53 protein-coding genes and 1 pseudogene (1 of these 54 running past the window's edge) are annotated in these 55550 nt (G+C 74.1%); 22 read left to right on the top strand and 32 right to left on the bottom strand.

Features of this window, described 5'->3' with window-relative positions; all coding sequences use genetic code 11:
- Nucleotides 1-1407: the 5' portion of an NAD(P)/FAD-dependent oxidoreductase gene (locus ACLQ14_RS19135; protein WP_425815993.1), read on the bottom strand. The gene continues 6 nt to the left of window position 1, outside the view; the window shows 1407 of its 1413 coding nt (coding positions 1-1407); its start codon is at nt 1405-1407; its stop codon lies beyond the left edge, outside the window.
- Between the two features lie 58 nt (nt 1408-1465).
- Complete coding sequence (locus tag ACLQ14_RS19130; protein ID WP_425815991.1) at nt 1466-2023, bottom strand: SRPBCC domain-containing protein; 558 nt, start codon at nt 2021-2023, stop codon at nt 1466-1468.
- A gap of 197 nt (nt 2024-2220) precedes the next feature.
- Between ACLQ14_RS19130 and ACLQ14_RS19125 the strand changes: the two genes are divergently transcribed.
- Nucleotides 2221-2829, top strand: coding sequence for a DinB family protein (locus ACLQ14_RS19125; protein ID WP_425815989.1), 609 nt, complete (start codon nt 2221-2223; stop codon nt 2827-2829).
- Between the two features lie 73 nt (nt 2830-2902).
- On the opposite strand, the gene ACLQ14_RS19120 is transcribed toward ACLQ14_RS19125, so the two are convergent.
- From ACLQ14_RS19120 to ACLQ14_RS19110, 3 genes are all read right to left on the bottom strand, one after another.
- Nucleotides 2903-7795 carry a glycoside hydrolase family 3 N-terminal domain-containing protein gene (locus ACLQ14_RS19120; RefSeq protein ID WP_425815987.1) on the bottom strand — a complete coding sequence of 1631 codons (4893 nt, stop codon included), beginning with the start codon at nt 7793-7795 and terminating at the stop codon, nt 2903-2905.
- Between the two features lie 238 nt (nt 7796-8033).
- Nucleotides 8034-8261, bottom strand: a complete 228-nt coding sequence (locus ACLQ14_RS19115; RefSeq protein ID WP_425815985.1) for a hypothetical protein — start codon at nt 8259-8261, stop codon at nt 8034-8036.
- Nucleotides 8251-8958, bottom strand: coding sequence for a DsbA family oxidoreductase (locus ACLQ14_RS19110; RefSeq protein WP_425815983.1), 708 nt, complete (start codon nt 8956-8958; stop codon nt 8251-8253). Before ACLQ14_RS19110 ends, ACLQ14_RS19115 begins: the two co-directional genes overlap by 11 nt.
- A 95-nt stretch (nt 8959-9053) precedes the next feature.
- Here ACLQ14_RS19110 and ACLQ14_RS19105 point away from each other — a divergent pair, with 95 nt between their 5' ends.
- The 4 genes from ACLQ14_RS19105 (at nt 9054) to ACLQ14_RS19090 (ending at nt 12565) form a co-directional block, all read left to right on the top strand.
- A complete protein-coding gene (locus ACLQ14_RS19105; RefSeq protein ID WP_425815981.1) occupies nt 9054-10178 on the top strand; it encodes a VIT1/CCC1 transporter family protein in 1125 nt (374 codons plus the stop codon).
- 66 nt (nt 10179-10244) lie between these two features.
- Nucleotides 10245-11627: an MFS transporter gene (locus tag ACLQ14_RS19100; protein WP_425815979.1), complete on the top strand. Its 1383-nt coding sequence runs from the start codon at nt 10245-10247 to the stop codon at nt 11625-11627.
- A 117-nt stretch (nt 11628-11744) separates the two neighbouring features.
- Complete coding sequence (locus ACLQ14_RS19095) at nt 11745-12017, top strand: HPr family phosphocarrier protein (protein WP_425815977.1); 273 nt, start codon at nt 11745-11747, stop codon at nt 12015-12017.
- Between the two features lie 23 nt (nt 12018-12040).
- A complete protein-coding gene (locus ACLQ14_RS19090; RefSeq protein ID WP_425815975.1) occupies nt 12041-12565 on the top strand; it encodes a hypothetical protein in 525 nt (174 codons plus the stop codon).
- Nucleotides 12566-12574: 9 nt separating this feature from the next.
- On the opposite strand, the gene ACLQ14_RS19085 is transcribed toward ACLQ14_RS19090, so the two are convergent.
- A complete protein-coding gene (locus ACLQ14_RS19085) occupies nt 12575-13420 on the bottom strand; it encodes a helix-turn-helix domain-containing protein (RefSeq protein ID WP_425815973.1) in 846 nt (281 codons plus the stop codon).
- A gap of 74 nt (nt 13421-13494) precedes the next feature.
- On the opposite strand from ACLQ14_RS19085, the gene ACLQ14_RS19080 reads away from it, so the two are divergent.
- Nucleotides 13495-14343 (top strand): alpha/beta fold hydrolase, encoded by an 849-nt coding sequence (locus tag ACLQ14_RS19080; protein WP_425815971.1) that lies wholly within the window; start codon nt 13495-13497, stop codon nt 14341-14343.
- Nucleotides 14344-14432: 89 nt separating this feature from the next.
- On the opposite strand, the gene ACLQ14_RS19075 is transcribed toward ACLQ14_RS19080, so the two are convergent.
- Complete coding sequence (locus ACLQ14_RS19075; protein WP_425815969.1) at nt 14433-15800, bottom strand: PTS transporter subunit EIIC; 1368 nt, start codon at nt 15798-15800, stop codon at nt 14433-14435.
- Nucleotides 15801-16005: 205 nt separating this feature from the next.
- Here ACLQ14_RS19075 and ACLQ14_RS19070 point away from each other — a divergent pair, with 205 nt between their 5' ends.
- The 4 genes and pseudogenes from ACLQ14_RS19070 to ACLQ14_RS19055 all read left to right on the top strand — a co-directional run bounded on the left by ACLQ14_RS19070 (nt 16006) and on the right by ACLQ14_RS19055 (nt 17842).
- The gene (locus ACLQ14_RS19070) at nt 16006-16842 is read left to right on the top strand and encodes a GntR family transcriptional regulator (RefSeq protein ID WP_425815967.1); all 837 of its coding nucleotides are present in this window, start codon (nt 16006-16008) and stop codon (nt 16840-16842) included.
- On the top strand, nt 16839-17084 hold the full coding sequence (locus ACLQ14_RS19065) for a glucose PTS transporter subunit EIIB (RefSeq protein WP_425815965.1): 246 nt from the start codon (nt 16839-16841) through the stop codon (nt 17082-17084). Before ACLQ14_RS19070 ends, ACLQ14_RS19065 begins: the two co-directional genes overlap by 4 nt.
- A gap of 42 nt (nt 17085-17126) precedes the next feature.
- Nucleotides 17127-17378, top strand: a pseudogene (locus ACLQ14_RS19060) (glucose PTS transporter subunit EIIB); the annotation flags it as partial.
- Nucleotides 17378-17842 carry a PTS sugar transporter subunit IIA gene (locus ACLQ14_RS19055; protein WP_425815963.1) on the top strand — a complete coding sequence of 155 codons (465 nt, stop codon included), beginning with the start codon at nt 17378-17380 and terminating at the stop codon, nt 17840-17842. The pseudogene ACLQ14_RS19060 and the gene ACLQ14_RS19055, both read left to right, overlap by 1 nt.
- Before the next feature lie 107 nt (nt 17843-17949).
- Here the strand turns inward: ACLQ14_RS19055 and ACLQ14_RS19050 are convergent, their stop codons facing one another.
- The 8 genes from ACLQ14_RS19050 to ACLQ14_RS19015 all read right to left on the bottom strand — a co-directional run bounded on the left by ACLQ14_RS19050 (nt 17950) and on the right by ACLQ14_RS19015 (nt 25483).
- Nucleotides 17950-18618, bottom strand: coding sequence for a DivIVA domain-containing protein (locus ACLQ14_RS19050; protein ID WP_425815961.1), 669 nt, complete (start codon nt 18616-18618; stop codon nt 17950-17952).
- A 161-nt stretch (nt 18619-18779) separates the two neighbouring features.
- Entirely contained in the window at nt 18780-19898 is a 1119-nt protein-coding gene (locus ACLQ14_RS19045; protein WP_425815959.1) for a uroporphyrinogen-III synthase, read from the bottom strand.
- A 17-nt stretch (nt 19899-19915) separates the two neighbouring features.
- Nucleotides 19916-20806 (bottom strand): uroporphyrinogen-III C-methyltransferase, encoded by an 891-nt coding sequence (gene cobA / locus ACLQ14_RS19040; protein WP_425815957.1) that lies wholly within the window; start codon nt 20804-20806, stop codon nt 19916-19918.
- Complete coding sequence (locus tag ACLQ14_RS19035) at nt 20803-21249, bottom strand: nitrite reductase (NAD(P)H) small subunit (protein ID WP_425815955.1); 447 nt, start codon at nt 21247-21249, stop codon at nt 20803-20805. The genes cobA and ACLQ14_RS19035 overlap by 4 nt, the downstream gene beginning before the upstream one ends.
- Nucleotide 21250: 1 nt before the next feature.
- Entirely contained in the window at nt 21251-23863 is a 2613-nt protein-coding gene (nirB, locus tag ACLQ14_RS19030; RefSeq protein ID WP_425815954.1) for a nitrite reductase large subunit NirB, read from the bottom strand.
- Nucleotides 23864-24084: 221 nt separating this feature from the next.
- A complete protein-coding gene (locus ACLQ14_RS19025; protein WP_425815952.1) occupies nt 24085-24888 on the bottom strand; it encodes an RNA polymerase subunit sigma-70 in 804 nt (267 codons plus the stop codon).
- Complete coding sequence (locus ACLQ14_RS19020; protein ID WP_425815999.1) at nt 24846-25004, bottom strand: sigma factor; 159 nt, start codon at nt 25002-25004, stop codon at nt 24846-24848. The genes ACLQ14_RS19025 and ACLQ14_RS19020 overlap by 43 nt, the downstream gene beginning before the upstream one ends.
- Before the next feature lie 65 nt (nt 25005-25069).
- Nucleotides 25070-25483, bottom strand: coding sequence for an SgcJ/EcaC family oxidoreductase (locus ACLQ14_RS19015; RefSeq protein WP_425815950.1), 414 nt, complete (start codon nt 25481-25483; stop codon nt 25070-25072).
- Between the two features lie 106 nt (nt 25484-25589).
- Between ACLQ14_RS19015 and ACLQ14_RS19010 the strand changes: the two genes are divergently transcribed.
- On the top strand, nt 25590-26102 hold the full coding sequence (locus tag ACLQ14_RS19010; RefSeq protein WP_425815948.1) for a YcxB family protein: 513 nt from the start codon (nt 25590-25592) through the stop codon (nt 26100-26102).
- 67 nt (nt 26103-26169) lie between these two features.
- Here ACLQ14_RS19010 and ACLQ14_RS19005 read toward each other — a convergent pair whose 3' ends face one another.
- Nucleotides 26170-27951 (bottom strand): pyruvate dehydrogenase, encoded by a 1782-nt coding sequence (locus tag ACLQ14_RS19005; RefSeq protein ID WP_425815946.1) that lies wholly within the window; start codon nt 27949-27951, stop codon nt 26170-26172.
- Between the two features lie 150 nt (nt 27952-28101).
- Here ACLQ14_RS19005 and ACLQ14_RS19000 point away from each other — a divergent pair, with 150 nt between their 5' ends.
- The 6 genes from ACLQ14_RS19000 (at nt 28102) to ACLQ14_RS18975 (ending at nt 32217) form a co-directional block, all read left to right on the top strand.
- Complete coding sequence (locus ACLQ14_RS19000; protein ID WP_425815944.1) at nt 28102-28581, top strand: hypothetical protein; 480 nt, start codon at nt 28102-28104, stop codon at nt 28579-28581.
- A gap of 111 nt (nt 28582-28692) precedes the next feature.
- Nucleotides 28693-28983, top strand: a complete 291-nt coding sequence (locus ACLQ14_RS18995) for a hypothetical protein (RefSeq protein WP_425815942.1) — start codon at nt 28693-28695, stop codon at nt 28981-28983.
- Nucleotides 28980-30443 carry a putative T7SS-secreted protein gene (locus ACLQ14_RS18990; RefSeq protein ID WP_425815940.1) on the top strand — a complete coding sequence of 488 codons (1464 nt, stop codon included), beginning with the start codon at nt 28980-28982 and terminating at the stop codon, nt 30441-30443. Before ACLQ14_RS18995 ends, ACLQ14_RS18990 begins: the two co-directional genes overlap by 4 nt.
- Before the next feature lie 8 nt (nt 30444-30451).
- Entirely contained in the window at nt 30452-31018 is a 567-nt protein-coding gene (locus tag ACLQ14_RS18985; RefSeq protein WP_425815938.1) for a hypothetical protein, read from the top strand.
- Complete coding sequence (locus ACLQ14_RS18980; protein WP_425815936.1) at nt 31015-31689, top strand: hypothetical protein; 675 nt, start codon at nt 31015-31017, stop codon at nt 31687-31689. The genes ACLQ14_RS18985 and ACLQ14_RS18980 overlap by 4 nt, the downstream gene beginning before the upstream one ends.
- Before the next feature lie 27 nt (nt 31690-31716).
- Entirely contained in the window at nt 31717-32217 is a 501-nt protein-coding gene (locus ACLQ14_RS18975) for a hypothetical protein (protein WP_425815934.1), read from the top strand.
- A 9-nt stretch (nt 32218-32226) separates the two neighbouring features.
- Here the strand turns inward: ACLQ14_RS18975 and ACLQ14_RS18970 are convergent, their stop codons facing one another.
- Both ACLQ14_RS18970 and ACLQ14_RS18965 read right to left on the bottom strand, forming a co-directional pair.
- Nucleotides 32227-33567, bottom strand: coding sequence for an MFS transporter (locus ACLQ14_RS18970; RefSeq protein WP_425815932.1), 1341 nt, complete (start codon nt 33565-33567; stop codon nt 32227-32229).
- Nucleotides 33568-33857: 290 nt separating this feature from the next.
- Nucleotides 33858-35855, bottom strand: coding sequence for a discoidin domain-containing protein (locus ACLQ14_RS18965; RefSeq protein WP_425815930.1), 1998 nt, complete (start codon nt 35853-35855; stop codon nt 33858-33860).
- A gap of 212 nt (nt 35856-36067) precedes the next feature.
- Here ACLQ14_RS18965 and ACLQ14_RS18960 point away from each other — a divergent pair, with 212 nt between their 5' ends.
- Both ACLQ14_RS18960 and ACLQ14_RS18955 read left to right on the top strand, forming a co-directional pair.
- On the top strand, nt 36068-37114 hold the full coding sequence (locus tag ACLQ14_RS18960) for a LacI family DNA-binding transcriptional regulator (protein ID WP_425815928.1): 1047 nt from the start codon (nt 36068-36070) through the stop codon (nt 37112-37114).
- A 148-nt stretch (nt 37115-37262) separates the two neighbouring features.
- Complete coding sequence (locus ACLQ14_RS18955) at nt 37263-37805, top strand: hypothetical protein (protein WP_425815926.1); 543 nt, start codon at nt 37263-37265, stop codon at nt 37803-37805.
- Nucleotides 37806-37812: 7 nt separating this feature from the next.
- On the opposite strand, the gene ACLQ14_RS18950 is transcribed toward ACLQ14_RS18955, so the two are convergent.
- The gene (locus ACLQ14_RS18950; protein ID WP_425815924.1) at nt 37813-38352 is read right to left on the bottom strand and encodes an NADPH-dependent FMN reductase; all 540 of its coding nucleotides are present in this window, start codon (nt 38350-38352) and stop codon (nt 37813-37815) included.
- A gap of 111 nt (nt 38353-38463) precedes the next feature.
- Here ACLQ14_RS18950 and ACLQ14_RS18945 point away from each other — a divergent pair, with 111 nt between their 5' ends.
- Nucleotides 38464-39402, top strand: a complete 939-nt coding sequence (locus ACLQ14_RS18945) for a LysR family transcriptional regulator (RefSeq protein WP_425815922.1) — start codon at nt 38464-38466, stop codon at nt 39400-39402.
- On the opposite strand, the gene ACLQ14_RS18940 is transcribed toward ACLQ14_RS18945, so the two are convergent.
- The 12 genes from ACLQ14_RS18940 to ACLQ14_RS18885 are packed head-to-tail and all read right to left on the bottom strand — an operon-like array spanning nt 39399 to nt 52614.
- Nucleotides 39399-40226: an SDR family NAD(P)-dependent oxidoreductase gene (locus tag ACLQ14_RS18940; protein WP_425815920.1), complete on the bottom strand. Its 828-nt coding sequence runs from the start codon at nt 40224-40226 to the stop codon at nt 39399-39401. The two genes, ACLQ14_RS18945 and ACLQ14_RS18940, sit on opposite strands and share 4 nt — an antisense overlap.
- On the bottom strand, nt 40226-41404 hold the full coding sequence (locus ACLQ14_RS18935) for an acetyl-CoA C-acyltransferase (protein ID WP_425815918.1): 1179 nt from the start codon (nt 41402-41404) through the stop codon (nt 40226-40228). Before ACLQ14_RS18935 ends, ACLQ14_RS18940 begins: the two co-directional genes overlap by 1 nt.
- On the bottom strand, nt 41401-42060 hold the full coding sequence (locus ACLQ14_RS18930) for a CoA transferase subunit B (RefSeq protein ID WP_425815916.1): 660 nt from the start codon (nt 42058-42060) through the stop codon (nt 41401-41403). Before ACLQ14_RS18930 ends, ACLQ14_RS18935 begins: the two co-directional genes overlap by 4 nt.
- Entirely contained in the window at nt 42057-42767 is a 711-nt protein-coding gene (locus ACLQ14_RS18925) for a CoA transferase subunit A (protein WP_425815914.1), read from the bottom strand. The genes ACLQ14_RS18930 and ACLQ14_RS18925 overlap by 4 nt, the downstream gene beginning before the upstream one ends.
- Entirely contained in the window at nt 42764-43633 is an 870-nt protein-coding gene (locus ACLQ14_RS18920) for an HpcH/HpaI aldolase/citrate lyase family protein (RefSeq protein WP_425815912.1), read from the bottom strand. Before ACLQ14_RS18920 ends, ACLQ14_RS18925 begins: the two co-directional genes overlap by 4 nt.
- A complete protein-coding gene (locus ACLQ14_RS18915; protein ID WP_425815910.1) occupies nt 43630-44103 on the bottom strand; it encodes a MaoC family dehydratase in 474 nt (157 codons plus the stop codon). The genes ACLQ14_RS18920 and ACLQ14_RS18915 overlap by 4 nt, the downstream gene beginning before the upstream one ends.
- Nucleotides 44100-45263 carry an acyl-CoA dehydrogenase family protein gene (locus tag ACLQ14_RS18910; protein ID WP_425815908.1) on the bottom strand — a complete coding sequence of 388 codons (1164 nt, stop codon included), beginning with the start codon at nt 45261-45263 and terminating at the stop codon, nt 44100-44102. The genes ACLQ14_RS18915 and ACLQ14_RS18910 overlap by 4 nt, the downstream gene beginning before the upstream one ends.
- Nucleotides 45260-47386, bottom strand: coding sequence for an acetyl/propionyl/methylcrotonyl-CoA carboxylase subunit alpha (locus ACLQ14_RS18905; RefSeq protein ID WP_425815906.1), 2127 nt, complete (start codon nt 47384-47386; stop codon nt 45260-45262). Before ACLQ14_RS18905 ends, ACLQ14_RS18910 begins: the two co-directional genes overlap by 4 nt.
- 5 nt (nt 47387-47391) lie before the next feature.
- Nucleotides 47392-49017 carry a carboxyl transferase domain-containing protein gene (locus ACLQ14_RS18900; RefSeq protein WP_425815904.1) on the bottom strand — a complete coding sequence of 542 codons (1626 nt, stop codon included), beginning with the start codon at nt 49015-49017 and terminating at the stop codon, nt 47392-47394.
- On the bottom strand, nt 49014-50348 hold the full coding sequence (locus tag ACLQ14_RS18895) for a dihydrolipoamide acetyltransferase family protein (RefSeq protein ID WP_425815902.1): 1335 nt from the start codon (nt 50346-50348) through the stop codon (nt 49014-49016). The genes ACLQ14_RS18900 and ACLQ14_RS18895 overlap by 4 nt, the downstream gene beginning before the upstream one ends.
- Nucleotides 50345-51355 carry an alpha-ketoacid dehydrogenase subunit beta gene (locus ACLQ14_RS18890; RefSeq protein WP_425815900.1) on the bottom strand — a complete coding sequence of 337 codons (1011 nt, stop codon included), beginning with the start codon at nt 51353-51355 and terminating at the stop codon, nt 50345-50347. Before ACLQ14_RS18890 ends, ACLQ14_RS18895 begins: the two co-directional genes overlap by 4 nt.
- Entirely contained in the window at nt 51352-52614 is a 1263-nt protein-coding gene (locus tag ACLQ14_RS18885; RefSeq protein WP_425815898.1) for a thiamine pyrophosphate-dependent enzyme, read from the bottom strand. The genes ACLQ14_RS18890 and ACLQ14_RS18885 overlap by 4 nt, the downstream gene beginning before the upstream one ends.
- Nucleotides 52615-52755: 141 nt before the next feature.
- Here ACLQ14_RS18885 and ACLQ14_RS18880 point away from each other — a divergent pair, with 141 nt between their 5' ends.
- Nucleotides 52756-53229 carry an Lrp/AsnC family transcriptional regulator gene (locus ACLQ14_RS18880; RefSeq protein ID WP_425815896.1) on the top strand — a complete coding sequence of 158 codons (474 nt, stop codon included), beginning with the start codon at nt 52756-52758 and terminating at the stop codon, nt 53227-53229.
- 1 nt (nt 53230) lies between these two features.
- Here ACLQ14_RS18880 and ACLQ14_RS18875 read toward each other — a convergent pair whose 3' ends face one another.
- Nucleotides 53231-54676 carry an MDR family MFS transporter gene (locus ACLQ14_RS18875; protein ID WP_425815894.1) on the bottom strand — a complete coding sequence of 482 codons (1446 nt, stop codon included), beginning with the start codon at nt 54674-54676 and terminating at the stop codon, nt 53231-53233.
- An 89-nt stretch (nt 54677-54765) separates the two neighbouring features.
- Between ACLQ14_RS18875 and ACLQ14_RS18870 the strand changes: the two genes are divergently transcribed.
- Complete coding sequence (locus ACLQ14_RS18870; RefSeq protein WP_425815892.1) at nt 54766-55401, top strand: TetR/AcrR family transcriptional regulator; 636 nt, start codon at nt 54766-54768, stop codon at nt 55399-55401.
- Nucleotides 55402-55550 lie beyond the last annotated feature (149 nt).

Genomic DNA, 55550 nt, shown 5'->3' with positions numbered 1-55550 from the left:
CTCGGCGTCGGCGCGCTCGGCGTCCGCCTCAGCCTTGGCCTCCGCCTTGGAGTGGGGGACGGCGCGCTGCGGCCGGATCGCAGGCACGTCGCCGACGATCGGCACCGGCTTGCGGTTGAACCGGAAGCCGTAGCGGACGGCAAGGCCCGCCATCGTGGTGATGCGGTTGCGCGCGCCGAGCAGCGAGCCGATGTGGACGAAGAGCCAGACCCACCAGGCGGGATAGGCGGTCAGCTCGACGACGCGGTTCAGGCCCGGGACCTTGCGGAGGAACGGGATGGCGTGCAGCACGGGCAGGTGCGCGATGCCGGGCAGCTCGCCGATCGCGGACCGTCGGCCGATGATCGCCAGCTGGCCCTTGTCGTAGTACTCGAACGCCTCGGTCGGCTCGCCGGCGATGAGGCGGAGGATCTGGCGCCCGACGTGCGTGCCGCCCTGGATCGCGGGCTGCGCGAGCTGCGGCAGGTCCTGCGGCGAGACCGCGACGTCGCCGGCCGCGAACACCCCGGGAAGGCCCTCGACCTGGAGGTCGGCGCCGGTGCGGATGCGGTTCCCCTTGTCGAGCGGGAGCGACCAGTCGGTGACCTCCTCGTGCGGGGCCACCCCGGTGGCCCAGATCGTGAGGTCCGACCGGAGCCGGCGGCCGTCGGTGAGCTCGACGGCGTCGGGCAGGACCTTCGCGACGCCCGCGCCGAGCAGCAGCTCGACCCCCCGGTGCTGGAGCTGTCGGGACGCGTACTCGCGCAGCTTCGGCGTGAAGGGCTTGAGGACGTCCTTGCCGCGCTGCACCACCGTGATCGAGAACGCCTCGCCGTCGATCTCGGGATAGGCCGGCATGAGGCCCTGCTCGCGAAGCTCGGCGAGCGAGCCGGCCATCTCGACCCCGGTGGGGCCGCCGCCCACGATCACGACGCGCAGCCCGTCGTGCCGGGTGGGGCTCTGCGCGGCCTTCTCGAGGCGGGTGAAGAGCGTGTCCCGGATCTTGATGGCCTGCGAGCGCGAGTACATCGAGAACGCGTACTCCTTGGCGCCCGGGGTGCCGAAGTACGTGGTGGTCACCCCGTTCGCGAGGACGAGGTAGTCGTAGGACAGGTCCTCGCCGTTGAGCAGCGTGATGCGGCGGGCGTCGGTGTCGATCTCCATGAGGTGCTCGTGGACGACGTCGACGTTGTGCTGCTTGAAGCGCAGCGCCCGGAGGAAGTGGGTCACGTCTCCCGGGTTCAGGCCGCCCGTGGCCACCTGGTACAGGAGCGGCTGGAACGTGTTGTAGACGCGCCGGTCGACGAGCGTCACGCGCACGGGGGCGCCCGCGAGCGCCTTCACCGTGTGGATGCCCGCGAACCCGCCCCCGACGACCACGACGTGGGGGCGGTTGTCGGACGGGGTTCCGGTCTGCGAGGTCGTCACAACCCTCCACGGTACCTGGGTGGAAGGGCGCCCGAGGTCCGTGGCGCCCTGATGTGGCTCAGGTCTCGTCCGGGGCGCCGTCGTCGTCCTCGCCCGGGATGGGGGCGCCCGCCGGCATGCCGGTCGACACGTACTCCTCGTAGTACCCGCGCCAACGGTCCCGGGCCTCGGGGGTGTGCGGCCCTGCGGGGTCGTCGTCGGCGAGATGGGCCTCGAGCTCGTCCAGGCACACCTCCCAGCCGGCGGCGTTGCGGGCCGCGGAGTCACGGAGGTCCAGGACGTCGGTGAGCACGAGCCGGGCCAGCGGGTCGCCGTCGGGCGACTGCCCGGCGTCGGACACCTCGAACCACAGCTCGTCGTCGCCCCAGGTGAACGCGAACGCGCGCGGCGGGTCGTAGGCGAGGACCTCGCCCGCGGTCGACGGGAGGTTCGGGTCGTCGGTGAGCTCGACGGGTGCACCGACGTGTGGGCGGTAGGTGACCGTCGAGGGGAACCAGGTCCGCAGGTCGGTGGGGTCGCTCACTGCACGCCACAGACGGTCGGCCGGTGCGGCGACGTCGACGCTGAACCGGACCCCGGCGCGCCCGTCGAGGTCCACCAGCCTGCCGTGCCTCATGCCGCCTCCTCCGCCGTCGTGCTGCTCCCACGCTAGCGCGGCGGGCGCGCCTGGGCCCGACGACGGCGGCTGCGTCAGCGTGCGCGGGAGACCGGTCCCGTCGATCCGCGACACGCTCAGGTGGCCCGTCTCTGCCGGCGGACCGCCCGCGCTGCGTCGGTGGGCGGGTGTCACAGGGTCGTGACAGCCTCGGAGACATGGCAGAGACGCCCGCCCCGTTCTCCCTCCCCGAGGTCGACTGGTCGCTGTTCGAGGTCCCGACGGCGATGGCGATGGTCCGCTCGCAGCTCGCGTTCTCGTGGGCCGTGCTCGCGCAGCGGCTCGCGACTCTCACCCAGGACGACCTCGACCGGGAGCCCGGTCCGGACGCGCTGCGCGTGGTGCGGCGGGGCGAGCAGCGCAGCCCGCGGGTCGTCGGCGCGGGCGAGTGGGTCGCGGAGTGGCCGGCGGGCGAGGACTCGCCGCAGCCCCGGACGATCGGCTGGCTCGTCGCCCACCTCACCGAGGCGTACTTCGAGCGGTGGGAGTGGACGTTCGGGGAGCACCGGCGCCGCCGCGACACGGTCGAGCTGTCGGGCGAGGTCGGGCCTGCGGTCGCTGGGCTCGTCGACCAGGTCACCCGCTGGCGTGCGGCGGTGGACTCCCTCGACGACGACGCGGTCTTCACCGTCGGCCTGAGCCAGGCCACCGAGGTCGACCGGGCCGCGCCGTTCGGGCACCTCGTGCTCCACCTGAACCGCGAGCTCATCCACCACGGCGCCGAGATCATGGTCCTCCAGGACCTGCACCGCGCGGCGAGCGCCTAGCCCGCACGACGCCGCCCGCCGTCCGGGTCTCCGGGCGGCGGGCGGCGTCGTCTGCGGGGCGGTCGGGCCGCCGTCAGCGGCCCAGCTTGATCACCTTCCCGGTGCCCGGCGAGGTCGCCGTCCCGTCGCGGTAGCCGGCCTTGCTCGCCGTCACAGTGACGGTGAGCCGCTTGCCGACGTCGCCAGCGACAGGCGTGTAGACCGCCTTCGTGGCGCCTGCGATCGGCGCGCCGTCCGCGTTCCACTGGTAGGTGAGCCTCACGCCGGCGACCGACCAGAGGCCCGGCGTCGCGACCAGCGGGAGCTTCACGACGGGCAGGCCCACGGCGAGCGGCGGGAGGAGCGCCTTCGGGGCGGCCTTCAGCGGCGGCGCCGTCACGTCGACGCCCGCGACTTTCGCCAGCGCGACCGTGGCGTCGTACACGTCGCCGGCCTCCTGCAGGTGCTCGGCGTCGGCGGTGGCGGTCACGTCGGCCGTCCTCGGCGAGGCCCCCTGCCCGACGACGGCCGCCTGGGCGAGGTCCCGGGCGAGCGAGACGACGGTGTCGGCCTGGGCCAGCACCGCCGCGTCGATCGGGTGCTGCTGGGCCTCGTCGATCCCGTACGCGTCGACCTGTGCCTTCGTCGCCTGCGTGAGGGTCTTCGCGGCGGCCGCGACGAGCCGGAGCCCGGCGTCGGCGTCGCTCAGGGTCCCGTCGGGGGCCCAGACCTTCGCGTCGAGCAGCGCCTGCACCGCCTTCTTCGGCTCGCCCGACAGCGACCCGACGAGCGCCGTCAGACGGGCGCGGGGCGCGTCCGTCCGCAGGCCCCAGCCGTACGCCCACGCGGGGTCGTACGACGCGTCCCTGACGTTGATCGGGAGCTGGTCCACGGACTTCGACCAGGTCAGCGGGAGGCGGCCGGTGAACGGCGTGTCCCCGAGCAGGACGCTCGCGACGCCCTCGCCCTCGCTGCCGGGAAGGAACCCGGCGACGATCGCGCCGGCCTCGCCCTGCACGTCGCCCAGCATCATCGGGCGGCCCGAGACGACGAGCACGACGCACGTCGGGATCGCCGCGCACACCGCGTCGACCGCCTTCTTGTCGGCCGCCGTGAGGTCGAGGGTGTGGCCGTTGTTGCCGACGTCGCCCTGCCCCTCGGCGTACGGGGTCTCGCCGACGACGACGAGGCCCGCGTCGTACCCGCTCGGGTCCGCGCTCGCAGTCTTCGAGTAGGTCACCGCGAGGTCGGGAGCGGCCGCCTCGATCCCGTCGAGGATCGTGGTGCCCGTCGTGTGCGTGCCGGACTGGCCCTGCCAGGTGATCGTCCAGCCGCCGGTCTGGTTGCCGAGGTCGTCGGCGTTTGACCCTGCGACGTAGAGCTTGCCGGTCTTCTTCAGGGGCAGCGCGCCGCCCGTGTTCTTGAGGAGGACCTGCGACTCGGCGGCGGCCTGCGCGGCGGTCGCCCGGTGGGCGGTGCCGCCGAACTGGTCGCGCTGGCTGTCGTCCGTGAACGGGTGCTCGAAGAGCCCGAGCTCGAACTTCTGGGTGAGGATCCGGCGGACGGCGTCGTCGACGCGCGCCTGCGGGACCTGTCCGGCGTTCACGCCGTCGACGATCGCGGTGATGAAGTCGCCGAAGTTGTACGGCGCCATCGCCATGTCCATGCTGCCGGTCGTGACCGCGCGCACCGCCTTCTGCGCATACGTCCCGCCCGACAGCTTGTCGATCGCCTGGTAGTCGCTGATGAGGAAGCCGTCGAAGCCCATCCGGTCCTTGAGCAGCGACTGGTTGAGCGGCTCCTCGGTCATGCGCACCGGCGTCGAGCCGTCGATCGACAGCGCCGAGTAGGACGGCATGATCGACCCCACGCCCGCCTGGATCGCGGGGACGTACGGGGTCGCGTAGAGCTTCTCGAAGACGTCCTGCGAGGGGACGTTCGTGATGCCCTGGTCGATCGGGTAGCCGCCCGTGCCGGCGACCGACGGGTCGTAGGTCGTGCCGCCGTCGCCGGCCCAGTGCTTCGCGGACGCGAGCACCTCGTCGGCGCCGGACTTGTCGGCCGGGTCGGAGCCCTGCAGGCCCTCGATCGACGCCTTCGAGAACGACGACACGAGCGCCGGGTCCTCGCCGAACGACTCGTACGTGCGACCCCACCGCTCGTCGCGCGCGACGCACAGGCAGGGGGCGAACGCCCAGTTGACGCCGGTCGTCCGGGTCTCGGACGCCGTCTCCTCGCCGACCTTCTCGACGAGCGCGGGGTTGCGCGTCGCGCCGAGGCCGATGTTGTGCGGGTAGATCGTCGCGTCCTTGACGTTCGAGTGCCCGTGCACCGCGTCGGCGCCGTACAGGAGCGGCACCTGGAGCGGGGTCGCGAGGGCCTCGCGCTGGTAGCCGTCGATCATGTCGGCCCAGGCCTGCGGGGTGTTGGCCGCCGGCGTGGAGCCGCCGCCGGAGAGCACCGAGCCGAGCCCGAGCGTCGTGATCTGCTGCGGCGTGGACAGGCCCAGCCGCTCGGCCTGCGCCATCTGCCCGACCTTCTCCTGCAGGGTCATGCGGCCCAGCAGGTCGTCGACGCGCTGCGCGGTCGACAGCGTGGCGTCGAGGTAGGGCAGCCCGTGGGCGTTGACGACGACGCGCGGCGCCTCCGCCGGGGCGGTCGCCCCGGCGGACTTGAGGGTGACCGGGATGGTGAGCGCCTCGCCCGCCGGCGTGCCCGCGGTCGTCGCGACGTCCACGGTCTGCGTGGTTCCGGACTCGGTGCCGGCGTCGAACGTGAGCGTGCCCGACGCCGCCGTGAAGTCCGTGCCGTCCTTCGCTGTGCCGCCGCCCGTCGACCAGTCGACGGTGGCCGCCTTGGCAAGGGGCTTCCCGTCGGCCGTGGTCAGGCCGACCTTGACGTGGGCGGTGCCGCCGGCGTCGACGAGGTAGGCGTCCTGGTCCGTCGTGACCGCCGTCGAGGCCTGGACGGCGGGGGTCCCGTACAGCTGGACGTCGTCGATCGAGTACGGCGTCGCGGCCTGGGTCCCCGGCGGGAACGTGAAGGAGTAGCCCCACGACGACGTCAGGTCGAGCGTGCCGTTCGTGGTCTCGCCGCTGCCGGGCTGGTTCGCCCCGAGCTGGAACGCGGAGAAGGGCAGCGAGACGAGCTTCCACCGCGAGCCGTCGGCGCTCCAGTTGTCCTTGAACGTGGCGACCCAGCTCTCGGCGTGCTCGGCGTCGGGGCCACCGTCCTTGAGCTCGACCTGGATGGTCGCGCCCGCCGTCGGCGACGCGGGGTTGTTGGCCTGCGAGGCGTACCACCAGAACCGGATACCCCGGAACGAGGACCAGTCCTGCGCGGCGGCGAGGTTGTCGCTGAAGCCGCCGTACCCGCCGTCGGGGACGAGGTACTGGCCGCCGAGGACGTGGTTGTCGGCCACGTCGCCGCGGGGCAGGCCCGTGGCGGCGAGGGTGACCTGCGCGGTCGACGAGCCCCAGGCGAAGTACCCGGTGGCCGAGCCGGCGTCGCCGCTCACGCCGTTCTCGAAGTCGTCGAGCAGGACGGCGCGCTGGTCGAGCGCGACGTCGTCGAACGTGAACGTGCCGGCGCCGAGGCCCGTGAGCGTGACGGCGAAGCCCGTCGACGTCGCGGGGGCGAACGCCTTCGCGGTCACGCCGCTCTTCGGCTTGAGGTCCTTGAAGAGCACGCTCACCTTGCGCCAGCCGGCGGTGTCGTCGGTGACGTTCGTGGCGAACCCGAGCTCCTTGTCGTTCGCGTCGCGGTTGTGCAGCTCGAACGAGAACGTCTTGCCGCTGCCCTGGCCGAGGAACCAGAAGGAAAACCCGTCGTAGGCCGACCAGTCGAACGTCTCGGACGTGTTGTCCACGCGGTGCTCGTAGGTGAAGCCGCCGTACGTGCCCGCGGCCGCGACGGTCGCGGTGAGCGCGTGGTTGCCGTCGGCGGCGCCGGTCCGGGTCGCGTCAGCGACCGTCGCCAGCGCCGGGGTGGCACCGGCGTCCGAGCCCCACACCGCGTACGTGGAGGGCACGCCCTGCTCGAAGCCCTCGAGCAGCGTGGACGACCCGGCGTCGGGCAGGGTGCCCGTCGGGGTGAGCGTGACCGTGGTGGACGCGGCGTCGGCGAGGGCGAGCCCGTCCGACGGGTCCGACAGTGCGACCGTGAACGTCCGGTTCCCGGCCAGCGCGCCCGCGCTCGTCGTGTGCACGACGACGGACTGCTGGGTCTCGCCGGCCGCGAACGTGACGTCCTGGTCGACGGCCTCGTAGTCGGAGCCCGCCTTCGCGGTGCCGTCCTTCGTGGCCACGTGCACGGTCTGGTCGGTGGGCGCCGGGTTGCTGAGCGTCACCGGGATCGTGACGTCCTTGCCGGCGCCGACGCTGAGCGTGCGGGCGCCGACCGCCACCTGGGGCGTGTCGAACGCGCCCGCGACGGACAGCGTGTAGATCGAGTAGCCGTAGTAGTGGAGCTTGGGCGCCTCCCATGTCGCCGCCGCCCGCTGCTTCATGTCGATGCGCACGTAGCGCGCGTGGGCGGGGGAGTCGAAGGTGATCGCGTCCGTGCCGCCGTCGCCGGTGGTCGTGCTGTAGGCGGTGCTCCACGAGGCCGGGTCGTCGGGGTTCCCGAGCGCGGTCTCGACGTCGTACGCGACGGCGTACGAGGCCTCCCACCTCAGGGTGATCCCGTCGACCGTGGCGGGGGCGCCGAGGTCCGAGGTGAGGGTCGCGGTGTAGGTGGCGCTCGCGTCGTCGGGGCCGTTGCCGCTGGCCCACCGGGTCGAGTCGTCCCCGTCGATCGCGTTCGACGCGGGGAAGCTGCCGTCCCCGTCGTCCTGGAAGGCCGACGCCGTGACCGTGCCCAGGCGGGCCAGGTCGGTCGGGGCGTCGGCGGCGGCTGCGGCGAGGGGCGCGACGGCCCCGGTCGCGGCGACCGCCAACCCCGCGACGAGCGCGAGGGCTCGGGGTCGCCGATGGTCGGTTCGTCTCACGGTCACTCCTTCGTGAGGGGTGCCGGGCGACGGTGCCCGGCACCGGCAGAGACGGTGCGTCCGCGGACGGGTGCCCGCGCCGTGTTCCATTGTGTTCAGACAGTGAACACAACGGCTGCTCAGAGTCTGCGAGGCAGGGGCACGGAACGCAAGAGGTCGGCACGACGAGAACGGGGCCGCGCCGCGGATCCCGCCGGATCCGGAGCACGGCCCCGTCCATGGTCGTCGGGCGAAGGCCTCAGGTCGCGTCGGGTGCGGCGCCCGGGAGGGCGCACACGCCGTCGATGCACAGCCCGGCGTCGTCCATGCCCGACGCACCGGCCACCAGCATGATCGGGGTGTCGCCCGCCGCCGGGCCGGCCACCTGCACCAGACCGGGTAACGGGGCGGAGGTGAGGCTCGAGGCCGGGGAGGGGGCGTCGTCGGGCGAGGGAGCGCCGGGGGAGACGGGCTGCTCAGGCGACACCGGACGTCTCCGGCTCTCGCCCCGCGTCTTCCCGCTCGGCGACGACGCGCTCCAGGACGGCCGAGAACGTCTCGGGCGACTGGGCGCCGGACACGCCGTACTTGCCGTCGAGCACGAAGAACGGGACGCCGTTGATGCCGAGGGCGCGGGCCTGGGCGATGTCGGCGGCGACGTCGTCGGCGTAGCGGTGGTCGGTGAGGGCGGCGCGGGTCTCGTCGGCGTCGAGGCCGACCTCGGCCGCCAGCGCCACCAGGTCCTCGACGTGCCCCACGTGCTTCGACTCCGTGAAGTAGGCGCGCAGCAGGCGCTCCTTCATCGCGACCTGGAGGCCGTGGGCCTTCGCGTGGTGCAGCAGCTCGTGCGCCAGCAGCGTCTTCGTGTGCCGCAGGGTGTCGAAGTGGTACTCGAGGCCCTCGGCCGCGGCGAGCTGCGTCATCTGACCGAGCATCTGCTCGACCTGCGCGGGCGCCATGCCCTTGTGGTGCGCGAGGAACTCGATCTCCGAGCCCTCGAAGTCGACCGGCGTGTCTGGCGAGAGCTCGAACGAGTGGTACTCGATCTCGACCTCGGGCGCGCCCGGCTGGGCGAGCGCGGTCTCGAGGCGGCGCTTGCCGACGTAGCACCAGGGGCAGGCGACGTCCGACCAGATGTCGATCTTCACGGGTGCCGCGGCGGCCGCGGGGAGGGTCTCGGTCATGCCTGGGGCAACCGTGACGACGCAGCCGCCATTCCCCCACTCGCGTCTTCGCAGGCCCGAAAGCCGCGCGGCTCCGCGTTCGTCAGACTTGAGGGGTGACCGCCACCCCCACGCCGAGCGCCCCGCCCGACGCGCGCACCCGCCGCCGCTGGCGCCGCTACCTGGCCGACGAGCGCGCCGAGGCCGCCGTCTACCGCGACCTCGCCCGCCGCCGCGACGGCGAGGAGAAGGCCATCCTGCTCGCGCTCGCGGAGGCCGAGGGGCGCCACGAGCAGCACTGGCTCGACCTGCTCGGCGACCAGGTCGGGCCGCCGCTGCGCGGTGACTGGCGCACCCGCTTCCTCGGTGTCCTGGCGCGCCGGTTCGGCGGGGTCTTCGTGCTCGCGCTCGCGCAGCGCGCCGAGACCCGGTCCGAGTACGCCGAGGACGCCGACGCCACGCCCACCATGGCCGCCGACGAGCAGATCCACGCGGAGGTCGTGCGGGCGCTCGCGGCCCGTGGGCGCGTCCGGCTGTCCGGGTCGTTCCGCGCCGCCGTGTTCGGGGCGAACGACGGGCTTGTGTCCAACCTCGCGCTCGTGCTCGGCGTCGGAGCGAGCGGGGTGGCGTCGAACGTCGTCCTGCTGACCGGGCTGTCGGGGCTGCTCGCCGGCGCGCTGTCCATGGGGGCCGGTGAGTTCGTCTCCGTGCGCTCGCAGCGCGAGCTGCTCGAGGCGTCGAACCCCAGCCCCGAGGCCGCCCACGCGCTGCCGCACCTCGACGTCGACGCCAACGAGCTGGCGCTCGTCTACCGGGCGCGCGGCATGACGGCGGGGGACGCGCAGGCGCACGCGGACGACGTCCTGCGGTCGCTCAGCGTCACGACCGCGATCGCGCCGGTGGGCGTCGGGGCCGCGGGCGCCGACGTCGCCGCCGGCGATCCCGACGACGAGTTCGAGACGCACGGCACCGCGTGGGGCGCGGCGTGGTCGAGCTTCTGCTTCTTCGCGTCCGGCGCGATCATCCCCGTGCTGCCGTACCTCTTCGGCCTGACCGGCCTCGGCGCCGTCGCGGTCGCCGCGGCGCTCGTCGGGATCGCGCTGCTGGGCACCGGCGCCGTCGTCGGCCTGCTGTCCGGGACGTCGCCCGTGACGCGCGGGCTCCGGCAGCTCGCCATCGGGTTCGGCGCGGCGGCCGTGACGTACGTGCTGGGGCTGGCGTTCGGAGGCGTGGTGGGCTGACGCCCTCGTTCTCGGTGAGCGGACGGAGCCGTCGGAACGATTCGATCCTCCCGTAGACTCCGGCGAGTGCCTCGCCTCCTCGCCGACCTGACGCCGCTGCGCATCAGCCCGGCGTACCGGCGGCTCTGGCTGGGGCTCGGGGTCTCGAACCTCGGCAGCCAGCTGACCGTCGTGGCCGTCGGCCTGCAGGTCTACGCGATCACGGGCTCGACGTTCGCCGTCGGGATCCTGGGCATGTTCGCGCTCGTCCCGCTCGTGCTGCTCGGCCTCTACGGCGGGGCGCTCGTCGACGCGTTCGACCGCCGCAAGGTCGCGCTGATCGCGTCGACGGCGCTGTGGGCGATCACCGCGCTGATCTTCCTCCAGGCGGCGCTCGGCCTGGACAACGTCTGGGTCCTCTACGTCCTGATCGCCGTCCAGTCCGCGGCGTTCGCGATCAACAACCCCGCCCGCACCGCGATCATCCCGCGCCTCGTGCCCGCGCGGCTGCTCGCGCCCGCCAACGCCCTGCAGACGCTGTCCATGTCGATCGCGCTGACCGTCGGGCCGCTGGCCGGGGCGTTCCTGGTGGCCGCGAGCGGGTTCGCGAGCGCGTACGCGATCGACTTCGTCCTGTTCACGTTCGCGCTGTGGGCCCTGTGGCGGCTGCCCGCGCTGCCTCCGCTCGAGCCCGCGGGGGACGCCGCGTCGTCGGACCGGGCGCTGGTCGAGCGCGAGCTGCACGACGGCGCCGGCGGGGCTCCGAGCGAGGCCGACGCGCCTGTCGTGGTGCCGCCGCGGCGGACGATGGTGGGGCTCGGGTCGGTGCTCGAGGGGCTGCGCTACCTCGGGACGCGGCCGAACGTCCGCATGACCTTCCTGCTCGACCTCGCGGCCATGATCCTGGCGATGCCACGCGTCGTCTGGCCGGCGGTCGGCGTCTGGTACCTGGGCGGCGGCTCGACGACGACCGGCTGGCTCAACGCCGCCTTCGCCATCGGGTCCGTGCTCGCGAGCCTGCTGTCGGGCGGGTTCGCGCACGTGCACAAGCAGGGCCGCGCCGTCGTGCTCGCGGTGTGGGCGTTCTCCGCGTCGACGCTGCTGTTCGGGGTGGTCCTCGTGATCACCGGACGCGACCGGCCCGACCACGTGCTGGTGTGGGCGCTCGTGCTCGCCGGCGTGGCGCTGGCGCTCGCGGGCGCGTCCGACGGCGTGAGCGCGATCTTCCGCCAGACCATCCTCCAGACGGCGACCCCCGACGACATGCGCGGCCGCCTCCAGGGCGTGTTCATCGTGGTGGTCGCGGGCGGCCCGCGGCTCGGGGACGTCGTCGTCGGGGCGAACGCGAGCTGGCTCGGGGAGGCGTGGGCGGTCGTCGTGGGGTCGATCGCGTGCGCGGTCGTCGTCGGGCTGCTGGTCCGGTGGAGCCCGCGGTTCCTCGCTTACGACGCCCGGCACCCGGAGGCCTGACGGCGCTCGCGCCCGCTGCGCCGGGCGCTCCTGGCGTCAACTGGTCCAGACCACTACCCTGGGGTCACTCGTCCGCGCCCCGCACCGCCGCGGGGCCGATCCGCAGGAGGAAAACGCATGGAGCGCACCGTCGTCGTCGCGATCGAGGAGGGCCTGCACGCGCGTCCCGCCGCGCTGTTCGTCCAGGCCGCCGGGGCGCAGCCCGTGCCGGTGACCATCCGCAAGGCGTCCGAGACCGAGCCGCTCGAGGCCGACTCGATCCTCTCCGTCATGACGCTCGGCGCCGGCGCCGGCACCGAGGTCGTGCTGGGCACGCCGGGCGACGGTGACGGCGACCAGCAGGCCCTCGACGCGCTCGAGGCGTTCCTGTCGCAGACCGTCATCGCCTGACCCGCGACCGGACCGCAGCTGCCATGAGTTCCCCCGGGCGGACGCTCACCGTCTGGTGCTTCCTCGACGCGACGGGCGCCGAGCTCGCGCTCGAGACCGTCACCAAGAACCTGCGCGGCGCGGACAAGCTCCTGCGCGAGCACGTGAGCATCGTCTGGCACGTCGACGTCCCCGCGCCCGGCTGGCAGTACGCCCAGGACCGGGTGGGGCGCCGGGACGACGACGCGCGGTCCGGGCCGCGGCGGTTCCTCCGGGCCGCGACCGCGATGCTCGGCCGAGGGATCGAGTACCCCGGCACGCGCACGCTCTCGGACGCGTTCATCTTCGCCGGGATCGGCGAGGACGTGGAGGAGGCCGTCTCGCGCGAGCTGCACGTCGACAGCTCCGCGTTGCTGCTGCTCACCGACGGCCCCGGGCCCGACGTGGAGATCGTCGCGCACGCGCGACCGACGCTGACGCTCACGCGGTCGGGCGCGGCGCTGCGCAAGGTGTCGCTGCTCGAGGGGTTCGCCGACCTCGACGGCGTCGACCGCTACCGCGGCACCTGACCGCCGACGTCACCGCCGGCGGGCCGGCCAGGCGACGTCGTCGACGGCGAGGAAGGGCTCGGTCGCGAGGCGCGCGGGTGTGACGCCGGCGAAGCCGACGACCTCGCGGTGCAGGTGCGACTGGTCGGCGTAGCCGCCGTCCGCGGCGGCGCGGCCGGGCTCGAGGCCGGCCAGGATGCCGTGCGCCGCGCGGTCGAAGCGCACGAGCGTCGCCGCGTGCTTGGGGGCCGCGCCGATCTGGTCGCTGAACCGCGTCCACAGCCGCTTGCGGCTCCACCCGACCTCGGCCGCCAGCTCCTCGACGCGGGCCGTGCCGCGCGTCGCGACGATCCTCCGCCACACCCACGCGACCTCCGGGTCCGGGGCGCCGCGGCGTCCCTCGGCGCGACGGGCGAGCCACGCGTCCGTGGCCGCGAAGCGCTCGTCCCACGTCCCGAGCTCGCCCAGGCGCTCGCCGAGCCGCGCGGCCTCGCGTCCCCCCAGCTCGTCCAGGCCGACGGCGATGTTCTCGAGATCCCCGGGCGCCACGCCCAGCACGGCCCCCGCGCGGGCGGGGGACAGGCGCACCTCGACGCACTCGACGTCGTCGGCGCGCACCATGACCGTGCCGCCGGCGCCGAAGCCGAGCCCGGCGGCGCGGCTGCCCCACCGGCGCGGCCCGTCGCCGTCGTCGACGACGGACCGGTCGCCGACCTCGACGAGCAGCATGATCGACGGGTGCGGCACGACCCGGACCGGGTCCGGCGCGGACCGCACGCGGAACCCGGCCATCGCGATCCCGGGGGTCCGGCCGGGGCGGCGCGGTGACGCCACGTCCCAGCCGCTCACGTCCGCCCGGGCAGGTGCGGCGGGCATGCTCCGATCGTACGACCGGCCCTCCGGGAACATTCGTCCAAGACGCGGAGGGCGACCGGGCCGAGCCTGGAGACATGACCACCACCGACGCCGGGCGCGGCATGGCGCCCGCCAGCCGCACCGAGGCCACCGTCGCGCTGCCCGACGGCGACGTCCACGTCACCGTCGACGGGCCCCGCGGCGCGCCGACGCTGCTCCTGATCCACGGGTCCGGCGCGTCCGGGCGGTCGTGGGAGTGGGTCGTGCCCCTGCTGGCCGAGGCGCACCGGGTGATCCGCGTCGACCTCCTCGGCCACGGGCGGTCCGCCAAGCCCGTCGACGTCTCGTACGAGGTCGCCGACGAGGCCCGTCGCGTCGCCGCGGTCGCCGAGCGGCTCGGGACCGGGCGAGTGGTCGTCGTCGGGCACTCGAGCGGCGGCATCGTGGCGACCGCGCTGGCAGAGCAGCGGCCCGACCTGGTGGCCGCGGTCGCGCTCGTCGACACCGGCCCCAGCCTCCGCGCGTACCTCGACCCGCCGGAGGGTGCCCTGCGCCCGACGCGGTGGCCGCCGAGCGACGACGAGCTGCGGGCCGCCGCGAGGACGGCGTTCGCGACCGATGACGTCCCAGTCCCCGACGTCCTCGTCGACGACGGGCGCCGGATGGAGCCCGCGAGCATGGGCGCCGTCATCGGCGCCACGACGTCGTACCTCGAGGAACGCCCGCTGCCCGCGCGCCTCGAGCCGCTCGGCAAGCCGCTCCTCGTGATCTTCGGCGAGCTCGACCGCCGGTGGGCGCCGGCGTCCGCGGCAGACTACGAGGTCGTCCCGGGCGCGACCGTCGCGCTGCTGCCCGGCGTCGGGCACACGCCGATCATCGAGGACCCGGACCGCACCGCCGCGGTCCTCCGGGACTTCGCGGACGCCGTCGAGCGGGACGGCTGAAGCGACGACGGCGCCCCGGACCTCGTGGGTCCGGGGCGCCGTCGGGTCACCGGGAGCGATCGGCCTGCGCGCCGACCGCTCGGGTCCGGTCAGGCGGAGGGTCCGCCGCTCGGCCGGTTGCCGGATCCTTCGACCACGGACTCCACCGCGCGCTTCACGGCGGGATCCGCCTTCTCGGCCGCGGTCTCGGCGGGCTGGTCGAACAGCACGGAGTCCTGGCCGGCGGCGTCGTCGTCCTCGCGGCCCGGCGTCCGCAGCTTCCACTTGGTGATGACCCACCGGAAGATGAAGTAGTAGATCACCCCGTACGCGAGGCCGATGGGGATCAGCAGGAGCGGCTTGGTCGCGATGTTGAAGTTCAGCAGGTAGTCGATCGTGCCGGCCGAGAAGCCGAACCCGTCCTTGATGCCGAGCGCGTTGACGAGCGCGAGCGAGGTGCCGGTGAGCACCGCGTGGATCGCGTACAGCGGGTAGGCGACGTAGACGAACGAGAACTCGAGCGGCTCGGTCACGCCGGTGACGAACGAGACGAGCGCCGCGGAGCCCATGATGCCCGCGATGATCTTGCGGTTCTTGGGCTTCGACGTGTGGATGATCGCGAGGGCGGCGCCCGGGAGGGCGAACATCATGATCGGGAAGAAGCCCGTCATGTAGCCGCCGGCGGTCGGGTCGCCGTGCAGGAAGCGGTTGATGTCGCCGTGGTACATCACGCCGTCCGCGCCCTGGAAGTTGCCGAGCTGGAACCAGGGGAACGAGTTGAGCAGGTGGTGCAGGCCGATCGGCACGAGGAGCCGGTTGGCGGTGCCGTAGACGAACCCGCCGACGACGTCGTTGTGCGTCGTCCACTCGCCGAAGCTCGTGAGCCACGAGTTGAACCACTTGTAGACGAGCGACATGAGGACGGCGATGACGATCGCCGCGAACGACGTGACGATCGGGACGAACCGGCGTCCGCCGAAGAACGCGAGCGCCTGCGGCAGCTTGATCCGGTAGTACTTCTGGTAGAGCAGCGCGGCCGTGATGCCGATGATGATGCCCCCGAGGACGCCCCAGTCGATCAGGGCCTGGGTCTCTCCCTTGCCCGGCAGGCCGAGGATGTGGGGCGACATCGCGTCGCCGACGCCCTTGAAGACGAGATAGCCGATGACCGCGGCGAGCGCCGTCGACCCGTCGGCCTTGCGGGCGTAGCCGATGGCGACGCCCACGGCGAACAGCAGCGCGAGGTTGTTGAACAGGGCGTTGCCAGCGGCGGCCATGACGTCCGCGACGGGCTGGAGCCAGCTCGCGTGCTTGGCCAGGCCGTCGGCGCCGAGCATGTCGGCCTGCCCGAGGCGCAGCAGCAGGGCTGCGGCGGGCAGCGAGGCGATCGGGAGCATCAGCGAGCGGCCGATGCGCTGGAGCTGGGCGAGTCCGGGGATGCCTCTCTTGGTCGAGGCGTCCGCTGTGGTGGCGGTCATACGTAGCACTCCTCATCGTGTGCGCGTAGCGTCCGTGCTCGTGACGTGGCGAGCGGCGGCGTCGCTGGTGGCGTCGTCGGACCGGGGCTTCCGCGACCGGACGGCGGCCCGGAGGACGACGGCCGGTCGCTAGGATGTCTGGACCAGTGGGCCTAGGGTGGTCTAGACATCCCGGCCTTGTCAAGGATTTGTGAAGGAGGCGGCGTTGGCTCCCGACTACAAGCACGTGCGCGTCCGCGACTACCTCCGCGGACTGGTCACGCACGAGCTCGCCGTCGGCGACACGATCCCCTCCGAGCGCGAGCTCTGCGAGCGGTTCGCCGTCTCCCGCATGACCGTCCGGCAGGCGATCGACGCCCTCGTCAACGAGGGGCTCCTCCACCGCGAGCAGGGCCGCGGGACCTTCGTGGCCCCGCCACGCACGGACATGGAGCTCCGCCTGGTCGGGTTCGGCGACGACATGCGACGCCGCGGCATGACCCCCGCCACGGAGCTGCTCGACGCCGAGACCGTCGACGCCCCGTGGGACGTGGCCGAGTCGCTCGAGCTCGATCCCGGCGCCGCCGTCCACCACGTGCAGCGCCTCGGCTGGGCCGACGGGCGCCCCATGGCGCTCGAGGAGACCTGGATCCCCGCGGCGCGCTTCCCCGACCTGCTCGACGGCGCTCCCGACGCGTTCCCCGAGAGCCTGTACGCCACGTTCCGCGAGCACGGCCACGACCCGGACTGGGGCGAGGACACCGTCGCCGCGTCCGACGCGTCGGCCCACGAGGCGGAGCTGCTGCGGCTCGGACCCGCGCGCACCGTCCTGCGTATCGCCCGGCGGACGTTCGCTGGCGAGGTCGCGTGCGCGTTCTCGCGGTCGTGCTACCGCGCCGACCGGTACACACTGTGGGTGCCCCTCACCGCGCCGAACCCCGTCGTGACCCCGCGGGCCCACGCGGCGGCGAGCGCCGCCGTCGGCGGCGGGACGACGGGAGGCGCGACGACGGTCAGCGCCCCGACAGGCCTATCCAGGACGACCCAGGAGGTGCGGCGATGACGCCGACCCACGACGACCAGGCCGGCCGCATCCTTCGTGCGCTCGGCGGCGTCGACAACATCGTCGAGATCGAACCCTGCACCACGCGGCTGCGGTCCGAGGTCAAGGACCCGTCCGTCGTCGACCAGCCCGCCCTCCGCGCGGCCGGCGCCCACGGCGTCGTCGTGTCGGGGCGGGTCGTGCAGGTCGTGATCGGCCCCGCGGTCGACGTGCTCGCCAGCGAGCTCGCCGACCTCATGTGAGACCACCCACCACCCCAACCGGACCAGGCGCAGAAGCCTGACTCCACCGAGAAGGAGCACCAGATGAGCAAGGCGGAGCAGATCCTCGCCGGACTCGGCGGGGACGACAACATCGTCGACCTCGAACCCTGCATCACGCGCCTGCGCGTCGAGGTCGAGGACCCCGCCCGCGTCAACGAGGCGGGGCTCAAGGCCGCGGGCGCGATCGCCGTCGTGCAGTCGGGCAAGGTCGTCCAGGTCATCGTCGGCCCCGAGGCCGACACCCTCGCGTCCGACATCGAGGACCTGCGCTGATGGGGGCCGTGCTGCCGGTCGCGGCGCCGCTCGGCGGCACGGTCGTCGAGCTCGCCCAGGTCGACGACCCGGTCTTCAGCGCGGCCCTCGTCGGGCCGGGGATCGCGATCGACCCCGGCACGGCGGCGGAGTCGACAGCCGTCGCGCCCGTCGCCGGCACGATCGCGAAGCTCCACCCCCACGCGTTCGTCGTCACCACCGACGACGGCGTCGGGATCCTCGTGCACCTCGGCATCGACACCGTGCAGCTCCAGGGCGCCGGCTTCACGCTGCACGCCGCGGAGGGCGACCGCGTGGCGGCGGGGCAGGCGCTCGTGACGTGGAGCCCCGCCGACGTCGTCGCGGGCGGCCGGTCCGCGGTGTGCCCGGTCGTCGCGCTGGACCAGAAGCCCGACGCGGTCGCCGTCGTCGCGGCCGTCGGGGAGCCGGTCGAGGCGGGCGCGGGACTCTTCGAGGTCCGGTAGCCGAGCACGCGTTCCGCGTCCCGCCACCACGGGCTCCGCGTCCGTCCGCTGCGGCGGACGGACGCGGAGCCCGTGTTCGGCGAAAGAGGGGGTGGCTGCGGCCGGGGTCAGGCGGTGCGGAGCGTGACGCCCTGCGGGCTCGCGTCCACCGCGACGACCCGCAGCACCGACCCGTCGGGCGTCACCACGGTCAGGACGTCGTTGCCCTGCGTGCGGATGGTCGCGATCTGGAGCTGCGAGATCAGCACGCGCGTGCCGAGCGCCGCCGCCTCGGGGTCGGGCGGCAGCGGGGTCGAGGTGACCGACGCGCCGGTGTCGTACGCGCGGACGGCGGCCGCCGGCGTCAGGCCGGCCGGGGACGCGCTCTGGAGGTCGCGCAGCGACTGGACCGCGGGCTGGCCGCCGGTCGTCGTCGGCACCACCGGCTGCGAGCCCGTCTGCTGCGGCGCCGGCGGGCGCGGCGGTGCGACCACGGGCTGCGCGCCCGTCGCCAGGGCGCGGGCCTTGTACTCCTGCAGGCCGTGCACGACGACGTCGAGCAGGTCGTCGACCTCGTCGATCGCGTAGCCCTCGCGGAACTTCACGGTGTCGAACACCTTCGCGAGCACGTCCTCGGGGCCGAGCAGGCCCGGGGACGTGGGCGCGGCGCCGCCCTCGAGGGACGTCAGCGTCTGCCCGATCTCGTCGAGGTAGCCGTCGACCTCCTCGATGTCGTAGCCCTCACGGAACTTCGTCGTGCTGAACTTGCGGGACCGGACGTCCTCGGCGGTGATCATCGCTCCTCCTTCTCAGAGGTCGTGCGAGCAGGCCGTGCCCGCTGCGCGACGGCAGCGCCTACCCGCGCGACCTCTCACCTGGTGCAACTCTCGCACGCCCGAACGCTTCGTGCGGAACGGAGACGGACCGGACGAACCGGACGGCTCGCCCACGGGCGCGCTCAGCGGTCTGCGAGCTGGAGCCGGTAGCCCCGCTTGACGACGGTCCGGACGAGCTCCCGGCTGCCCGACGCGTCGCGCAGGCGCGCGATCGCGACCTCCGCGGCGTGCGGGTCCGTCGACTCCCCGGGCAGGACCGCGAGCACCGCGTCCCGGGGCACGACGGAGCCCCCCGCCCGGGCGAGGAGCCGCAGCACCTCGAGGCCCGTCGTCGTGAGCGGGAGCACGCGGTCGTCGAGGACGGCGGCGCGACGGTGGACGCGCAGCCGCCCGGCCACGGTGTCGAGCGTGTCGAGACCGCCGTAGTAGGTGACCAGCGCGCGGACGAGCGCCCCGAGCCGCCCGCGGTCCGGCACGAGGGGGTCGATCCCGGCGTCGCGCAAGGGCTTGGCCGTGGTCGGCCCGACGGCCGCGAACACGACGCTGCCGTCCGCGGCGTGCCGGACGACGTCGGGCAGGACCCCGGCCGCGTCGGCGGCGGCCAGCCATGCCGCGGACCCGGGCGCGGACGTGAACGTCACCGCGTCGATCTCGCCGGAGGCGACGGCGCGGACCGAGGCCTCGACGGCGGCAGGGTCCTCCGGCGGACCCCAGCGGTAGACCACGAGCGGCTCCACCTGGGCGCCCGCGGCGACCAGCGCCTCGTCGATCCCGTCCGACCCGGCCCCGTGGTGCTGCACCGCGACGCGCAGCCCGCTCACCCCCTCGTCGAGCAGGAGCTCGGCGATCTCCGCGGTCGTCTCCGACTCCGCGACCCAGTCGGCCGTGAGCCCGGCGGCCTGGATGGCGCCGCGCGCCTTGGGGCCGCGCGCCACGATCCGGGCTCGCCCCAGGACGTCGACGAGGGGCTCGGCCAGCCCGACGGCGTCGGCCGCCTCGATCCACGCGCGGAACCCGATACCCGTGGTCACGACGACCACGTCGGGCGAGGTGGCGATGATCCGGCGCGACACGGCGAGCAGCTCCGCGTCGTCGGTGTGCGGGACCATGCTGAGCGCCGCCGCGTACCGGAGCGTCGCGCCGCGGCGAGCGAGCGCCGCGCCGAGCTCGGACGAGCGCCGGTCCGCGGTGACGAGCACGGTGCACCCCGCCATCACCTGCTCGATGCGTGCGTCGTCCATGGGCCGATTGTCGCGCGTCACCCGGCGGTCCCGACGAGCCGTCCACGCTCGACCGCCCGCGAGTTGTCAGAAGCTCGTGAGCCTCGAGCCTCACGACGTTCTGACAACCCGTTCGGGGTGCACGGACTGTCAGAAGGTCGTGAGCCTCGAGCCTCACGACCTTCTGACAGGTCGGGGAGGTGCGGGGCCGCCAGGAGGTCCGGGGCCGCCACGCGCCCGACGACGACGACCGCTGGCGCCCGCACGCCCACCTCCCGCGCGGCGCGGGCCGCGTCCTGGAGCGGAGCCCGCGTGACCCGCTGCTCCGCCGTCGTCGCGCGCTCGACGATCGCGACCGGCATCGACGGGTCCACCCCCGCCTCCGCCGCCCGGGCGCACAGGTCGTCGAGGCCAGCGACGCCCATCAGCACGACGAGCGTGAGCTCCTCGTCGCGCAGGCCGGCGAGGGCGCTGGCGGGGAGCGGGTCGTGCCCGTTGACGACCATGACCGCCGCGACGACGCCCCGGTGGGTGACCGGGACGCCGGCCGCGGCGGGAGCGGCGAGGGCGCTCGTCACGCCCGGCACGACCTCGACCGGCACCCCGGCCTCCCGGCACGCGAGCACCTCCTCGCCGCCGCGTCCCAGCACGAACGGGTCGCCGCCCTTGAGCCGGACGACGCGTCGTCCGCGGCGCGCGTGCTCGACGAGCAGGCGGTTGATCTCGTCCTGCGGCACCGGGTGGTGGCCGGGCGTCTTGCCGACGTCGATCACCTCGACGTCCGGGCCGAGGTCGTCGAGCACCGAGCGAGGCCCGAGCCGGTCCGCGACGACGACGTCCGCCTCCGCGAGCGCCCGCCACGCGCGCAGCGTGAGCAGGTCGGGGTCGCCCGGCCCGCCGCCGACGAGCACGACGCGCCCGGTGCTCACGGTCGCTCCGCCGCGTCGTCGGGCAGGGCGACCGACACGACGCCGCCCGCGACCCGGAGCGGGAAGGTGCGCAGGTCGGCGTCGTGGCCGGCGACGGGCGACTTTCCCGCGGTGTCGAGGCAGACGCCGGTGAGCAGGGAGAACACCTGCTTGTGCAGGGGAGAGGTCAGGGTCGGGACGGTCCGGCCGCCCTGGGTCCGGGACCCGACGATGCCGCGCGACATGACGTGCGCGCCGGAGAACGGGTCGAGGTTGGAGACCGCGAGGACGGTGTCGTCGAGCAGCCGGACCAGCGCGACCTGCACGGCGTCGCCACCGGTCGGGGGAGCGAGCAGGGCGGCGGCGCCGCGCTCCGGGACGAGGTCGTCGAGCCGACACACCTCGAGCCACGTGTGCTCGGCCGGCACGGACTCCACCGTGTCGGGGGCGTCGAGCGTCGTCATGTCAGCGCACCTCCAGCGTTGCGCCGGCCACGAGGACCGGCTCGGGGACCGCGGTGTCACGCTCCTCGGGGAACGCGGGGCGCACCTGGCCGCGCTCGGGCACGTACGCGAGCGACGGGTCCGGCGTGCGGGGCGCGTTGACGAACGACGCGAACCTCCGCAGCTTGTCGGGGTCCTCGAGGGTGGCCTTCCACTCGTCCTCGTAGGAGTCGACGTGCGCGGCCAGCTGGGCGTCGAGGTCGGCGCAGATGCCCAGCGAGTCGTCCATGATCACGGCGCGGATGCCGTCGAGCCCGCCCTCCACCTCGTCCACCCAGGGCGCCGTGCGCTGCAGGCGGTCCGCGGTGCGGACGTAGTACATGAGGAACCGGTCGATGGTGCGGATCAGGGCGGCGTCGTCGAGGTCCTCGGCGAGCAGGCGCGCGTGCCGTGGCGTGAACCCGCCGTTGCCGCCCACGTAGACGTTCCAGCCCTTCTCGGTCGCGATCACGCCGACGTCTTTGGACCTGGCCTCCGCGCACTCGCGCGCGCACCCGGACACGCCGAGCTTGAGCTTGTGCGGGCTCCGCAGGCCCCGGTACCGGAGCTCGAGGTGCACGGCCATGCCGACCGAGTCCTGGACGCCGAACCGGCACCACGTCGACCCGACGCACGACTTCACCATGCGCACCGACTTCCCGTACGCCTGGCCCGACTCGAAGCCCGCCTCCACGAGCCGCTGCCAGATGTCGGGGAGCTGCTCCATGCGCGCGCCGAACATGTCGATCCGCTGGCCGCCCGTGAGCTTCGTGTACAGCCCGTAGTCGCGGGCGATCTCGCCGATCACGATGAGCCCCTGCGGCGTGACCTCGCCGCCCGGCATGCGCGGGACGACCGAGTAGGTGCCGTCCTTCTGCATGTTGGCCATGAGATGGTCGTTGGTGTCCTGGAGCGTGGACCGCTCGCCGTCGAGCACGTGCGCCGGCGCGAGCGTCGACAGGATGGACGCGACGACCGGCTTGCAGATGTCGCAGCCATGGCTCGCCGCGCCCGCCTGAGCCGGCGTACCGAACCGATCGAGCGCCTCGCTGAACGTCCGCACCCCCGAGACGAGCAGGGCGTCGTAGAGCTGCGCGCGCGAGAGCTCGAAGTGCTCGCACAAGGCCTTCGAGACGGCGACGCCCGCCTTCTCGAGCTCCGTGGACACGAGCTTCTTGACGAGCGGGAGGCACGAGCCGCACGTCGTGCCGGCGCGGGTGCACGCCTTGACGCCCGCGACGTCCGTGCAGCCGTCCTCCGTCACCGCGGCCCGGACCTCGCCCGCGGACACGCTGTTGCAGGAGCAGACGGCGGCGTCGTCGGGGAGCTCGAGGCTCGGGGCCCCGCCCGCTCCCTCGGGGAGCAGGAACACGGCCGGGTCGCCGGGGAGCTCGCGGCCGAGCATCGGGCGCAGGCTCGTGTACGCGGTCGCGTCGCCGACGAAGACGCCGCCCAGCAGGGTGCGGGCGTCGTCGGACAGGACGAGCTTCTTGTAGACGCCGCCCACCGGGTCGGCCCACACGACCTCGAGCGCGCCCTCGGTGGTGCCGAACGCGTCGCCGAAGCTCGCGACGTCGACGCCCGCGAGCTTGAGCTTGGTCGCCGTGTCGGCGCCGGGGAACTCGGCGTCGCCGCCGAGCAGCCGGTCGACGGTCACCTCGGCCATCGCGTTGCCCGGAGCGACCAGGCCGATGCAGGCGCCCTGGATGCACGCGACCTCGCCGATCGCGGAGATGGCCGGGTCCGCGGTGCGGCAGCGGTCGTCGACGACGACGCCGCCGCGCGGCCCGACCTCGAGCCCCGCCTCGCGGCCCAGCTCGTCGCGCGGCCGCACGCCCGTCGCGACGACGACCACGTCGACGTCGAGCCGGCCGCCGTCGGCGAAGTCGAGCCGGCCCGCGGTGCCGCGGCGGTTGGGGCGGATCTTCGTGGTCGCCGTGTTGACGCGGACGGCGATCCCCAGGCTCCGGATCAGACGGGCGAGTGCCTCGCCTCCGCCCTGGTCGACCTGTGCGGACATGAGGTGCGAGCCGAACTGGATGACGGTGGACTGTGCGCCGAGGGCCTGCAGGGCGCCCGCCGCCTCGAGCCCGAGGAGCCCGCCGCCGATCACGGCTCCCCGCACCGGGCGGTCCCAGCGCGCCCGCTGCTCCTCGACGAACCCGCGGAGCGCCGCGACGTCGTCGACGGTGCGGTAGACGAACACGCCCGGCAGCTCGGTGCCCGGGATGGGCGGCACGGCCGCCGACGAGCCCGTCGCGAGGACCAGGTGGTCGTAGTCGAGGGTGCGGCCGGCGCTCGTCGTGACGGCCCGCGCCTCGCGGTCGATCCCCGTGACGGCCTCGCCGCGGACCAGCCGGACCGACGGGTCGGCCCACAGCGCCGGGTCGCCGAGGGCGAGGTCCTCCGGGTCGCGGCCCGTGAAGTAGCTCGTCAGCGCGACGCGGTCGTAGGGCGCGCGCGGCTCCTCCGCGAGGACCGTCACCTGCCACGTGCGGTCGGCGTCGCGGGCGCGCAGCGCCTCGACGAACCGGTGGGCGACCATGCCGCCGCCCGCGACGACGAGGCGTCGGGGCGTGCGTGAGCTGTCGGTCATCGGGTCCTCCTGAGGCCGAGGGGATGCTGTCCTCGACGGTAGGGAGGCGGTGTTTCGCGCGGCTGCGGGGGTCGTTTCCCGCAGGGAACGGTTCGCTCACGCGGGGGCGGGGTGCCCTGTGAGCCGAAACCCCCCGGCCGAAGACGGGGTCCCGGTCCGTCCCGGCGGCCGGACGGACGCGGAGGCCGTGCTCGGCGGTCGGAGATCGCGTGGTCGCCGGGTCACACGGGCACGCCGTCGCCGTCGAGGCGGGTCGGGAGGCCGAACGACGCGAAGACGGCCGGGTCCTGGAACACCGAATTCCGGCTGATGCCGCCGGCGGTCACGGTGAGGGCCTGGAGCGTGTGTACCGCGTACCCGTCGCCGTCGCGCCGGTAGGCCGCGAACGCGGGCTGCCCGTTCGCGGCGGCCGGCAGGGTCCGCCAGTCCGTCCCGCCGATGCCGTACACCCAGTCCATGAACTGCCCGTACCCGTCGCGGCCCGTGAACCAGTTGACCATCGGCGGCATCTCCATGAGGACGTCCTCGGTGAGCAGCGCCTTGATGCCCTCGACGTCCGCGCGGACGAACGCGTCGGTGTACCGGTCGAGCCACGCCCGCTGCTCGGCCGCCGACGGCTCGTCGACCTGCTCGGGTGCGGCGCCGTCCTCGGCCACCCGCGCGCGGGCGCGCTGCAGCGCGCTGTTGACCGCCGCCGTCGTCGTGCCGAGGATCGCGGCGGACTCCGCCGCCGAGAACGCGAGGACGTCCCGCAGGACGAGCGCCCCGCGCTCCCGGGCGGACAGGTGCTGCAGCGCCGACGCGAACGCCAGCCGCAGCCCGGCGCGGGCGACGGCGGCGTCGGCCGGGTCGTGGGCCTCGAGCATCGCGTCCGGCAGGGGCTCGAGCCACGGCACCTCGCCCCGGACGAGCGGCGCGAGCGGCTCCGACTGCGCCACCAGCCCCGACGGCATCGGCCGCCGGGCGCGGCCGTCGAGCGCGGTCAGGCAGACGTTCGTCGCGATCCGGTACAGCCACGTGCGCACCGAGGCGCGGGGGGGGGGGGGGGGGGGCCCCCCCCCCCCCCCCCCCCCCCCCCCCGCCACGCCCGGAGGTACGTCTCCTGGACGAGGTCCTCGGCGTCGTGCACCGAGCCGAGCATGCGGTAGCAGTAGGCCAGCAGCTCCCTGCGGTGCGGCTCGAGCCGGACGTCGAAGCCGGTCGTCGTCATACCCGGGCCGGGACGAGCACCGGGCTGTTGTGGTACGCCGCGATCTTCCACGAGCCGTCCTTCTTCTCGAGCACCCAGGTCGCGTTCACCCTGCCCGAGTCGGGGGCCTCTGTCGCGCCGTCGAACAGGACGCCCGACTCGCTCACGACGATCGCGGCGTCGCGGCCCAGGAACCGCAGGCTCACCTGCTCGTCCCAGGTCGACGTTCCGGCGAGAGGCCCCGCGAACGCCTGAGCCATGCTGTCGCGGATCACGTCCCGTCCGAGCCGGCGCGAGCCGGGCAGGATCGCCGTGGCGTCCGGCGTGTAGTCGGCGACCATCGCGTCGGCGTCGCCCGCCGCCCACGCTCGGTAGGAGTCGGCCAGCACGGTCTCGATGGCGGCCACGTCGGCCGCGCGCTTCTCGGTCATCTCAGTCTCCTCACGGACGGTCCGCCGGGGGATCCGGCGGGCTCGCGAGTACCTACCGCCGACGATGCCGGAACTCATCGTGCCGGGGTCTGCGACACTTGCCGGCGTGCAGATCGACTTTCAGATGAGGACCGAGGACTACAGCGCCTTCAGTGAGCATCTGCTGCAGACTTCCGACGTGCTGCGCGCACAACGGGCACGTCAGAGGATCGTGCTCACCGGGCTGGTCTTCGCTGCGGTCGTGGTTGTGATCGGGGGAGCGGCGCATGACTGGACGGGCGGCCTCGTTACCGCCGTGGTCGTCGCTGTCGGGATGTGGTTAGCCCTTCCGCGGATCAACCGCTGGGCCGCCGGCCGAAGAGTGCGTGAGCTCGCGGCGGGCGAAGGCCTGGGCCTGGATGGCGCTGCCAGCTTGAGGGCCGACGACGTGGGCCTGCATGAGACAGTCGCCGGGGTCACGACATCCGTCGCGTGGGATCGCGTCGCACGAATCGACGAGACCGACCGGCACGTCTTCGTCTTCATCGGTCCGACCGCCGCGCTGATCGTCCCGAAGACCGTGGGAGACGTGTCGCCGATGATCGCGGAGATCCGCTCGAGGACCAGCACCAGCAACTGAGACCCCCCGTCCTGGGCGCAGTGTGAACAACCGCGCTACGTCGGCGACCGGGCGTCGTCGTAGCGCGTCAGGGGCGCGGGACGTTGCGCAGGTTCGACCGCGCCATCGACACGGCCTCTCCCATGCCGTTGCCCATGATCTCCTTGCTCATCGCGACGACGAACCCGCGCACCTGCCCGGCCGTGATCGTCGGCGGCAGCGACAGGGCCCGCGGGTCGGTGACGACGTCGACGAGCGCCGGGCCCGGCCGGTCGAGAGCTCCCCGGAGCGCGCCGCGCACGTCCTGCGGGCGTTCGACGCGCACCGCGGGGATCCCCATGGCGTTCGCGATCGCGGCGTAGTCGAAGTGCGGCGACTCCGTCCCGAACTGCGGCAGCCCGTCGACGAGCATCTCGAGCCGGACCATCGCGAGCGACGCGTTGTCGAACAGGACGATCTTCACGGGCAGGTCGTACGCCTTGATGGTGAGCAGGTCGCCGAGCAGCATCGACAGCCCGCCGTCACCGGACATCGCGACGACCTGCCGCCCCGGCTCCGCGGAGGCGGCCCCGATCGCGTGCGGCATCGCGTTGGCCATCGACCCGTGCAGGAAGCTCCCGATCACGCGTCGCTTCCCGTTCGGGCTGATGTACCTGGCGGCCCACACGTTGCACATGCCCGTGTCGACGGTGAAGACGGCGTCGTCGGCGGCCTCCTGGTCGAGCACGTCCGCGACGTACTCGGGGTGGATCGGGGTGACCTTCTCGACGTCCTTCGTGTACGCGCCGACGACGCCGGTGAGGCTCTTGACGTGCTTGCGCCGCATCTCGTCGAGGAACTTCCGGTCCTTCTTGGCGTCCACGAGCGGCAGCAGCCCGCGCACGGTCTCCCCGGCGTCCCCGACGACGGCGAGGTCCAGCCGGGTGCGCCGGCCCAGGTGGGAGGGATCGAGGTCGACCTGGGCGGTGCGGACGTCGGCGGGGAGGAACTGGTCGTACGGGAAGTCGGTGCCGAGCAGGATCAGCAGGTCGGCCTCGTGCATCGCGTCGTAGCAGGACCCGTACCCGAGGAGGCCGGACATCCCGACGTCGAACGGGTTGTCGTACTGGATCCACTCCTTCCCGCGCAGCGAGTGACCCACGGGGGAGGCGATCTTGTCCGCGAGGGCGAGGACGTCGTCGTGCGCGCCACGGACCCCCGCCCCGGCGAAGATGGTGACCTTCCGGGCGCCGTTGATGGCGTCGGCGAGCTCACGCAGCGCGTCCGGCGACGGGATGGACCGCGGCGCGGCGGGCGGGGTGACGAGCGGGTCGATGCCCGGGACGATCGGGGGCGCGTCGTGGTCGGCGATGTCGCCGGGGATCGTGAGGACGGCGACGCCGGGCCCGCCGAGCGCGTGCTGGATCGCCGAGTTGATGACGCGCGGCGCCTGGGCCGCGCTCGAGATCATCTCGGAGTACACCGAGCACTCGGTGAACAGCCGGTCGGGATGGGTCTCCTGGAAGAAGCCCGTGCCGATCTGGGTGCTGGGGATGTGGCTCGCGATCGCGAGGACGGGGACGCGCGAGCGGTTCGCGTCGTACAGGCCGTTGATGAGGTGCAGGTTTCCCGGGCCGCACGAGCCCGCGCACACGGCCAGGCTGCCCGTGACCTCGGCCTCGCCCGCGGCCGCGAACGCCGCGACCTCCTCGTGGCGCACGTGCACCCACTCGATCTCGTCCGTCCGGCGCACCGCGTCGACCACGGGGTTCAGGCTGTCGCCGACGATCCCGTAGATCCGCTTCACGCCCGCGGTGACGAGCTGGGCGACCAGCAGGTCCGCGACGGTCTTGTTGCGCTTGTCCTGGGGTGACTTGCGTCCGAGAGCCATGCCCCCATGCTCCGCCGGGCCCACGGGACCCGCACCACGAGCGGGTGTGACGTCCGTTGCACCCCGGGCAGGGTCGGCGCGGTCCGATACCGTGTCCCGGGCCGTGCGAGAACCGGCCGAGACCCGACGAACGAGGAGCCCCGTCCCGCCATGGTGCCCGTCCCGGTGTACCCGCCCGACCTCGACGTGACCCCGGCGCCGACGGTCAAGGTGCTGCTGATCGTCAGCATCTGCGCGGCGGCCCTGTTCGTGGTGCTGGCGCTGACGGCGCGGCGGTGGCTCGGGCGCCGGAGCGCGGGCGTCGCGGCCGGCGTCTGCCTCGGCCTGGCGGTCCTGGGGGGTCTCGGGGCGTTCGTCGCCGACCGGGTCACGAAGCCGGGGATCGAGCGAGCGTCCGAGGCGCGGGACGACGAACGGCTGGCGCTCCGCACCCGGGCCGCCGACGCGCTCGGCGCCGCGTACGGGGTAACGCTCGACCCGGCCGAGCTCATGTACGTCTACGACGACTCGCCCGTCCGTGTCACCTTCCCCGACGGCCACGACGAGACCTGCGCCCTCGGCGCGGACGACGCCCTCACCCTCTCCTGCCCGACGCCGCTGCCCCGCGACCCCGCGACGGCCGACGGGTAGTTCTCCGTTCACGGAGTCCTTGTCCGGTGGGTAGTTCTCCCCATGTCGGGTGGGGCGGTCGGTCCGCTAACGTGGGCCCGGCCCCCGCCCGCCGACGAGGAGACTCCTGCAGTGACCGACCAGCTCAAGGTGGATACGCCGACCCTCATCGAGGCCGGCCACAAGCTCCGCGTCGTCGCGACCGAGTTCCACGGCGCGCACACGAACGCCGACCGCGTGGCCTCCGCGGTCGGGCACGACGAGCTCTCCGACGCCATCCACCACTTCGAGCGGAACTGGGACGGCAAGCGGGAGAAGATGCTCGAGCACATCGGCTCGCTCGCGGACCAGTGCCAGGGCGTGGGCGAGCAGTTCGAGAGCCTCGACTCCGAGTTCGCCAAGGCCCTGCGAGGCGAGAAGTGAGCCGCCCGTACGACTGGCACCCGCTCGCGGCGACCGACCCGGTGCCCGGGGACCCCGACGTCGTCTCGGGCGCCGGCGCCGACTACACGAACGTCGCCGAGGCCATCCGGAAGGCCGCCGCCGACCTGAGGACCATCGCGGACCTGGACGCCATGCAGTCCGACGCCGTGCAGGCCATCGCGGACAAGGCCAAGGACGTGGCGAACGAGATCGCGAAGGTCCAGCACCGGTACGCCGCGACCGGCGCCGCGCTGACCACCTACGCCGGCGTCCTGCGGACGTCGCAGCAGCACGCCGACGAGGCGCTCACCGCCGCGAAGCAGGCCCAGTCCGACTACGACACCGCGCACCACAAGCACGTCGTCTACTCCGACCCCGCGCACAGCAAGGCGCCGAACGCTCAGCACCAGGCCGACCAGGCCCAGACGGACATGACGGCGGCGGGCACGGCTCTGAGCCACGCGCGGACCAAGCTCGAGCAGGCGACGTCCGCGCGGGACACGGCGGCGGGCACCGCGAAGGACGCGATCAACGTCGCCGTCGACGCCGACGGCATCCACGACGGCTGGTGGGACAACGTCCGCTCGGTGGTGAACGCGATCACCGACATCGCGTCCAAGATCGCGACGGTCGCGGGCGTCCTGGCCCTGGCTCTGGCGTGGGTGCCGGGGCTCGGCGAGGCGCTGGGCGCGGTCGCCCTCATCGCCGGGCTCGTGGCGATGGCAGGGCACGGCCTGCAGCTTCTCAACGGCGAGGGGTCGTGGCTCGACTTCGGCCTCGACGTCCTCGGGGTGGCGACGTTCGGCCTCGGCCGGGTGGCGGGCGCGTCCCTCAAGATGGGCGCCGAGGGCGCGCAGGCCGTCTCCCGCGTCCGCGCGGACCAGCTGGTCCGGGCGCTCGGCCAGACGCGCGGCATCCGCGGTGCGGTGCGGGGCCTGCTCAACGGGCGCGGGCTCGCCGGGTCGGGGATCCGGGCCGCCGAGCGGGGGGCCGCGACGTTCGCCGGCCGCGGCGGGATGTTCCGGACGATCGGCAGCCAGCTCAACCCGATCACGATCATCAAGGACACGGGGAGCGAGCTCAAGGGCTTCGGCAAGACGCTCGACTTCCTGCGCTCGCCGCGCGCCACCTGGAACGCGGCGTTCCGCGACGTGAGCGGCTTCAAGGGCAACGCGCTGGCCTGGTTCGGCGCGGGCGACGAGGCGCGGGCCGTCAGCGGCGTCCACGCCGCGGACGCGTCCGTGCGGGCCGCCGCGAACCTGCCCTCGACCGCGAGCCGCGCCGCCGTCGACGCCCTCGCCGCGAGCCACGCGCAGCTCAACGACGCGCTCGGCGTCGCCGGGCGGGGAGCGGGCGCCGTCCTGATCGGGACCGGGGTGGACATCGGGAACAACGGCTACGGCGCGCTGGGGCTGACCGAGGGCTCCGACGACCCCGCCAAGCAGCTCAACCTGAACTGAGGACGTACATGGGCCACATCGTCGGGTACGACGCCGGGACGAGCGAGCAGTGGGTCGGCTGGACGGCCGGCAACAGCGAGGAGGCGGAGGAGTTCGTGCGTGGGCTGGGTCTCGCGCCCGGCCTCGAGACCGGCTACCTCGGCGCGGTCGGCGACCTGGAGCAGATCCTGGTCGACGGGCGCTCGCTCGCCGGCGGCCTGTGGTACCCGGACCCGACCGACCTGCCCTGGGGGCAGTTCACGCTCACGTACCTGTACCCGGACGCCGGGACCCCGCTCGACCCCGACGCGCTCCTCAAGCGGGTCCGGAAGCCGGAGAAGATCCGTGGGACCCGCCTGCTCGACCACTCGGCGGCGCTCGGCGACGTCGACGCCGGCCAGGCGCTCATCGAGGTCGAGGTGCGCGGGTTCAAGGACACGGGCGTCGTCCTCTCGCGGATCGCCGCGTCCGTGTTCCCCACCGGCGCCGACGAGGTCATGCGTTTCGAGTTCCAGACCAACGTGCCGACCGCCTTCGAGGCGCTGAGCCAGGAGGCGCTCACGATCGTCCAGAGCCTCACCGTGGAGGTCGGGTGACGCCCCCGTCCGGCGCACCCGGCGCCGTCGTCGACCGCCTCGGCCTGCTCCTCCCGGACGACTGGTGGGCCGTCGACCTGACGGACGAGCGGGCCCGCCGCCGGTCGGTCCGCGGGCTGGTCGCGCGGCAGTTCGGGCGCTCCGACAAGCCGTCGGCGCTCCAGCTCGACGTGCTCCGCGAGCTCGACGCCACCACGCGGGCTGCCGCGGCCGCGCGGGGCGGGATCATGGCGTTCTCGCTGATGCAGGCGGGCGACAAGCCGCTGTCGGCGTCGCTCACCACGTTCCGCGTTCCGGCGCCCGCGCCGAGCCGGATCCCCCGCAAGCGGGAGGGTCTGGCCCGGCTCGCCGCCGACCTGACGGCGGCCGCGGCACCCGGCGTGGAGGTGGTCGTGGCCGACGGCCCGCTCGGGTCGGTCGTGCGGCAGGTCGCGGTCGAGCGCGGTCCGGCCGAGCTGGACGCCGACCGGACGCCCCAGCTCGTCGCGCGCTACTGGCTCGACCCCCGCGACGGCGAGGGCTGGTACCAGCTCGTCTTCTCCACCCACCTCGTCGCGCTCCGGGACGGCATGCTCGGGCTGTTCGACGCGATCGTGGCGTCCGTCGGGCACGACGACGACCCGGACACGCACGACGACGACCCCGGCCACGCGGCGGCGGCCGTCGCGTGACGGCGGGCATCGCGTGGTGAGCATCAGGTGACGACGGTCGTCGTCGCCGCGCTGCTCGTGGTGGCGGCGGTCGTCGTGGGGCTCGTCCTCTACCGCCGGACGACGCGCGCGGCGGCCCGGGCGGTCGCGGCGGTGCGCGCGGCCCGGCCGGGCTGGTGGGTCGGTGCCGTGCACGGGAGCCCGGCGCTCGCCCGCGCGCTCGTCGTCGAGGGCACGTGGGCGCCCGCGCTCGGCCGCTCGCTGCCCTTCGCTGGGGTCGTCGCCGCCGGGCCGCCCGGCCTCGAGCTCTGGGACGCCCGCCGCGGCGCGCCGGTCGCTGCGTGGCCCTGGCGTTCCGTCGCCTCGGTGACCGCGGGCGAGGAGCGGGTGCCCCGCCGCGGGACCGCGTCGGTGCTGCGCGTCGAGACCCTGGCGGGCGCCGTCCTGCCGCTCGCCCTCGCCGCCCGCGGGACGGGCTGGGCTGCGGCGAGGGAGGACGAGGTCGCGGACGTCGTCGGGCGGCTGAGGGAGCTGCGCGACGGCGCGTGAGCCGGCCGGTCAGGCGTGCGGCTGCACGCGGATGCGCGCGCTGCGGCGCAGGACGCCGATGGACGCGAGCACGAGGACCGCCGCGGACGCGGCTGCGGCGAGGACGACGAGGTACCCGGCGTGGGCGCCCGCGGCGTCGATGCGGGAGCCGGCGACCGCGGAGCCGACCGACACGCCGATCCCGAGGGCTGTGCCGGCCCAGGCGAGTCCCTCGGTGAGCTGGCCGGGCGAGACGACCTGCTGGATCAGGCCGTTGCCGTTGATGAGCGTCGGCGCGATCGCGAACCCGGTGACGAACATGACGCCCACGAGGGCGGGGATCGAGTCGACGAGCCGGAACATCGAGACGCCGGCGGCGAGCACGACCATGCCCAGCACGAACCGCTTCCAGAGCGCGGAGCGCCAGTGGCGGGCCCCGTAAAGCAGCCCGCCGCACAGCGACCCGGCCGCGCACACGGCGAGGATCGCGCCGGCCCACGACTTGTGGCCGTGCTCGTCGGCGAACGCGATGGTCGACACGTCGGTCGCCCCGAACACGACGCCCTGCGCGATGAACACGACGCACACGACCAGGGCGGCGGGGTTGCGCAGGACGGAGCGGCGTTCGCCGGTCTCCTCGCTCGAGGGCACGGCCGCGGGCTCGGTGGCCCGCAGGGACAGGAACCAGGCGCCGCCGAGGAGGCCGGCGACCAGCGGGACGGCGAGGCCCGACCAGGGGGTGACACTCGTCGCGAGCAGCGTCGCGACGACCGGCCCGACGACGAACACGACCTCGTCGAGCGCGGACTCGAGCGAGTACGCGGTGTGGAGGCGGCGGGGGTCGTCGAGGACCTTCGACCACCGGGTGCGGACCATCGAGCCGTACGAGCCGGAGCCGCCGCCCGCGAGGATCGCGAAGAGGTACAGCAGCGGCTCGGGTGCCCTGGTGACCGCGGTGACGATCAGCCCCACGAGGCCGACGCTCGCGACGGCGAGCATGGGCAGCATGACGCGGCGCTGGCCCCGCCGGTCGACGAGCCGCGCGAGCTGGGGCGAGCAGACGGCCTGCGCGATGACGAGCACCGCGGAGATCCGGCCCGCGAGCGCGTACGACCCGTACAGGCCCTGGATCATCAGCACCGTGCCGATGCCGACCATGGACATGGGCAGGCGCGCGACCAGGGCCGACGCGGAGAACTGCAGCGCCCCCGGCACCCGCAGGATCGCGGCGTACGGGTTCCGGGACGGCTTCGCCGCGGCGGGCGCCGACGCCTCCGTCCTGCTCTCGCGCTGACGGGGGGACGACGACGAGCCGTCCGGCGCGACGCCGGACGGCTCGTGGTTCTGCTGGGGTGAGGGTTCCTGGAGCATTTCTAGTACAACGGTACCAGAACCATTCCGGCCCGCGACAGTGATCCTCGTCTCCTGCACGGCCCAGGCCCACCGCTTTTCCGCGCCCCCAGCCGGACGCACGGTCGGGCGCTGAGGTCGCGACCACGGCGAGCCGACGGGAGAGCGGGGAGGAGGAGGGGCCGGAGGGTGCGAAGGGCGTGGTGGGCCTGGCGGGAGGCCCCGAGGGACGAGGGGCCGGCTGGTAGCCCGAGCACCCTCCGGCCCCTCCTCCTCCCCGCGGGCTCAGCCGAGCGGGTGGTTGCGTCCGATCAGCGATACAACCGCACGTCCGCGACACTCCACCAGGAGCCCGACGTCCCCGTCTGGGTGATCTTGATGTACCGGGCGAGGGTGGGCCGGAGGTCGACGTTGGTGAGCTGCCCGACGCCGGTGCCGCTGGCGCGGGTGGTCCAGCGGGTGCCGTCGAGGCTGGTGGAGACGGCCCAGGCCCGGGGGTAGTCGCCGAGGTTGTCGCCGGCGTCGATGGCGACGCGGCGGAGCCCGGTCGCCCGCCCGAGGTCGAGCTGGACGTACTGGCCGGGGGTCTGCGCGGCGCCGGAGGACCAGCGGGTGGAGGCGTCGGCGTCGACGGCGAGCTTGGCGTCGTCGGGCGCGGTGGACGCGGTGGCGGTGGCGTGGGCGAGCGACACGGGCAGCAGCCCGGCGAGGGCGGAGCCGGTGAAGGCGCCGCGGGTGGCGGAGGCGGGCCAGGTGAACGTCGCGAGCGCGCCGCCGGGCAGGGTGTACTCGAACGTCTTGGAGCCGACGGCGACGGCGAAGGAGCGCGGGTCGTCGTTCTCGTTGTGGACGATGAGCGCGGTGGAGCCGTCGGGATTGCGGAACGCGACGTCCATGAGCTGGCCGTTCCAGCCGGTGGTGCCGAACGACGTGGAGGCGATCCGGACGGCGCCCTGCTTCACGAACTTCGCGAGATGGCCGATGGTGTAGTACTCGGCGTTCTTCGTGTAGGTGCCGTCGGGGTGGACGGAGAGGAACCCGGTGCAGGTGTCGCAGCCGCCGAGGTGGGGGCCGCCGTCGTCGTCGAGGGCGAGGTTCCAGTCGGCGACGGTCTTGGCCCAGTTGCGCGTGGTGCCGAGCGTGATCGTCCGGGCGTGCCACTTGAGGGTGTCGCTGAAGTACTGGGCCGGGGTGTCGGTGGCGCCGTGGGAGCCGGAGCACTCGGTGAAGTAGACGTCCTTGGTGGGGTAAGCGTCGTGGAGCGCGGTCTGCGCGCTGGGGTCGCCGGCGTAGCAGTGGTAGGCGGTCCCCGCGATCCACTTCGCGGCGGGCGAGTCGAGGAGCTGGTAGGGGTAGTCGGTCTCGCCGCCGGGCTCGTCGGGCGGGGCGGACGCGGCGTCGTTGGGGTGCGTGGACCAGTTGTGGTCGTAGCCGAGGATCTTGGTCTTCGGGCTGGCCCTCTTCAGGAGCGGGCCGAGCGCCTCGATGACCTTCTCCTCCTGCTTGACGCCCATGTCGGTGCCCGGGTATCCGGAGGGCGTGCGGTTCTGCGGCTCGTTCTGGACGGTCAGGTAGTCGATCGGGACGCCGGCCTTCGCGTACGCCTGGACGAACTTCACGAGGTAGCGGGCGTAGGCGTCGTAGTAGGCGGGGTCGTCCTTGAGCCGTCCGCCGACGAGCGAGTCGTTCGTCTTCATCCAGGCCGGCGGCGACCAGGGGGTCGCGACGACCTGGATCGACGGGTTGAGCTTCTTGGCCTGGCGCAGGAGCGGCAGGATCTGGGCCTCGTCGTGGGCGATCGTGAAGTGCTTGAGCGCGAGGTCGGTCTGGCCGGGGGCGACGTCGTCGTACGTGTAGTGCTCGGCGGCGGCTGTGAAGTCGGACGAGCCGACCGGCTGGCGCAGGAAGCTCACGCCGATGCCGTCCGTGGGGCTGAACAGGTCGCGCATGGCCTGCGCGCGCTCGGCCGGGCTGAGCTGGTACAGGACCGCTGCCGTCGAGTCGGTGAGCGCGCCGCCGAACCCGTCCATGGTCTGGTAGCTCGTCGCGGGGTCGATGGTGAGGGTCGTGCGGGCGGAGCTCGCGGTCGTGAACCGGGTCGGCGCCTGCTCGGTGAGGCGCTGCGTCCCGTCGGGCGTGGTGATCCAGGCGCGGACGTCGTCGGTCGCGGTGCTGTGCCCCGGGTGCGCGTCGGCGGCGACCGCCGGCGCGAGGGCGAGCGCGGCCGACGCCGCCAGTGCGGTCCCTGCCGCGAGCCTGCGGCGGTGCGTTCCCCGCCGGGTGGGTGGTGGCGTCGTCGGTGACGTCATGGTCTTTCCTCTCGTCGTCGAGCGGGTGGTTCCCCTGCCGCGGCTCCCGGGCTCCGGCGCTCGGTCCACTCCCTCGTGGAACAGAACGTGGAACACCGTCGCCCGACGGTCGCCCCTCTCCCATCGATGCACGGCGCTCGGCGGCCTGTCAACGCGGCCCGACGTTGCTGCCGTTACGATCCATCTCGTGGAACGCAACGAGGCGCACCGGCATGGGTAGGCGGCCCAGCGGCCGGGTCACCGTCCGGCAGGTCGCGGCCGCGTCCGGGTACTCGGTCGGTACCGTCTCGCGGGCGCTCAGCGGCCACCCGGCGGTGGCGCCCGCCACCCGGGACGAGGTCCTCGCCCTCGCCGCACGGCTCGGCGCGCCGGTGCCCGCCCGCGCGTCGGCGGCGTCCGGGCGGGACCCCGGAGCACCGGTGCTCGTCCGCTGCCCCTACGTCCTCGACGACTACTTCGGGCGCGTCGTCACCGCGGCCGTCGAGTCTCTTGCGGTCCACGGGCGGCGCGCCGTCCTCGACACCGGCGAGGCGGCCCGCGAGCGCCCGGTCGTCGCGGGTCTCGCGGGAGACCGCGGGCTCGCCGGCGCGGTGCTCGTCCTCCCGCCCGAGCCCGTCCGCCAGCTCGAGGCGCTGCGGGCGGGGGGGTTCCCGTTCGTCGTCGTCGACCCCATGGCCGCCCTGCCCGCCGACGTCCCGTCGGTGTCGTCGGCGCACCTCACCAGCGCGCGGGCGCTCACCGCCCACCTGCTCGAGCTCGGGCACCGGCGGATCGGCGTCGTCGGCGGACCCACCGAGTGGCTCGCCAGCCGGTCCCGGCTCGCCGGGCACGCGTCGGCGCTCGCGGACGCCGGGCTGCTGCCCGACCCTTCCCTGCGACGCAGCGTCCGGCCCACCGCCGACGACGGGTACGCCGCGGCGTGCGACCTCCTCGACGCGCCGGGGCCGGGTGGGCCGCCGACGGCGATCGTGGCGTTCAACGACAAGGTCGCGTCCGGTGTGCTCCGGGCGGCAGCCGAGCGCGGACTGGCCGTGCCCGGGGACCTTGCGGTGACGGGGTTCGACGACCTCGACCTCGCCCGATCGACCGTCCCCGCGCTCACGACGGCGCGTCAGCCGCTCGAGGAGATGGGCCGGATGGCCGTCTCGCTGCTGCTGCGGCTCGTGGCACGGCAGGCCGTCGACGCGCTGCACGTGTCGCTCGCGACCGAGCTCGTGGTCCGCGGCTCGACCGCCCCGCCGCCGTCCTCGCCGAAGTAGGCGGCAGATCCGCTCCCGCCCTCGCGAGGTACCCGTCCGGGGGGCCCACCTCGCGAAGTAGGCGGAGCGGAGGGGCGCTTCGGGGGAAGCTGGCATCTGGCAAGCGGAAGGTCTGTTGCCCGGGCCTCCGGTCTGGTAGACACACGGCATGAGTCGTGCGCTGGCGCTCGGGGGAGCGTGTGTGGTGGTGGGGGTGCTGGCAGTCTCCGGCTGTGCCATCAAGTCCGACGCGGCGGGTGCCGCACCGCCGCCGACGGCGTCCGACACGGCTGCGCAGCACGCGACCAAGTCCGCACCGGACCAGGGCGCCGGCGGGCTGACCGGACCGGCGCCGACGTCGTCCTCGGGGGTGTCGGCGGACGCGACGTGCACCGACGGCAAGCCCGTGACCATCCGCGGTGACAGGGTCGGCGGGTTCGAGGGCTGGTGGAACAGCACGCCCGCCGACGCCGACGGCGGCTACGCGGAGCCGTCCACCTGGGAGCCGGTCATGCTCGAGCACCCCGCGACGGCGCAGGTCGTCACCGACACCGGTGCCGCCATCGAGGTCTGCGACCGGGGCACCGGGTTCGACACCGAGAGCTACCGAGCCCCGAAGAGTCGCAGCGGGTGGCCGAAGCACGGCGTCGTCCTGCTCGACGCGCGGACGGGCAAGCTGCTCGAGACCCTCTCGGTCTCCGCCGGCACCTGAGCTCGCGTCACGTGCGCGCGGGCTCGGCCTCGGCGCGCAGGTGCGCGCGGAGCTCGTCGAGGAACGACCGCAGCCGCTGCTCGACGACCGCATCCTCGAGCACGTCGTCACGCCACGGCACGCAGACCTCGGTGGCCCCGACGACGGTCACCCCGAGGTAGCCGAGGATCTCGCGCAGCTGGGCCTGCGCGACGGCGGTCCCGGCGCTGTTGAGCCCGGTCCCGATCACAGCCGCGCGCCGGCCGGCCCAGGAGTTCTGCCCCCACGGCCTCGAGCCCCAGTCCAGGACGTTCTTCAGCGCGGCCGGGATCGACCGGTTGTACTCGGGTGTGACGAAGATCAGCAGCTCGCTGGCGTCGACCCGCGCCTTGACCTCCCGGACCGCCGGGGGCAAGTCGTCCTCGAGCTCGTAGTCGAACAGCGGGAGGCCGGCGATCTCGATCTCGTCGAGGCTCACCTCGGCCGGCGCGAGCTCGGCCAGCCGCCCGGCCAGCTGCCGGTTGATCGACGCCCTCGACAGGCTCCCGACGATGACGTCCCAGCGCATGCGCTTTCCCCTCGGCTCGGTCGCAGCTCGTGCGGCTGCGTCGCTGCCAGGCTGGCAGGTGCGCGAGCGGGCCGGAAATGCGTCCCTTGCCTGCGGTCATACGCTGGGCGTATGAGCGACGTCGAGCTGCGGCAGCTGCGGACTTTCGTCGCGGTCGCCGACCGGGGCTCCTTCACGGGCGCCGCCGCCCTGCTCGACGTCTCGCAGCCGTCCGTGTCCCGCGGCATCGCCGCCCTCGAGCGCGCGCTGGGCGTCCGGCTCCTCGACCGCACGACCCGAGAGTGCGTGCCGACCGTCGAGGGCGAGCGATTCCTCGCGGAGGCGCGCGTCGCGCTCGACGCCGTCGACCGCGCGGTCGCGTCGGTGGCGCCGGCGCGCGTGCACCGTCGTGCGCTGCGGCTGGCCCTCAAGCCCGACAGCGACGCCGGCCTGCTGCCCGAGGTGCTCGACCGGTTCGCGTCGGACGCCCCCGACCGGCCGGCCGTCGAGCTCGTGTTCGGCGAGACGAGCGAGCTGGCCGACCTCGTCCGGCACGGTGTCGCCGACGTCGCGCTCGTCGTCGGGCCGGATCACGGGGACGCGCGGCTCTTCCACGGCGTCGAGGTCGAGCCCGTCTGGCAGGAGACGCGCGTCGCGGTCCTGCCGGCCGACCACGACCTGGCCGGACGCGGCCGCCTCGCGCGCGCCGACCTGGCCGACGCGCCGGTGATCGCCTGGCCCGACCTGCCGCCGTCGTACGACCGCTACTACCGCGGCGCGGACCGCCTCCCGCTCGAACAGGCACCGGTCCCCGGGCCGGCGGCCCGCAACCTCGCCGAGGCGCTGCGCCTCGTCGAGCTCGGCCGCGGCGTGACCTTCCTCCCGCTCTCGGTGGCCGAGCGGTTCCGTCGGCCGACGATCGCCGTCCTGCCGGTGGACGACCTGAGCGACAGCGTCGCGTACCTCGCGTGGCGGGAGGGCTCGCACGACCGCACGATCGCCGCACTGCTGCAGGCCACGCTGGCCGCGGCGGCCGAGCGCGGGCCCGACGCGCGGGCGGCCTCCCGCTAGATCACGTAGCCGCCCCCGCACACCAGCGTCTGCCCCGAGATGTAGTCGGACTCGGGCAGGCACAACAGGTACACCGCGCCGGCGGCCTCCGCGGGGGTGCCGGGTCGGCCGAGGGGGACCTGGGCGGTCATCGCGTCCAGGAGCTGGGCGCTGACGCCCACGGAGATCTCGTGGCCCTGCACGGTGATGGTGCCCGCACCCGCGGGGGCGTCCGTCAGGCGGGTCGTGATGAGGCCGAACGCGACCGTGTTCGCGGTGACGTTGTAGCGGCCCCACTCTTTCGCGATGGTCTTGGTCAGGCCGGTCACCCCCGCCTTCGCGGCGGCGTAGTTCACCTGGCCCGCGTTGCCCCCCAGTCCGGAGATCGAGGAGATGTTGACCACCTTGCGGCACGGCACCGGCTGGCCTGCCGCACGGGCCGCCTTGACCGCCGCGGAGATGACGGGCTGCGCGGCGCGCAGGATGCGGAACGGCGCCGTGAGGTGGACGTCGATGATGGCGTCCCACTGGTCGTCGGACATCTTCTGGATGACGGTGTCCCACGTGTAGCCCGCGTTGTTGACGATGATGTCGAGACCGCCGAACGCGTCGACCGCCGTCTGCACGAAGCGCTCCGCGAAGCCCTCGTCGGTGACGCTGCCCGCGCACGGCACGGCGCGCCCGCCGGCGGCGACGACGTCCGCGACGGTGGTCGCTGCCGGCTCGTCGTCGAGGTCGTTGACGACCACCGCCGCCCCCTCGGAGGCGAGCTTGAGCGCGATCTCGCGGCCGATGCCGCGACCCGCGCCGGAGACGAGCGCGACCTTGCCGTCGAGCGTGCCCATCAGAGCACCCCCAGCACGACCGCCGAGCCCTGCCCGCCGCCGCCGCAGGCCGACGCGACGCCCACCGCGCCCGGCCCGAGCGCCTCGAGCCGCCGGGCCAGGTGGCCCACGATCCTCGCCCCGGACGCCCCGATGGGGTGCCCGAGCGCGATCGCGCCGCCGTTCGCGTTGACGATCCCTGGGTCGAGGCCGAGGTGGTCGGTGGACGCCAGCACCACCGCGGCGAACGCCTCATTGATCTCGACGGCCCCGAACCCGTGGCCGTCCAGGCCCGCCCGGGCGCAGGCGCTCGAGATCGCGTGCGCCGGCTGGAGGTGCAGCCCCACGTCGGGCCCCGCGACGAGGCCGTGCCCGAGGATCCGGACGCCGGTGAGGCCGAGCGCCTCCGCGACGTCGTCGGCGACGAGGACCAGCGCGGCGGCGCCGTCGGAGATCTGCGACGCGTTGCCGGCCGTGATGGTGCCGTCGGGACGGAACGCGGGTCGTAGCTGGGCCAGCGTGTCGAGCGAGGCGTCGTGGCGGACGCCGTCGTCGGCGTCGACCGTGACGCTGCCGCGGCGGCCGGGCACGTCGACGGGCGCGATCTCGCCCTTGAGGAACGCCGCCGCGGCGGCGGCGCGCGTGTGCGACGTGACCGCGAACGCGTCCTGCGCGGCGCGCGTCTGCCAGGCCGCGCCCTCGTACGCGTCGCCGTAGCGCTCGGTGCTCAGGCCCATGGAGTCGTGCTCGAACGCGTCCGTGAGGCCGTCGTGCTGCATCGTGTCGAGCAGCTCGACCGGCCCGAACCGCTGCCCGGCGCGCGACCCGACCCACGCGTGCGGCGCGAGCGTCATCGACTCCATGCCGACCGCCGCCACGACGCGTGCCTCGCCCGCCCGGATGAGCCGGTGCGCCTGCACGACGGCCTCCGCGCCCGAGAGGCACACGACGTTGAGCGTGAGTGCCGGCGTCGTCATCGGGATGCCCGCCCCGACGGCGGCCTGCCGGGCCGGGTTCTGGCCCGCACCGCCCTGCAGCACCTGCCCGCCGAGGACGACGTCGACGTCGTCGGGCACGATGCCCGACGCCTCCAGCGCCGCGGCCAGCGCGTGAGCGCCGAGCGTCGTCGCGGGCACGGACGCGAAGGCTCCGTTGGCCTTGACGAACGGGGTACGCCGGTAGCCGACGATGACGGTCATGGCTCCTCCTGGGTCGGGGGTTCGAGCTCGACGGTGAGCTCCGGCTCCGTGGCCGCGCGCACGTCGTCGACGGTGACGCCGGGTGCCAGACGCCGCAGCACCAGGCCGGTGGGTGCGACGTCGAGCACCGCACGGTCGGTCACGATGCGGTTCACCACGCCTTCGCCCGTGAGCGGGAGCGTGCAACGGCGGCGGACCTTCGGCGAGCCGTCGCGGGCCACGTGGTCCATGAGGACGACGATGCGCGGCGAGCCCGCGACCAGGTCCATCGCGCCGCCCGGACCCTTGACGAGCTTGCCCGGCACGGTCCAGTTGGCCAGGTCGCCCGACTCGGAGACCTCGAGCGCGCCGAGGATCGCGATGCTCACGTGCCCGCCGCGGATCATCGCGAACGACTCGGCGGAGTCGAAGTAGCTCGCGCCGGGCAGGGCGGTGACCGTCTGCTTGCCGGCGTTGATGAGGTCCGCGTCCTCCTCGCCCTCGTACGGGAAGGGTCCGATGCCGAGCATCCCGTTCTCGGACTGGAGCGTGATGCGGACGCCGGGCGGCTGGTGGTTGGCCACCAGGGTGGGGATGCCGATGCCGAGGTTGACGTAGTCCCCGTCGTGCAGCTCGGCGGCGGCGACGGCGGCCATCTCGTCGCGGGTCCAGGTCATCGGGCACCTCCGGTGCGTGGTCGGACCGTGCGCTGCTCGATGTCCTTGACCCGGTCGCGTGCGGGCACGAGGCGGTCCACGTAGATGCCGGGCGTCACGACGACGTCCGGGTCGAGGGGCTCGTCGCTGATCTGCTCCGCCTCGACGACGGCCACGCGCCCGGCCGCGGCGACGAGCGGGTTGAAGTTGCGGGCCGTGTACCGGTAGACGAGGTTGCCGTACCGGTCCGCGCGGTACGCGTGCACGAGCGCCAGGTCGGCGACGACGGCCCGCTCGAGCACGTAGCGCCGGCCGTCGAACTCCTGGACGGGCTTGCCCTCCGCGAGCGGCGTGCCCACGCCCGTGGCCGTGAAGAACGCGGGGATGCCCGCCCCGCCCGCACGCAACCGCTCGGCCAGCGTGCCCTGCGGCACGAACTCGACGTCCAGGTCACCGTCGAGGAACCGCTGCGCGAACAGCTTGTTCTCGCCGACGTACGACGCGAGCACGTGCCGCACCTGGTCGTTCTCGAGCAGGATCCCGAGGCCCTTCCCGTCGACGCCCATGTTGTTGGACACGACCGTCAGGTCGCGCACACCCGAGTCGCGCACCGCCTCGATGAGATCGCTCGGGTTGCCGCTCAGCCCGAACCCGCCCACCGCGATCGTCATGCCGTCGTGCAGCAGGCCGTCGAGCGCGTGGCCGGCCGTGGGATGCAGCACCGTCATCGTCGGACCTCCTCGTGGTCGCGGTCGTCGCGTCGGGTACCCAGACCTGCGCGCCGCAGCACGGCGTGCGCCTGCTCGAGCACCGGCCCGTCCACCATCCGGCCGTCCAGCGCGAACGCCCCCGGCGCGCCCGCCGCCGCAGCGAGCACCTCGCGGGCCGCGGCCACGTCGTCGGGCGTCGGCGCGTACGCCGCGCGGATCACCGGCACCTGCGAGGGGTGCACGCACAGGCTCGCGACGAAGCCGACCGCGGCCGCGTCCAGGGCCTCCGCGCGCAGCCCGTCGAGGTCGTCGAGGTCGAGGTGCACGGCGTCGATCGCCGCCTTGCCGACCGCGCCCGCCGCGAGCAGCACCGCCGAGCGGGCGTGGCGCGCGACGTCCCGGTACCGGCCGTCGGCCCGCCGGCTCGACGTCCCGCCGAGAGACGCGACCAGGTCCTCCGCTCCCCACGCGAGCGCGACGACGTCGGGCCGCGCGGCCAGCGCCGCCGCCGCAGCGACGCCGGACGCCGTCTCGCACAGCGCCACGACGGCGTACGGCGTGCCGTCCGGGCGCACGAGCGGGCCGACGAACCGGCCGTCCGCCTTGGGCAGCATCAGGGTGCGGTAGGCGGTGCCGGCGAGGGCGGCGAGGTCGGCGGCGTGCTCCGGCGTCCCCGCCGGGTTGACGCGCACGATCGTGCGCGCCGGGTCCAGGGGGGTGTCCACGACGGCCTGCCGCGCGGACTCCTTCGCGTCCGGTCCGACGCCGTCCTCCAGGTCGAGCACGACGGCGTCGGCCCGGTCGAGCGCCTTGGCGAACCGGTCGGGGCGGTCGGCTGGGCAGAACAGCAGCGCTGGGCCCAGGGAGAACGGCACGGGGTTCACGGCCCCTCCTGGGTGCGCACGAGCGCGGTGCGCACCGCCCGCGCGACGACGTCGTCGGCCTGGTTGCGGCCCACGTGCTCGAAGGTCACGACGCCGTCGCCCGGGCGGGACCGGGACAGGCGCTTGGCCCGCACCGTCGTCTCGCCGTAGAGGGTGTCGCCGTGGAAGAGCGGGTGGGGGAACGCGACGTCCTCGAAGCCGAGGTTCGCCACCGTGGTGTCCCGCGTCAGGTGCGCGACCGCGAGCCCGACCAGCGTGGCGAGCGTGAGCATCGAGTTCATGAGCGGCCTGCCGAAGGGCTGCGTCGCGGCCCAGGCGGCGTCGAGGTGCAGCCCCTGCGGGTTCATCGTCAAGGTCGAGAACAGGACGTCGTCGGCCTCGGTGAGGGTCCGCCCCGGGCGGTGGACGTAGCGCACCCCCTCCTCGAGCTCCTCGTAGAAGAGCCCGCGCTGGACGACGTCGGCGCTCATGCGGTCAGCCCCAGGTCCCGGGCGAGGATCATGAGCTGCACCTCGGTGGTGCCCTCGCCGATCTCGAGCACCTTCGAGTCGCGATAGTGCCGGGCCACGAGGTTCTCGTTGAGGAACCCGTACCCGCCGAAGATCTGGGCGGCGTCGCGCGCGTTCGCCATCGCGGCCTCGGACGCCACGAGCTTGGCCACCGACGCCTCCGCCTTGAACGGCTGCCCGTGCACGAGCTTCTGCGCGGCGTCGAACCAGCACAGCCGGGCCGAGTGCGCCCGCGCCTCCATGCGCGCGAGCATGAACGCGACGTGCTGGTGGGAGCCGATGCTGCTGCCGAACACGGTGCGCGTGCCCGCATACCGCAGCGCCTCCTCGAGGCAGCCCTGCGCGGCGCCCGTCGCGAGCGCCGCGAACGCGACCCGGCCCTCGTCGAGCACGCGCAGGAAGTTCGCGTAGCCGCGCCCGCGCTCGCCCAGCAGGTTCTCCTCCGGGACGCGCACCCCGGTCAGGGTGAGCGGGTGCGTGTCCGAGGTGTGCCACCCGACCTTGTCGTAGTCGGGCCCGACGACGAGGCCCGGCGTGCCTGCGGGCACGAGGAACGAGGACAGCTCCTTGCGTCCGGCGACGGGGTCGCCCGTCACCGCGGTGATCGTGATGACGCTCGTGATCGGGGTGCCCGAGTTGGTGATGAACTGCTTGCCGCCGTCGATGACCCATGCGCCGCTCTCGAGGCGCGCCGTGGTGCGCGTCGCCCCGGCGTCCGAGCCGGCCTCCGCCTCGGTGAGGCCGAACGCGCCGAGCGCCCGGCCGCTGACCAGGTCCGGGAGCCAGCGCTCGCGCTGCGCGTCGGTGCCGTGCCGGTAGATCGGCATGATGCCGAGCCCGACGCCGGCCTCGAGGGTCACGGCGATCGACTGGTCGGCGCGCGCGAGGGCCTCGACGGCGAGGCACAGGGACACGTAGTCCTTGCCCTGCCCGCCGATCTCGACGGGGAACGGCAGGCCGAACAGCCCGAGGTCGCCCATCTCCCGGATGATCTCGATCGGCAGCCGCCGCTCGGTGTCGTACTGATAGGCCGCAGGCGCGACGACCTGGTCGGCGAAGTCGCGGACCGTTGCGGCGAGCTTGCGCTGCTCGTCGGTGAGGCCGTGGGTCTCGGTGATCATGACGCTCCTCGGGTGGCGGAGTGCGTGACCGGGGCGGCGGGGTGTGCCGCACCGGGCTCGGTGGTCGTGCCGGCGTCGCCCGTCGGGCACGCGGCCTCGACGACGGCGACCACCTGGTCGAGCCGGACCTGGTCGCCGGGCCGGACGCGCAGGCGCAGGATGCCGCCGCGCGGCGCGGTCAGGGGGTGCTCCATCTTCATGGCCTCGACCACGACGACGGTCGTACCGGGCTCGACGGGGTCCCCGTCCGCGACGAGGACGGCGACGACGGCGCCGGGGATCGCCGTGCGGACCTCGCCGGACGCCTCGCCGTCCGGCGGGTGCGGCTCGCGCAGGGCGCGTCGACGGGCGGCCTGCTCGGCGCGGGTGAGCACGGTGAAGGCTGCGGACCGGCCGGCGGCGCCCACCCACATCGCCCCCGGGGCGGGGGCGGCCCAGACCTGCTGCGTGGTGGCGTCGAGGCTCACGAGCCAGGCGTGGGGCGGGCCGGCGGGGCGGAGCGACGCCGTGACCGGGCGCCCGCCGTCGAGGGCGATGGTCGCGCCTGTGCACGCGACGTCGACGGTGTGCTCCGCCCCGGCGTCGTCGACCAGCACGACGCGCCGCGGGACGGGCGGGACGTTGAGCCGCCAGCCGTCGTGTGCGGTCCACGGGCCGTTGCCGGCCGGCGGAAGCGTCAGCAGCGCGGCCGCCGTCAGCAGCAACGCGTCCGGCTCGCTCGCGGGGCGCGCGGCCACCAGGCGGTCGATCAGGCCCGTGTCGAGCCGGCCCGCGCGCACGTCGTCGTCCGCCAGGAGGTCGCGCAGGAAGCCCTGGTTGGTCTCCACGCCAAGGACGACGACGGAGCCCAGCAGGGAGTCGAGGCGGTCGAGCGCCTGGCCCCGGTCGGCGCCGTGGGCCACCGTCTTCGCGAGCAGCGGGTCGAAGTCTCCGGTGACGGCCGTGCCGGCCGCGATGCCGCTGTCGAGGCGGAGCGGAGCGGCGCCGGGCCCGGCCGGTGCGCCCGCGTCGTCGTACACGAGCACGCGCCCCGTCGCGGGCAGGAAGCCCCGGGAGGGCGACTCGGCGTAGAGGCGTGCCTCGACGGCGTGCCCGGTGACCCGCACGTCGGACTGAGCGAACGGCAGCGGCTCGCCTGCCGCGACGCGCAGCTGGAGCTCGACGAGGTCGAGGCCCGTGACGAGCTCGGTGACGGGGTGCTCCACCTGGAGGCGCGTGTTCATCTCGATGAACCAGAACGACGTCGGGTCGTCCGCGGGCACGAGGAACTCGACCGTGCCGACGCCCACGTACCCGACCGACCGGGCGACGTCGCACGCCGCCTCGCCCAGCCGGGCGCGCGTGGCGTCGTCGAGCGCGGGCGAGGGGGCCTCCTCGACCACCTTCTGGTAGCGGCGCTGGAGCGTGCACTCGCGCTCGCCGAGGTGCACCACGGCGCCGTGCGTGTCGGCGAGCACCTGGACCTCGATGTGGCGGGGGCGCTCGACGAGGTGCTCGAGCAGCAGGGTGTCGTCGCCGAACGACGCCCCGGCGATGCGCCGTGCGGAGTCGAGCGCGGCGGGCAGGTCGTCCGGCGTACGGACGACGACCATGCCCTTGCCGCCGCCGCCCGCCGACGGCTTGACCAGCAGCGGGTAGCCGACGTCGCGGGCCGTCGCCGCGATCGCCGCGGCCGGCGTCCCCACGGCGAGGGCGGCCCCGTCGAGCGTGCCCGGAAGGACCGGCACGCCGCGGCCGCCGACGAGCCGCTTCGCGGCGAGCTTGTCGGCCATGAGCTCGAGCGCGGCCACCGGCGGCCCGACGAACGTCAGCCCAGCGCGGGCGCACGCCCGGGCGAGCGCCGGGCTCTCGGACAGGAACCCGTAGCCGGGGTGGATCGCCCTGGCGCCCGCGGCGGCGGCCGCCCCGACGACGGCGTCGACGTCGAGGTAGGCGGCCCGCGCCCCCGGGTGGTCGCTCCTGTCGCGGTCGAGCCGGACCGCGACGTCGGCCTCGCGCACGTGCCGGGCGTCCGCGTCGGACGCCGTGTGCACCGCGACGGACCTCACGCCCAGGCGGCGGAGCGTGCCGAGCACCCGGCAGGCGATCTCGCCCCGGTTGGCCACGAGCACGCTGGTGAACACCGCGATCACATCCGGAAGAGCCCGAACGCGGGCTCGCCGAGAGGGGTGCGGGCACAGACGGAGAGCGCGAGGCCCAGCACCCGGCGCGTGTCGGCGGGGTCGATGATGCCGTCGTCCCACAGGCGGGCGGTCGCGTGGTATGGGTCGCCCTGCTGCTCGTAGCGGTCGCGGACGGACGCACGGAACGCGGCCTCGTCACCCGGGTCCCAGGCCTCGCCGGACCGCGCGAGCTGGTCCTTCTTGACCGTCGCGAGCACCGACGACGCCTGCGCGCCGCCCATGACGCCGATCCGGCTGCCGGGCCACGACCACAGGAAGCGCGGCGAGTACGCGCGCCCGCACATGGCGTAGTTGCCCGCCCCGAACGACCCGCCGACGATGACGGAGAGCTTCGGCACGCGCGTCGTCGCCACGGCGGTGACCATCTTCGCGCCGTCCTTCGCGATGCCCCCCGCCTCGGCGTCGGTGCCCACCATGAACCCCGAGATGTTCTGGAGGAACACGAGCGGGATGCCGCGCTGGTCGCACAGCTCGATGAAGTGCGCGCCCTTGAGCGCCGACGCGCCGAACAGCACCCCTTGGTTCGCCAGCACGCCCGCGGGGTGCCCGCAGATCCGCGCGAACCCCGTGACGAGGGTCGTGCCGTACTCGGCCTTGAACTCGTGCAGCGCGCTGGCGTCGACGACGCGGGCGATCACCTCGCGCGGGTCGTACGGCTGCTGCACATCCGTCGGCACGGCCCCGTACAGCCCCGCGGGGTCCACGGCAGGCTCGACGACGTCGCCGACGTCCCACGCGGGTGCCGGGTCGGGCGGAAGCGTGGCGACGATGCCGCGCACCAGGTCGAGCGCGTGCTCGTCGTCGTCGGCGAGGTGGTCGACGACGCCGGAGCGGCGGGCGTGCAGCTCGCCGCCGCCCAGCTCCTCCGCGCTGACGACCTCGCCGATGGCGGCCTGCACCAGCGGCGGTCCGCCCAGGAAGATCGTGCCCTGGCCGCGCACGATGACCGTCTCGTCGCTCATGGCGGGCACGTACGCCCCGCCCGCCGTGCACGAGCCCAGGACGGCCGCGATCTGCGGGATCCGCGCCGCCGAGAGGCGGGCCTGGTGGTAGAAGATCCGGCCGAAGTGGTCGCGGTCGGGGAACACCTCGTCCTGCAGGGGCAGGAACGCGCCCCCGGAGTCGACCAGGTACACGCAGGGCAGGCGGTTCTCGAGCGCGATCTCCTGGGCGCGCAGGTGCTTCTTGACGGTCAGCGGGTGGTACGTGCCGCCCTTGACGGTCGCGTCGTTGCAGACGACCATCACCTGCCGGCCCTCGACCAGCCCGATCCCCGCGATCACCCCGGCGCCCGGCCAGGCGCCGCTCCCGCCGTCGGCCGGCGAGTCGATGCCGTAGCCGGCCAGCGGTGCGATCTCCAGGAACGGGCTGCCCTCGTCGAGCAGCCGCGCCACGCGCTCGCGGGGGAGGAGCTTGCCGCGGGCCACGTGCCTGGCACGAGCCCGCTCCGGCCCGCCGACGGCGACGGCCGCGGTGCGCTCGCGCAGCTGGTCGGCGAGGGCCCGCTGCGCCGCGTCGGTGCGGCGGGCGGCGTCGGAGCGCGGGTCGACGGCTGTGGCCAGGATCGTCACGCGGCACCCCCCGACCGGGCGGTCCCCACGGCTGAGCCGCCCACCACCACGGCCAGCGCGGGGTCGCCCAGGACGGCGCCGAGGTCTGCGAGGAACCGGGCCGCCTGCTCGCCGTCGACCACCCGGTGGTCGAACGTCAGGCTCAGCGTGACGACGTCGCGCAGCGCGACCTGGCCGTCGTGCTCCCACGGGAGGCGGCGCACCGCGCCGATCCCGAGGATCGCGGCCTCGCCCGGGTTGAGGATCGGGGTGCCGGCGTCGACGCCGAACACGCCGACGTTGGTGATCGTGAACGTGCCGCCCGTGAGGCGCTCGGGCGCGGTGCGCCCGTCGCGGGCGGTGCGCGTCAGCCGCGTGAGCGCGGCCGCGAGCTCGGGCAGCCCCAGGGTGTCGGCTGCGGGGATGTTCGGCACGACGAGGCCGCGGTCCGTCGCGACGGCGATCCCGAGGTTCACGTGCTCCGGGTGCACGATCTCCGCGGACCCGTCGGGGAGGTCGGACCAGCGGCTCGCGAGCGCGGGGTGCGAGCCCAGCAGGGCGCACACCGCTCGCGCGACCAGCGCAAGCAGGGTGACCCGCTCGCCGCGCGCGAGCGGGTGGCTGCGCAGCCGCTCGAGCAGCTCGATGCTCGCGGTGGCGTCCAGGGTGAGCAGCACCGACGCCTGCGGGGCCGTGAAGGCGCTCGCGACCATCGCCGCAGCCGTGTGCTTGCGCACGCCGCGCACCGGCGTGCGGGTCTCGGCCGCGTCCGCCTCGTCCGTCGCAGTCGCTCGTCCTGCCGCCGCGTTTGCCGCGGCCTCGACGTCCCGGCGGGTCACCTGTCCCTCGGGTCCGGACCCGGGGACGCCCGTCAGCTCGACGCCGAGCCGGCGCGCGAGCGCCCGGACGACCGGCGTCGAGCGAGCCCGGTCGGCCGGCGCGACGGCGGCGAGCGGCGTGACCTCGGCCGGGAGCAGTGCCGACGCGGCCGGAGGGGTGGCGTAGCGCCGCGGTCGTCGCGTCGGGTGCCCGCCCCGCTCGGGCGCGGCGCCGTACCCCACGAGGGTCGGCGCGGGGGACTCCGGCTCCGGCACCTCGTCGCCGGCGTCGTCCGCCACGTCGAACGTGACCAGCGGCTCGCCCACGTGCACCGTCTGCCCCTCCTCGGCGTGCAGTCCGGTGACGACGCCCGCGAAGGGGGAGGGGATCTCGACCAGCGCCTTGGCCGTCTCGACCTCGGCGATCACCTGGTTGAGCGCGACGGTCTCGCCGACGGCGACGTGCCACGCGATCACGTCGGACTCGGTGAGGCCCTCGCCGAGGTCGGGCAGGTCGAACTCGCGCGCGCTCACGGGACCACCGCCCCGGTCGCGGGCACGCGGCCCAGCACCCGGTCGACGCCGTCGAGGATGCGGTCGAGGCCGGGTACGTGGTGCGTCTCGAGCTTGGCCGGCGGGTAGGGGATGTCGTGGCCGGTGACGCGGACGGGCGCGGCCTCGAGGTACTCGAAGCACCGCTCGGTGGCGGTCGCGGCGATCTCCGCACCGACGCCGGCCTCGTGCGGCCCCTCGTGGGCGACGACGAGCCGGCCCGTGCGCCGCACCGAGGCGGCGACGGTGTCGTTGTCGGCGGGGGACAGGGACCGCAGGTCGATCACCTCGACGGAGACGCCGTCGTCGGCGGCGGCGGTGGCGGCGTCGACGGCGGTGGCGACGAGCCCGCCGTACGTCACGAGCGTGACGTCGCTGCCGGGTACGACGACGCGTGCCGCCCCCATGGGCGGCGCGTCGGCGAGCGCGGCCCCGGTGTCCACCTCGCCCTTGGAGTAGTAGCGCCGCTTCGGCTCGAAGAAGACCACGGGGTCGTCGCACGCGATCGCCTGCTGGATCACCGTGTACGCGTCCTGCGGGCTGGCAACCTCGACCACGCGCAGGCCCGCCGTGTGCACGAAGTACGCCTCCGGCGACTCGGAGTGGTGCTCGGCGGCGCCGGTGCCGCCGCCGACGGGGATGCGGATCGTGATCGGCAGCCGGACCGCCCCCGCGGTGCGCGCGAGCATGCGCGCGACCTGGCTGACGATCTGGTCGAAGGCGACGTAGACGAACCCGTCGAACTGGATCTCCACCACCGGCCGGTAGCCGCGGTAGGCCAGGCCCACCGCCGTGCCGAGGATGCCGGCCTCCGCGAGGGGGGTGTCCATGACGCGGCGCGCGCCGAACTCGGCCTGGAGCCCGTCTGTGACGCGGAAGACGCCGCCGAGCCGGCCGATGTCCTCACCGAGCAGCACCACCGACGGGTCGTCGGCCAGGGAACGTCGCAGCCCCAGGTTGAGCGCCTTCGCGAGCGTGAGCTCCGTCATCGGGCACCGTCCGCGACGTCGTCGGCGAAGCCGGCGAGGTACTGCGCGTACGCGTCGCGCTCGGCCGCCAGCGCCGGGTTCGGCTCCGCGTACACGTGCTCGAAGATCGCCAGGGGCGGCGGGGTCTGGATCGCCGCGAGGGCGGCCCGCAGCGCGGCGGCCACCTGGTCGGCGACCTCGCGGACGTGGGCCTCGGCCGCGTCGGTCAGCACGTCGCGGTCACGCAGGTAGGCGGTGAACCGGTCGATCGGGTCACGGCGCGCCCACGCCTCGACCTCGGCGGTCTCGCGGTACCGGGTGGGGTCGTCGGCGGTCGTGTGCGGTCCGCGGCGGTACGTCACCGCCTCGATGAGCGTGGGGCCGCCGCCCGTCCGCGCCCGGTGCAGCGCGGCGCGCGTCACGGCCAGCACGCCCAGGACGTCGTTGCCGTCCACCTGGACGCCCGTCAGCCCGAAGCCGTCGGCGCGGGCCACGAGCGGCACGTGGGACTGCAGCGCCACGGGCTCGGAGATCGCCCACTGGTTGTTCTGGCAGAAGAACACGACGGGCGCCGACCAGGTGGCCGCGAAGACGAACGCCTCGTTGACCGCGCCCTGGCTCATCGCCCCGTCACCGAAGTAGCTGACGACGGCGGCGGTGCCGTCGTCGCGCCCGGCGGCGTCGTCACGCTCGGCGTCGGCGAGGATGCCCATCGCGTAGCCCACGCCGTGCAGCACGTGGCCGCCGACGATGATCTGCGGGGTCGCCATGTTGACCGTGTACGGGTCCCAGCCCGCGGTGACGACGCCGCGCCACTCGCGCAGCAGGTCCACGGGGGCGACCCCGCGCACGTACGCGACGCCGTGCTCGCGGTAGCTGCCGAACACGAAGTCGTCGCGGCGCAGTGCGTGCGCCGAGCCGATCTGCGCGGCCTCCTGCCCCAGCACGGGCGGCCACAGCGCGAGCTCGCCCTGCCGCTGGAGGGCGGTGGCCTCGGTGTCGATGCGCCGGACCACCACCATGTCCTCCAGGATCTGGAGGAGTGCCCGGTCGTCCCCGTCGACGTCGGTCAGCCACCGGTCGTGCTCCGGCGACGGGTGCCGGACGCCGTCCGGGTCGAGGAGCCGGACCGTGCCAGCGCCGCCGTCTGTGCCCTCGTCTGCGCCCCCGTCTGCGGGGCGCCCGTCCGGCGCTCCCGGTCCCGTTGCCGTCGGGTTCTCGCGCGCGGTGCCCGCGGGTGACAGGTCACCGCGCGTCGTCGAATCCGTGATGCCTGGCATGGTTGCCTCGTCTCGCACCGCCGCCGGCCTCCTCGTCGAGCACCGGATCTTCTCGGAACGTAACGCCGGTCACAGTCTGCGAAAAGCGCACCGCTGCACGTTGAGCGGAGTGCCCAGACGCCAGCGGCTACGCTGATCGATATGCGCAGCCATGACGCTGTCGACCTCGCCATCCTGGCGGCGCTCGCGGACCACCCGCGGGCGACCATCGCGGCCCTGGCGGCGGAGCTGCGCATGTCGCGCAACACGATCTACGCGCGGCTCGCGCAGCTCGAGGAGGCGGGTGCGTTCCTCGACTTCGACCGGAGCCTCAACCCGCACTACCTGGGGTACTCGCTCGCGGCGTTCCTCGAGGTCGAGGTGCGGCAGAAGGAGCTCGCCCGCATCGTCGCGGAGCTGCGGAACATCCCCGAGGTGGTGCAGGCCTACGGCCGCAGCGGCACCGCCGACCTCCAGGTGCAGCTGCTGTGCCGGGACACTGACCACCTGTTCCGCATCGACGCGGCGATCCTGGCGATCGACGGCGTGGAGCGCACGGAGACGTCGCTCTCGATGGGGGAGCTGATCCCGTACCGGCTGCGGCCGCTCATCGAGAAGGCGCGCCGGGAGCTGTGACCTACCGGTCCGCGGCCGCGCGTCGGCCGGGGAGCCACAGCGCCACGACGGCGCCCAGCAGCGTGAACGCGGTCGCCCACCAGAACGCGTGGGCGTAGCCGTGTGCCAGTGCGTCGGCGCCGGGTCCGCGTTCGGCGACGGCCGCCGCGACCGCGCTCTCGAGGACGACGGCCAGCACGGCCGTCCCGAACGAGCCGCCCAGCTGCTGCGTGGTCCGGGTGAGGATGCTGGCGTGCGGGACGTCGGCGGGCTCGACCTCCAGGTACGACGCCGCCATCAGCGGCACGGTGACCGCACCGAGCCCCGCCCCGCGGACGACGAGCGCCGCGAGCAGCACCGCCAGGGGGAGGTGGGTGGACGTCGTCGTGAAGACCGCGGTCGCGGCTGCGGTGACCACGAAGCCCGTGGCCACGAAGGTCCGGTAGCCCCAGCGCTCGGTGAGGCGAGCCGCGAACGGACGGCTCGCCAGGAGTCCCACACCCTGGGCGGCGAGGACGAGTCCCGCCGTCGTCGGACTCTCGCCGCGCACCTGTTGGCAGTAGAGCGGCAGGAGGAGCATGGCGCCGAGGAGGGCGAAACCCGTCAGGAACAGGAGCGCGCTGGAGACGGTGAGCGTCCTCGACCGGAACAGGCGGAGGTCGACGAGCGCGCGCCCGCCGAGCCGCAGCGCCCGCACCACGAACGCGCCGCTCAGGACGAGCCCGGCGACCACGGGGACGAGGACCTCGGCGTGTGCGAACCCGCCGGCCGGGGCGACGCGCGACAGCCCATAGATCACGGCGGCGATGCCAGGTGAGAGGAGCGCGAGCCCGACGCCGTCGAGCCGGGCGGACGGGTCCCGGGGCTGGGCGGGGACGTAGCGCCGGGCGAGGAACCAGCCGACGACGCAGAACGGCACGTTCACCCAGAAGATCCACCTCCAGTCGAGGTGCTGCACGATGACGCCGCCCAGCACCGGTCCGAGGATCGGGCCGAGCATGGCCGGCATCGCGACCACGCCCATGACCTTGCTGAGGTTCTCGCGCCCGGCCGCGCCGACGACGAGGTTCTGCAGGACCGGCAGCATGATGCCGCCGCCGACGCCCTGGACGACGCGGGCCACGATCAGCGACGACGCGCTCCAGGCGACGCTCGACGCCAGCGAGCCCACGAGAAAGAGCGTGAGCGCGGCCAGCCAGACGGTCTTGCCCCCGAGCCGACGCGTCAGCCAGCCGGTCACCGGTACGGCCATCGCGAGCGCGAGGACGTACCCGGTCGTGACCCACTGGATCGTGGAGAGGGGGGCGTGCAGCTCGCGCGAGAGGGTGTCGAGCGCGACGTTGACGATGGTCGAGTCGAACGCCACGGCGAGCACGCCGACGACGAGGACGAGCGCCGTGCGCCGCACGGCCGGGTCGAGTCGCGTCGAGGGTCCCGCCGGGGGAGTGGTGGCTGAGGTGGCGGTCACGAGGAGCTCCTGGGATACGTTGCTGTATCTAACTGGATACAGTTGTGTATCTAACTCTGCCGCGCGGGCGATGTCAATAAGATGCAGTCATGGATCCCCACGCCCCGCCCGACGCGGCCGCCGACGTGCCCCCGGCCGTGCGCCGTCGTGGTGCGGAGCTCGAGGCCGCACTGCTCGACGCCGCGTGGGACGAGCTCACCGAGCGCGGCTACGGCGGCTTCACGTACGAGGGCGTGGCAGCGCGCGCGCACACCAGCCGCCCGGTGCTCTACCGCCGCTGGCCCGACCGCTGGCGGCTCGCGATCGAGGCGATCCGCCATCAGGGCCAGAAGAACCCGGTCGTGGCACCCGACACGGGCAACGTGCGCGACGACCTGATCGCGTTCCTCCTCGAGGCCTCGCACAAGCGCAAGGAGTTCGCGGCGCTCTTCAGCACGATCATGGCCGGCTACTTCGGCGAGACGGGAGAGACCGTCGGCGAGCTGCGGGAACGGGTCCTCGAGCGCACCGGTCCTTCCGCCTACGGGGAGATCGTCGACCGGGCGCTCGTCCGCGGCGAGCTCGACCCCGCGCGGCTCACCCCGCGCGTCCGCAGCGTGGTGCCCGACCTGATGCGCAACGAGATCCTCCTGACCGGACGCGCGCTCACGCTCGACGAGGTCGTGTCGATCGTCGACGAGGTCTTCCTCCCGCTCGCCGCGGCGCGTCCGTCCCCGCCGAAGTAGCCCGCACCTCGCCGAAGTAGCCCGCACCTCGCCAAAGTAGCCCGCACCTCGCCGAAGTAGAACGGATGCCGTTCTGTGATGTCTCACGACATCGTGGACGGTTCTGTCTCAGGACATCGTGGACGGTTGGGTGTCTCAGGACATCGTGG

This window comes from Luteimicrobium sp. DT211 (genome assembly GCF_049844995.1).
Taxonomy (GTDB): Bacteria; Actinomycetota; Actinomycetes; order Actinomycetales; family Cellulomonadaceae; genus Luteimicrobium.
The sequence above is the reverse complement of the archived record's forward strand: the minus strand, read 5'-3'. Positions and strand labels throughout refer to the sequence as shown.

Bases quoted from the DNA above. Each gene is read 5' to 3' on its own strand.
- ACLQ14_RS19020 (WP_425815999.1), bottom strand. From the start codon at position 25,004: ATGCTCGGCTCGGTGCACGACGCCGAGGACCTCGTCCAGGAGACGTAC.
- ACLQ14_RS19075 (WP_425815969.1), bottom strand. From the start codon at position 15,800: ATGACCGCCACCACAGCGGACGCCTCGACCAAGAGAGGCATCCCCGGA.
- ACLQ14_RS19085 (WP_425815973.1), bottom strand. From the start codon at position 13,420: ATGCCCGCCGCACCTGCCCGGGCGGACGTGAGCGGCTGGGACGTGGCG.
- ACLQ14_RS19110 (WP_425815983.1), bottom strand. From the start codon at position 8,958: ATGACCGAGACCCTCCCCGCGGCCGCCGCGGCACCCGTGAAGATCGAC.
- ACLQ14_RS19045 (WP_425815959.1), bottom strand. From the start codon at position 19,898: ATGGACGACGCACGCATCGAGCAGGTGATGGCGGGGTGCACCGTGCTC.
- ACLQ14_RS19065 (WP_425815965.1), top strand. From the start codon at position 16,839: ATGACGCCGACCCACGACGACCAGGCCGGCCGCATCCTTCGTGCGCTC.
- ACLQ14_RS18870 (WP_425815892.1), top strand. From the start codon at position 54,766: ATGGATCCCCACGCCCCGCCCGACGCGGCCGCCGACGTGCCCCCGGCC.
- ACLQ14_RS19080 (WP_425815971.1), top strand. From the start codon at position 13,495: ATGACCACCACCGACGCCGGGCGCGGCATGGCGCCCGCCAGCCGCACC.
- ACLQ14_RS18885 (WP_425815898.1), bottom strand. From the start codon at position 52,614: ATGCCAGGCATCACGGATTCGACGACGCGCGGTGACCTGTCACCCGCG.
- ACLQ14_RS19095 (WP_425815977.1), top strand. From the start codon at position 11,745: ATGGAGCGCACCGTCGTCGTCGCGATCGAGGAGGGCCTGCACGCGCGT.
- ACLQ14_RS18940 (WP_425815920.1), bottom strand. From the start codon at position 40,226: ATGGGCACGCTCGACGGCAAGGTCGCGCTCGTCTCCGGCGCGGGTCGC.
- ACLQ14_RS18965 (WP_425815930.1), bottom strand. From the start codon at position 35,855: ATGACGTCACCGACGACGCCACCACCCACCCGGCGGGGAACGCACCGC.
- ACLQ14_RS19050 (WP_425815961.1), bottom strand. From the start codon at position 18,618: ATGATCACCGCCGAGGACGTCCGGTCCCGCAAGTTCAGCACGACGAAG.
- ACLQ14_RS19015 (WP_425815950.1), bottom strand. From the start codon at position 25,483: ATGACCGAGAAGCGCGCGGCCGACGTGGCCGCCATCGAGACCGTGCTG.
- ACLQ14_RS18960 (WP_425815928.1), top strand. From the start codon at position 36,068: ATGGGTAGGCGGCCCAGCGGCCGGGTCACCGTCCGGCAGGTCGCGGCC.
- ACLQ14_RS18950 (WP_425815924.1), bottom strand. From the start codon at position 38,352: ATGCGCTGGGACGTCATCGTCGGGAGCCTGTCGAGGGCGTCGATCAAC.
- ACLQ14_RS19005 (WP_425815946.1), bottom strand. From the start codon at position 27,951: ATGGCTCTCGGACGCAAGTCACCCCAGGACAAGCGCAACAAGACCGTC.
- ACLQ14_RS18945 (WP_425815922.1), top strand. From the start codon at position 38,464: ATGAGCGACGTCGAGCTGCGGCAGCTGCGGACTTTCGTCGCGGTCGCC.
- ACLQ14_RS18910 (WP_425815908.1), bottom strand. From the start codon at position 45,263: ATGATCACCGAGACCCACGGCCTCACCGACGAGCAGCGCAAGCTCGCC.
- ACLQ14_RS18970 (WP_425815932.1), bottom strand. From the start codon at position 33,567: ATGCTCCAGGAACCCTCACCCCAGCAGAACCACGAGCCGTCCGGCGTC.
- ACLQ14_RS19130 (WP_425815991.1), bottom strand. From the start codon at position 2,023: ATGAGGCACGGCAGGCTGGTGGACCTCGACGGGCGCGCCGGGGTCCGG.
- nirB (WP_425815954.1), bottom strand. From the start codon at position 23,863: ATGACCGACAGCTCACGCACGCCCCGACGCCTCGTCGTCGCGGGCGGC.
- ACLQ14_RS18930 (WP_425815916.1), bottom strand. From the start codon at position 42,060: ATGACCTGGACCCGCGACGAGATGGCCGCCGTCGCCGCCGCCGAGCTG.
- ACLQ14_RS18915 (WP_425815910.1), bottom strand. From the start codon at position 44,103: ATGAGCGCCGACGTCGTCCAGCGCGGGCTCTTCTACGAGGAGCTCGAG.
- ACLQ14_RS19035 (WP_425815955.1), bottom strand. From the start codon at position 21,249: ATGACGACGCTCGACGCCCCCGACACGGTGGAGTCCGTGCCGGCCGAG.
- ACLQ14_RS19125 (WP_425815989.1), top strand. From the start codon at position 2,221: ATGGCAGAGACGCCCGCCCCGTTCTCCCTCCCCGAGGTCGACTGGTCG.
- ACLQ14_RS19000 (WP_425815944.1), top strand. From the start codon at position 28,102: ATGGTGCCCGTCCCGGTGTACCCGCCCGACCTCGACGTGACCCCGGCG.
- ACLQ14_RS18880 (WP_425815896.1), top strand. From the start codon at position 52,756: ATGCGCAGCCATGACGCTGTCGACCTCGCCATCCTGGCGGCGCTCGCG.
- ACLQ14_RS19090 (WP_425815975.1), top strand. From the start codon at position 12,041: ATGAGTTCCCCCGGGCGGACGCTCACCGTCTGGTGCTTCCTCGACGCG.
- ACLQ14_RS18925 (WP_425815914.1), bottom strand. From the start codon at position 42,767: ATGACGGTGCTGCATCCCACGGCCGGCCACGCGCTCGACGGCCTGCTG.
- ACLQ14_RS19055 (WP_425815963.1), top strand. From the start codon at position 17,378: ATGGGGGCCGTGCTGCCGGTCGCGGCGCCGCTCGGCGGCACGGTCGTC.
- ACLQ14_RS18985 (WP_425815938.1), top strand. From the start codon at position 30,452: ATGGGCCACATCGTCGGGTACGACGCCGGGACGAGCGAGCAGTGGGTC.
- ACLQ14_RS18935 (WP_425815918.1), bottom strand. From the start codon at position 41,404: ATGACCGTCATCGTCGGCTACCGGCGTACCCCGTTCGTCAAGGCCAAC.
- ACLQ14_RS18890 (WP_425815900.1), bottom strand. From the start codon at position 51,355: ATGACGGAGCTCACGCTCGCGAAGGCGCTCAACCTGGGGCTGCGACGT.
- ACLQ14_RS18955 (WP_425815926.1), top strand. From the start codon at position 37,263: ATGAGTCGTGCGCTGGCGCTCGGGGGAGCGTGTGTGGTGGTGGGGGTG.